Annotated in this window: 51 protein-coding genes (2 of these 51 cut by a window edge); 28 read left to right on the plus strand and 23 right to left on the minus strand. The window is 67.5% G+C overall.

The genetic code is table 11. From position 1 onward, the window contains the following. The 3 genes from KB879_RS28960 to KB879_RS28970 form a co-directional block, all read right to left on the minus strand. Positions 1-765: the 5' portion of an MDR family oxidoreductase gene (locus KB879_RS28960; RefSeq protein ID WP_211980343.1), read on the minus strand. 240 nt of this gene lie to the left of the window's left edge; 765 of the gene's 1,005 nt are visible here — the first part of the coding sequence; its start codon is at positions 763-765; its stop codon lies beyond the left edge, outside the window. Between the two features lie 112 nt (positions 766-877). Continuing rightward, a complete protein-coding gene (locus KB879_RS28965; RefSeq protein ID WP_211980344.1) occupies positions 878-1,636 on the minus strand; it encodes a DsbC family protein in 759 nt (252 codons plus the stop codon). A gap of 51 nt (positions 1,637-1,687) precedes the next feature. Then, positions 1,688-2,983 carry a UbiH/UbiF family hydroxylase gene (locus KB879_RS28970; protein ID WP_013958125.1) on the minus strand — a complete coding sequence of 432 codons (1,296 nt, stop codon included), beginning with the start codon at positions 2,981-2,983 and terminating at the stop codon, positions 1,688-1,690. Between the two features lie 121 nt (positions 2,984-3,104). Here KB879_RS28970 and ychF point away from each other — a divergent pair, with 121 nt between their 5' ends. Further along, positions 3,105-4,196, plus strand: a complete 1,092-nt coding sequence (gene ychF, locus KB879_RS28975; RefSeq protein WP_211980345.1) for a redox-regulated ATPase YchF — start codon at positions 3,105-3,107, stop codon at positions 4,194-4,196. Positions 4,197-4,268: 72 nt separating this feature from the next. On the opposite strand, the gene KB879_RS28980 is transcribed toward ychF, so the two are convergent. From KB879_RS28980 to KB879_RS28990, 3 genes are read right to left on the minus strand one after another with little or no spacing between them, the layout of a single operon-like run. Next, entirely contained in the window at positions 4,269-4,772 is a 504-nt protein-coding gene (locus KB879_RS28980; protein WP_211980346.1) for a GDYXXLXY domain-containing protein, read from the minus strand. Continuing rightward, entirely contained in the window at positions 4,769-5,884 is a 1,116-nt protein-coding gene (locus KB879_RS28985; protein WP_013958128.1) for a DUF4401 domain-containing protein, read from the minus strand. Before KB879_RS28985 ends, KB879_RS28980 begins: the two co-directional genes overlap by 4 nt. Next, positions 5,881-6,906, minus strand: coding sequence for a DUF2157 domain-containing protein (locus KB879_RS28990; RefSeq protein ID WP_013958129.1), 1,026 nt, complete (start codon positions 6,904-6,906; stop codon positions 5,881-5,883). Before KB879_RS28990 ends, KB879_RS28985 begins: the two co-directional genes overlap by 4 nt. A 153-nt stretch (positions 6,907-7,059) precedes the next feature. On the opposite strand from KB879_RS28990, the gene KB879_RS28995 reads away from it, so the two are divergent. Further along, on the plus strand, positions 7,060-7,860 hold the full coding sequence (locus tag KB879_RS28995) for a 5'-methylthioadenosine/adenosylhomocysteine nucleosidase (RefSeq protein WP_013958130.1): 801 nt from the start codon (positions 7,060-7,062) through the stop codon (positions 7,858-7,860). Positions 7,861-7,909: 49 nt separating this feature from the next. Here KB879_RS28995 and KB879_RS29000 read toward each other — a convergent pair whose 3' ends face one another. Beyond that, positions 7,910-8,155 carry a hypothetical protein gene (locus KB879_RS29000; RefSeq protein WP_013958131.1) on the minus strand — a complete coding sequence of 82 codons (246 nt, stop codon included), beginning with the start codon at positions 8,153-8,155 and terminating at the stop codon, positions 7,910-7,912. Positions 8,156-8,301: 146 nt separating this feature from the next. Here KB879_RS29000 and hemA point away from each other — a divergent pair, with 146 nt between their 5' ends. The 6 genes from hemA to KB879_RS29030 all read left to right on the plus strand — a co-directional run bounded on the left by hemA (position 8,302) and on the right by KB879_RS29030 (position 13,410). Continuing rightward, positions 8,302-9,606 (plus strand): glutamyl-tRNA reductase, encoded by a 1,305-nt coding sequence (gene hemA / locus KB879_RS29005; protein WP_010809882.1) that lies wholly within the window; start codon positions 8,302-8,304, stop codon positions 9,604-9,606. Positions 9,607-9,704: 98 nt separating this feature from the next. Then, entirely contained in the window at positions 9,705-10,787 is a 1,083-nt protein-coding gene (gene prfA, locus KB879_RS29010; RefSeq protein ID WP_013958133.1) for a peptide chain release factor 1, read from the plus strand. 191 nt (positions 10,788-10,978) lie between these two features. Beyond that, positions 10,979-11,308, plus strand: a complete 330-nt coding sequence (locus KB879_RS29015) for a hypothetical protein (protein WP_013958134.1) — start codon at positions 10,979-10,981, stop codon at positions 11,306-11,308. 144 nt (positions 11,309-11,452) lie between these two features. Further along, positions 11,453-12,346, plus strand: coding sequence for a peptide chain release factor N(5)-glutamine methyltransferase (gene prmC, locus KB879_RS29020; protein WP_211980347.1), 894 nt, complete (start codon positions 11,453-11,455; stop codon positions 12,344-12,346). 120 nt (positions 12,347-12,466) lie between these two features. After that, complete coding sequence (gene grxD / locus KB879_RS29025) at positions 12,467-12,778, plus strand: Grx4 family monothiol glutaredoxin (protein WP_041228169.1); 312 nt, start codon at positions 12,467-12,469, stop codon at positions 12,776-12,778. A gap of 8 nt (positions 12,779-12,786) precedes the next feature. Further along, positions 12,787-13,410 (plus strand): UbiX family flavin prenyltransferase, encoded by a 624-nt coding sequence (locus tag KB879_RS29030; RefSeq protein ID WP_013958137.1) that lies wholly within the window; start codon positions 12,787-12,789, stop codon positions 13,408-13,410. Between the two features lie 69 nt (positions 13,411-13,479). On the opposite strand, the gene KB879_RS29035 is transcribed toward KB879_RS29030, so the two are convergent. From KB879_RS29035 to KB879_RS29045, 3 genes are all read right to left on the minus strand, one after another. After that, entirely contained in the window at positions 13,480-13,674 is a 195-nt protein-coding gene (locus tag KB879_RS29035; protein ID WP_013958138.1) for a hypothetical protein, read from the minus strand. 142 nt (positions 13,675-13,816) lie between these two features. Next, positions 13,817-15,334, minus strand: coding sequence for an aldehyde dehydrogenase family protein (locus KB879_RS29040; protein ID WP_013958139.1), 1,518 nt, complete (start codon positions 15,332-15,334; stop codon positions 13,817-13,819). Then, entirely contained in the window at positions 15,331-16,512 is a 1,182-nt protein-coding gene (locus KB879_RS29045; protein ID WP_013958140.1) for a saccharopine dehydrogenase C-terminal domain-containing protein, read from the minus strand. The genes KB879_RS29040 and KB879_RS29045 overlap by 4 nt, the downstream gene beginning before the upstream one ends. Before the next feature lie 128 nt (positions 16,513-16,640). Between KB879_RS29045 and KB879_RS29050 the strand changes: the two genes are divergently transcribed. Then, entirely contained in the window at positions 16,641-17,090 is a 450-nt protein-coding gene (locus KB879_RS29050) for an Lrp/AsnC family transcriptional regulator (protein ID WP_010809873.1), read from the plus strand. A gap of 44 nt (positions 17,091-17,134) precedes the next feature. Continuing rightward, positions 17,135-17,944 carry a 4-hydroxy-tetrahydrodipicolinate reductase gene (dapB, locus tag KB879_RS29055; RefSeq protein ID WP_013958141.1) on the plus strand — a complete coding sequence of 270 codons (810 nt, stop codon included), beginning with the start codon at positions 17,135-17,137 and terminating at the stop codon, positions 17,942-17,944. Between the two features lie 19 nt (positions 17,945-17,963). On the opposite strand, the gene KB879_RS29060 is transcribed toward dapB, so the two are convergent. From KB879_RS29060 to KB879_RS29070, 3 genes are all read right to left on the minus strand, one after another. Further along, positions 17,964-18,695: a hypothetical protein gene (locus KB879_RS29060; protein ID WP_153955457.1), complete on the minus strand. Its 732-nt coding sequence runs from the start codon at positions 18,693-18,695 to the stop codon at positions 17,964-17,966. A 154-nt stretch (positions 18,696-18,849) separates the two neighbouring features. Beyond that, the gene (locus tag KB879_RS29065) at positions 18,850-19,848 is read right to left on the minus strand and encodes a tripartite tricarboxylate transporter substrate binding protein (RefSeq protein WP_013958143.1); all 999 of its coding nucleotides are present in this window, start codon (positions 19,846-19,848) and stop codon (positions 18,850-18,852) included. A 52-nt stretch (positions 19,849-19,900) separates the two neighbouring features. After that, entirely contained in the window at positions 19,901-21,394 is a 1,494-nt protein-coding gene (locus tag KB879_RS29070) for an acyl-CoA synthetase (protein ID WP_013958144.1), read from the minus strand. 127 nt (positions 21,395-21,521) lie between these two features. Here KB879_RS29070 and KB879_RS29075 point away from each other — a divergent pair, with 127 nt between their 5' ends. The 3 genes from KB879_RS29075 to KB879_RS29085 all read left to right on the plus strand — a co-directional run bounded on the left by KB879_RS29075 (position 21,522) and on the right by KB879_RS29085 (position 24,440). After that, positions 21,522-22,436, plus strand: a complete 915-nt coding sequence (locus KB879_RS29075; protein ID WP_211980348.1) for a LysR family transcriptional regulator — start codon at positions 21,522-21,524, stop codon at positions 22,434-22,436. A 137-nt stretch (positions 22,437-22,573) separates the two neighbouring features. Beyond that, positions 22,574-23,089: a helix-turn-helix domain-containing protein gene (locus KB879_RS29080; RefSeq protein ID WP_013958146.1), complete on the plus strand. Its 516-nt coding sequence runs from the start codon at positions 22,574-22,576 to the stop codon at positions 23,087-23,089. Then, the gene (locus tag KB879_RS29085; RefSeq protein ID WP_153955453.1) at positions 23,082-24,440 is read left to right on the plus strand and encodes an MATE family efflux transporter; all 1,359 of its coding nucleotides are present in this window, start codon (positions 23,082-23,084) and stop codon (positions 24,438-24,440) included. Before KB879_RS29080 ends, KB879_RS29085 begins: the two co-directional genes overlap by 8 nt. A gap of 34 nt (positions 24,441-24,474) precedes the next feature. Here the strand turns inward: KB879_RS29085 and KB879_RS29090 are convergent, their stop codons facing one another. The 4 genes from KB879_RS29090 to KB879_RS29105 all read right to left on the minus strand — a co-directional run bounded on the left by KB879_RS29090 (position 24,475) and on the right by KB879_RS29105 (position 32,935). After that, on the minus strand, positions 24,475-25,923 hold the full coding sequence (locus KB879_RS29090; protein ID WP_211980349.1) for an efflux transporter outer membrane subunit: 1,449 nt from the start codon (positions 25,921-25,923) through the stop codon (positions 24,475-24,477). Further along, the gene (locus tag KB879_RS29095; protein WP_153955451.1) at positions 25,920-29,078 is read right to left on the minus strand and encodes an efflux RND transporter permease subunit; all 3,159 of its coding nucleotides are present in this window, start codon (positions 29,076-29,078) and stop codon (positions 25,920-25,922) included. Before KB879_RS29095 ends, KB879_RS29090 begins: the two co-directional genes overlap by 4 nt. After that, the gene (locus KB879_RS29100) at positions 29,075-30,310 is read right to left on the minus strand and encodes an efflux RND transporter periplasmic adaptor subunit (RefSeq protein WP_211980350.1); all 1,236 of its coding nucleotides are present in this window, start codon (positions 30,308-30,310) and stop codon (positions 29,075-29,077) included. The genes KB879_RS29095 and KB879_RS29100 overlap by 4 nt, the downstream gene beginning before the upstream one ends. Before the next feature lie 219 nt (positions 30,311-30,529). Further along, a complete protein-coding gene (locus KB879_RS29105) occupies positions 30,530-32,935 on the minus strand; it encodes a carbohydrate-binding family V/XII (RefSeq protein ID WP_211980351.1) in 2,406 nt (801 codons plus the stop codon). A gap of 348 nt (positions 32,936-33,283) precedes the next feature. Here KB879_RS29105 and KB879_RS29110 point away from each other — a divergent pair, with 348 nt between their 5' ends. Beyond that, complete coding sequence (locus KB879_RS29110) at positions 33,284-34,432, plus strand: metallophosphoesterase (protein ID WP_013958152.1); 1,149 nt, start codon at positions 33,284-33,286, stop codon at positions 34,430-34,432. Positions 34,433-34,636: 204 nt separating this feature from the next. Here KB879_RS29110 and ettA read toward each other — a convergent pair whose 3' ends face one another. Further along, complete coding sequence (ettA, locus tag KB879_RS29115) at positions 34,637-36,304, minus strand: energy-dependent translational throttle protein EttA (protein ID WP_013958153.1); 1,668 nt, start codon at positions 36,302-36,304, stop codon at positions 34,637-34,639. 138 nt (positions 36,305-36,442) lie between these two features. Here ettA and KB879_RS29120 point away from each other — a divergent pair, with 138 nt between their 5' ends. Then, positions 36,443-36,667: a hypothetical protein gene (locus tag KB879_RS29120; protein ID WP_010812270.1), complete on the plus strand. Its 225-nt coding sequence runs from the start codon at positions 36,443-36,445 to the stop codon at positions 36,665-36,667. Positions 36,668-36,680: 13 nt separating this feature from the next. Next, complete coding sequence (locus KB879_RS29125; RefSeq protein ID WP_211980352.1) at positions 36,681-37,250, plus strand: M48 family metallopeptidase; 570 nt, start codon at positions 36,681-36,683, stop codon at positions 37,248-37,250. Here the strand turns inward: KB879_RS29125 and KB879_RS29130 are convergent. Then, positions 37,235-38,131: an endo alpha-1,4 polygalactosaminidase gene (locus KB879_RS29130; protein ID WP_013958155.1), complete on the minus strand. Its 897-nt coding sequence runs from the start codon at positions 38,129-38,131 to the stop codon at positions 37,235-37,237. The two genes, KB879_RS29125 and KB879_RS29130, sit on opposite strands and share 16 nt — an antisense overlap. 417 nt (positions 38,132-38,548) lie before the next feature. Between KB879_RS29130 and KB879_RS29135 the strand changes: the two genes are divergently transcribed. The 4 genes from KB879_RS29135 to KB879_RS29150 all read left to right on the plus strand — a co-directional run bounded on the left by KB879_RS29135 (position 38,549) and on the right by KB879_RS29150 (position 43,590). Further along, positions 38,549-39,451, plus strand: a complete 903-nt coding sequence (locus KB879_RS29135) for an amidohydrolase family protein (RefSeq protein ID WP_153955448.1) — start codon at positions 38,549-38,551, stop codon at positions 39,449-39,451. A gap of 47 nt (positions 39,452-39,498) precedes the next feature. Beyond that, complete coding sequence (locus tag KB879_RS29140) at positions 39,499-40,413, plus strand: amidohydrolase family protein (protein ID WP_153955447.1); 915 nt, start codon at positions 39,499-39,501, stop codon at positions 40,411-40,413. 116 nt (positions 40,414-40,529) lie between these two features. Beyond that, on the plus strand, positions 40,530-41,972 hold the full coding sequence (locus KB879_RS29145) for a UbiD family decarboxylase (RefSeq protein WP_153955446.1): 1,443 nt from the start codon (positions 40,530-40,532) through the stop codon (positions 41,970-41,972). A gap of 226 nt (positions 41,973-42,198) precedes the next feature. Next, positions 42,199-43,590: a nucleobase:cation symporter-2 family protein gene (locus KB879_RS29150; RefSeq protein ID WP_211980353.1), complete on the plus strand. Its 1,392-nt coding sequence runs from the start codon at positions 42,199-42,201 to the stop codon at positions 43,588-43,590. A 5-nt stretch (positions 43,591-43,595) separates the two neighbouring features. Here the strand turns inward: KB879_RS29150 and KB879_RS29155 are convergent, their stop codons facing one another. Further along, on the minus strand, positions 43,596-44,501 hold the full coding sequence (locus KB879_RS29155) for a LysR family transcriptional regulator (RefSeq protein WP_153955470.1): 906 nt from the start codon (positions 44,499-44,501) through the stop codon (positions 43,596-43,598). A gap of 214 nt (positions 44,502-44,715) precedes the next feature. Here KB879_RS29155 and KB879_RS29160 point away from each other — a divergent pair, with 214 nt between their 5' ends. The 5 genes from KB879_RS29160 to KB879_RS29180 all read left to right on the plus strand — a co-directional run bounded on the left by KB879_RS29160 (position 44,716) and on the right by KB879_RS29180 (position 50,114). Then, positions 44,716-45,588, plus strand: a complete 873-nt coding sequence (locus KB879_RS29160) for a xanthine dehydrogenase family protein subunit M (RefSeq protein WP_211980354.1) — start codon at positions 44,716-44,718, stop codon at positions 45,586-45,588. Further along, positions 45,576-46,082 carry a (2Fe-2S)-binding protein gene (locus tag KB879_RS29165; RefSeq protein WP_153955443.1) on the plus strand — a complete coding sequence of 169 codons (507 nt, stop codon included), beginning with the start codon at positions 45,576-45,578 and terminating at the stop codon, positions 46,080-46,082. Before KB879_RS29160 ends, KB879_RS29165 begins: the two co-directional genes overlap by 13 nt. Further along, the gene (locus tag KB879_RS29170) at positions 46,082-48,370 is read left to right on the plus strand and encodes a xanthine dehydrogenase family protein molybdopterin-binding subunit (protein WP_153955469.1); all 2,289 of its coding nucleotides are present in this window, start codon (positions 46,082-46,084) and stop codon (positions 48,368-48,370) included. Before KB879_RS29165 ends, KB879_RS29170 begins: the two co-directional genes overlap by 1 nt. Next, positions 48,367-48,963, plus strand: a complete 597-nt coding sequence (locus KB879_RS29175; protein WP_153955442.1) for a UbiX family flavin prenyltransferase — start codon at positions 48,367-48,369, stop codon at positions 48,961-48,963. The genes KB879_RS29170 and KB879_RS29175 overlap by 4 nt, the downstream gene beginning before the upstream one ends. Before the next feature lie 62 nt (positions 48,964-49,025). Beyond that, positions 49,026-50,114, plus strand: a complete 1,089-nt coding sequence (locus KB879_RS29180; RefSeq protein ID WP_211980355.1) for a GTP-binding protein — start codon at positions 49,026-49,028, stop codon at positions 50,112-50,114. Positions 50,115-50,147: 33 nt separating this feature from the next. Here KB879_RS29180 and KB879_RS29185 read toward each other — a convergent pair whose 3' ends face one another. Then, positions 50,148-50,630: a MaoC family dehydratase gene (locus KB879_RS29185; protein WP_153955440.1), complete on the minus strand. Its 483-nt coding sequence runs from the start codon at positions 50,628-50,630 to the stop codon at positions 50,148-50,150. Between the two features lie 54 nt (positions 50,631-50,684). Continuing rightward, positions 50,685-51,668, minus strand: a complete 984-nt coding sequence (locus KB879_RS29190) for a tripartite tricarboxylate transporter substrate binding protein (protein WP_194946878.1) — start codon at positions 51,666-51,668, stop codon at positions 50,685-50,687. Positions 51,669-51,824: 156 nt separating this feature from the next. Here KB879_RS29190 and KB879_RS29195 point away from each other — a divergent pair, with 156 nt between their 5' ends. Both KB879_RS29195 and KB879_RS29200 read left to right on the plus strand, forming a co-directional pair. Next, a complete protein-coding gene (locus KB879_RS29195) occupies positions 51,825-52,727 on the plus strand; it encodes a LysR family transcriptional regulator (protein WP_211980356.1) in 903 nt (300 codons plus the stop codon). A 130-nt stretch (positions 52,728-52,857) separates the two neighbouring features. Next, on the plus strand, positions 52,858-54,048 hold the full coding sequence (locus KB879_RS29200) for a CaiB/BaiF CoA-transferase family protein (RefSeq protein ID WP_153955466.1): 1,191 nt from the start codon (positions 52,858-52,860) through the stop codon (positions 54,046-54,048). A gap of 70 nt (positions 54,049-54,118) precedes the next feature. On the opposite strand, the gene KB879_RS29205 is transcribed toward KB879_RS29200, so the two are convergent. After that, on the minus strand, positions 54,119-55,126 hold the full coding sequence (locus tag KB879_RS29205) for an AraC family transcriptional regulator (RefSeq protein WP_153955439.1): 1,008 nt from the start codon (positions 55,124-55,126) through the stop codon (positions 54,119-54,121). A gap of 344 nt (positions 55,127-55,470) precedes the next feature. On the opposite strand from KB879_RS29205, the gene KB879_RS29210 reads away from it, so the two are divergent. Beyond that, positions 55,471-56,464, plus strand: partial view of a nucleobase:cation symporter-2 family protein gene (locus KB879_RS29210; protein WP_153955438.1) — the 5' portion only. 356 nt of this gene lie beyond the right edge of the window; only the first 994 of its 1,350 coding nucleotides appear in the window; its start codon is at positions 55,471-55,473; its stop codon lies off the right edge, out of view.

Consider the following 56,464-nt stretch of genomic DNA (forward strand, 5'->3'; position numbering starts at 1 on the left):
GTCCAGGCCCTGCGCCAGCCCGCACGCCGTCACCACGCCGCCGTAGCACACCTGGGCGCAGGCATTGACCAGCGTGTGCGAGCCGACCGAGTCGACCACCGCGGCCCAGCGCTCTTTCTGCAGCGGCTTGCCGGGCACGCCCAGTTCGGCGCGGTCGATCACGTCATCGGCGCCCAGCGCCTTCAGGAAATCCGTTTCCCTGGTCTTGCCGGTCGAGGCCACCACCTTGTAGCCAAGCTTGCTCAACAGCGAGATCGCCACCGTCCCCACCCCGCCCGAGGCGCCGGTCACCAGCACCTCGCCATCGCCCGGGCGCACCGGGCCGTTGACGCCGCCGCGCTCCAGCGCCAGCACCGACAGCATCGCGGTATAGCCCGCGGTGCCGATCGCCATGGCCTGGCGCGTGGTGAAGGCGTCGGGCAGGCGCACCAGCCAGTCGCCCTTCAGGCGCGCGCGCTGCGCCAGGCAGCCCCAGTGCGTCTCGCCCACGCCATAGCCATTGAGCACCACCTTGTCGCCAGCCTTCCAGCGCGGGTGCGCGGACTCCAGCACCGTGCCGGCGCCGTCGATGCCCGCCACCATCGGCCACTTGCGCACCACCGGCGAGCGGCCCGTGATCGCGAGCCCGTCCTTGAAATTGATGGTGGAGTAATCGACGGCAACCAGCACATCGCCGTCGGCGGGCAGCTGCGCGTCGTCGAGCGTGGCGATACTGGCCTGGGTGGCGCCGTCGGCCTGGGTCAGCAGCAATGCCTGGAAGGTCATGGTGTCTCCTTTGTCGCCTGCCGGCGATCGCATGGAATCAGGGAAAAGGCAGAAAGCAGAACGGCCGGACAAGTCCGGCCGTCGATCGGGCCGGGACAGGTCCGGCGCGCGCTTATTTCTTGATGCTGGCGAGCTTGCGTTCCAGCGTGGCGACGTCCGCCGCGCCGGGGATGCGGGTGCCGTCGGTGAAGAACACCGCCGGCGTGCCGGTCACGTTCAGGCTGTGGCCCAATGCCAGGTTCTCTTCCAGCGGGGTCTTGCAGCTGCCGTTGCCGCTCAGCGCCACCTGCTTGAGCATCCAGTCGCGCCAGGCCTTGGTGCGGTCAGAAGCGCACCAGACCTGCTTGGCCTTGGCTTCGGAATCCGGCGACAGCACCGGGTACAGGAAGGTGTACACGGTGATGTTGTCCATCTGCTGGAAGGTCTGCTCGATGCGCTTGCAGTAGCCGCAGTTGGGGTCGGAGAACACCGCCACCTGGCGGCTGCCATCGCCCTTGGTCCACTTGATCGCGCGCGCCAGCGGCAGGTCCGACCACTTGATGCGGTTGATCTCGGCCAGCCGCTCTTCGGTCAGGTTGGCGCCGGTGCGGGTGTCGATCATCTCGCCGTTCAGGATGTAGCGGCCTGAGGCGTCGGTATAGACCACCTGCCCGCCGATATTGGCCTCGAACAGGCCCTGCACCGGGGTCTTGCTCACGCTCTTCACTTCGGCGCGGCCGCCCAGCACCTTCTGCAGCGACTCCTTGATGCGGTCGGTGCCGGGCTCGCTGGCAGCCATGGCATGCAGCGCGAAACCCGCCGCGGCCAGCCCGCCGGCGATGGCGGTGATCGCGGCGCTGATGGCGGGGCGGCGGCGCAGGAATGAGAACATGTGGGCTCCAGAGTATTCGGTAAAGGGATCGGATCGTGGGTGCGGCCGCGGTCAGCCGAGCGCGCGCGCGATCAGGAAGCGCTTGAGCAAGGACTGTCCGCCGACCGCGCGCATGCCGGTGTTGCGCACCACGCGCGCCACGCCGCCCGGCAGCGAGAACAGCCGGTGCAGGCCGTCGGTGGCCGCGGTCAGCGACAACAGGTCGGTGGCGCGGGCGCGCTCGTAACGGCGCAGCAGGCGCAGGTCGCCCTCGCTGCGGAAAGGTTCTTTGTCGGCCATCACGCGGCCAAGTTCCGCCACGTCGCGCAGGCCCAGGTTCATGCCCTGCCCGGCCAGCGGATGCACCACGTGGGCGGCGTCGCCCACCAGCGCCACGTGCGGCTGCACGAAGTGGTCGGCACGCTGCAGCACCAGCGGGAAGCCTTGCGCCGGGGTCACGCAGCGCAGCGCGCCGAACTGCGCGCCGATCGCGCCGCTGGCGCCCTGCATCACGGTGGCGGCCAGGGCCTCGGGCGACAGCGCCAGCAGTTCGTGCGCGTGGGCCTCGTCGGCGGACCAGACCATCGACACATGGTTGTCCGGCAGCGGCAGTATCGCCAGCACTTCGCCGTTGGCGGGTTCCTCGTCGGCCATCAGCTTTTCGGGCGCGCCCAGGAACCACTGCCACGCGGTTTCGTGGTGCGACCGCTCGCAGGCAAAATTGGCGACCACGCCCAGCTGGCGGTACTTGCGCGTGCTGACGCCGATATGGCATTGCTGGCGCAGCCAGGAGCGCGCGCCGTCGGCGCCGACCACGCAGGCCGTGCGCAGCTTTTCGCCATTGCCCAGGGTCAGCGTGACACCGTCCGGATCGCGCTCGAACGCGCTCGCCGTGGCGTCGTGCCAGGTCACTTGATGCTGAAAGCCCAGCGCCGTATCCAGTGCGCGCTCGACGTGGCCGGATTCGATGATCCACGCCAGCTGCGGCACCGCGGCCGCGTAGGCCGAGAAGTGCAGGTCCCCGTCCAGGCTGGGCGAAGTCTCGGCCGCGCTGACATCGCCGAACACGCGCATGTCACGCACCGGCTGGATCCGCGCCGGGTCCAGCGCTTCCCAGACGCGCATGCGCTCCAACAGCGCGTGCGAGCTGGCCGAGAAGGCATAGATACGGCTGTCCCAGTCATCCGGCCCGGCCGGCGCGCGGCCGCTGGCGCGGGGCGGCCTGGGCGCGACCAGCGCCACGTCCATGCCCTGCTGGCCCAGCAGCAGCGCGCAGGACTTGCCGACGATGCCGCCGCCGACGACAGCAACCTGGAAAGCGGAAGAGTTGCGCGCAGACGGGCGCGCGGACGCGTGGGATCGGGTCATGGCTGGATTATAGCCACGTCACTCCTGGCCCTGCCCCACGCCCGCATGCCCCGACCATGCAGGCCGATGGCGAAGCCCCCTTCCGCTAGAATACGGGTTTTGCAATTTCCCGCCTTCTACCATGAGCCTCCAATGCGGCATCGTCGGCCTGCCCAACGTCGGCAAGTCCACGCTGTTCAATGCCCTGACCAAGGCCGGCATCGCCGCCGAAAATTACCCGTTCTGCACCATCGAACCCAATGTGGGCGTGGTCGAAGTGCCGGATCCGAGGCTCGCCAAGCTGGCGGAGATCGTCAAGCCGGAGCGCGTTCTGCCGGCCGTGGTCGAGTTCGTCGATATCGCCGGCCTGGTGGCGGGCGCCTCCAAGGGTGAAGGCCTGGGCAACCAGTTCCTGGCCAATATCCGCGAATGTGACGCCATCACCCACGTGGTGCGCTGCTTCGAGGACGACAACGTGATCCACGTGGCCGGCAAGGTGGACCCGCTGTCGGACATCGAAGTGATCAACACCGAACTCGCGCTGGCCGACCTGGCCACCGTCGAGAAGGCCCTGGCCCGCTACATCAAGCCGGCCCGCGCCGGCGACAAGGAAGCCCTGCGCCTGGTCGCCGTGCTGGAAAAGGCGCAAGCCGTGCTGGACCAGGCCAAGGCCGTGCGCACCCTGGACCTGGCGCCCGAAGAGTGGGAAGCCATCCGCCCGTTCTGCCTGATCACCGCCAAGCCGACCATGTACGTCGCTAACGTGCGTGAAGACGGCTTCGAGAACAACCCGCACCTGGACGCCGTGCGCGAGCACGCCAAGCTGACCAATTCCCCCGTGGTGTCCGTCTGCGCCGCCATCGAAGCCGAGATCGCCGACCTGGACGACGCCGACAAGGCCGAATTCCTGGCCGACCTGGGCATGGAAGAACCCGGCCTGGACCGTGTGATCCGCGCCGGCTTCAAGCTGCTCGGTCTGCAGACCTATTTCACCGCCGGGGTCAAGGAAGTGCGCGCCTGGACCATCCACGTCGGCGACACCGCCCCCAAGGCAGCCGGCGTGATCCACACCGACTTCGAACGCGGCTTTATCCGCGCGCAGACCATCGCCTATGAAGACTTCATCAGCTTCAAGGGTGAGACCGGCGCGAAGGAAGCCGGCAAGATGCGGGCGGAAGGGAAGGAGTATGTGGTGAAGGATGGGGATGTGATGAACTTCCTGTTCAACGTCTGACCGGCAGACCTCGTGAAATAGCCACCACATGCGGTGGCTATTTTCTTTGGGCCGGGGCACATCACTTTCGCCTCACAACCTCTCCATCCCCTTCCCCCGCAACCCCACCAGCAGCGCCTGCCCGTCCGCCCCCACGCGGAACTCCCCATACTGCGCCTGCGCGAACCGCTCGCCCTGCCCCTCCTGGAAGAAATACGCATCGGTCGACACCTGCACCTGCATGCCGCCCCAGCGCGAGCGGGCGACCTGGTAGCGCAGCAGTTGCTCCCCTGCTGCCAGCGGCTCGCCACCGTGCACGCGTACGAAGCTGGCTACGCCCTGTTCGTCACTGCGGATCACCGCCACGCCATCGCGTGGAGGCCGGTCGTCCTGCTTCCGCATCTGAGCGGCGCGGATCATGTTGCCGATCTCGAAGTTCAGCGCCATATAGTCGCCCTGCATCAGCGAGCGCGGGTCGACCGGGGCGAGCTTGAGGTAGACGGTTTCACCGCGCGCCAGCAGGCGCTCCTTGCCGGCGATGCCGGCGGCGGCAAGTGCCAGCGTCAGGGCCCAGGCGATCAGGATCCAGCGTTTCATGCGGCCTCCATCTTGGTGCGGCCCAGCAGCCAGTAACGGCCTGCCAGCAGCAGTACGCCAGCCGCGGCAAGCGTGGCGGACTTGGCCAGCAGCGTCCAGTGCAGCGCGCTGTAGTACCAGATAAAGCCGATAGCGATGCTGGCGATGCCCAGGCCCAGCCACGGCATCGACGCGCGGCGCAGGGCCAGGCCGAGCGCGAGAACCCCTGCCACGACTGCGGGCGCGGCGGCCATCAGCGCGCCGAAGGCCGCCACGCCAGCAAGGACGGCGCCCTGTACGGCGGGGCTGAGTGCCAGCCGGCGGCATTCGGCGAGCGCGAAGCCGGCCAGCACCAGCGTGGCCAGCCCGCCAGCGACCCAGTGCGCCAGCGGGATACGTCCGGCTTCCGGGCCGCCCAGCCAGGCCAGCGGATGGCTCATGCCGGTGACGACCAGTGCAACGGCCAGCGTGAACAGCAGCGTCGCGTCGGCCAGCGGTTCCAGCAGCGTGTGGCGGCCGGCCGCGCACAGGCGTGCTTCGGCCAGCGTGAAACCCGTCACCAGCGCGCAGCCGAGCGGCACCAGCCAGCCGAGGGACCATGTCAGCAACAGCCAGTCCTTCGGCTCGCTGCCGGCCAGGACGAGATGCATGGCGCCTGCCAGCCCGATCCATGCGCCCACCGCGCACAGCAGCCGGTGCAGCCGGTTGGGGACCAGCAAGGCGAGCGCTGCCTCGAACAGTGCCAGTCCGGCCCAGAAGCCTGCGCTCTCGGTGACGCGCGTGAAGCCCAGGGCCTCGGCCAGCCCGAACACGGCCATGCCCTGCCCGCTCAGGCTCACGGCCAGCGCGAACTGCCCCGCGGCAATGCCGCCGCCACGCCAGTACAGCAGCGCGGCCAGCGCGATCATGGCCAGGCCGGTCACCGCCATGGCGATGCCGTTCTCGCGCGCGGCGACGAAGACGGTGCCGACCAGGAAGAGCTGGAAGAACAAGGCGCCGAGCCAGCCCGCCGCGCCCATCAGGCAGCGCACGGCCCAGGGGGTGTGGGTGTGGTCGGGCCGCTCGCCCTGTACCTCGCCGCCTGCAGCGAGATCCTGCCAGAGCCGTTGCTCGGTCTGCAGTTCGGTCGTCATGCCTGCTCCAGTTGGCCACGCCAGGCACGCATCAGCCAGGCGGCCGCGCCGGCGGCAAGGCCGACGGTCACCAGCCCGAGCAGCAGGAAGGCGCCGAAATCGTCCTTGCCCTCGAACAGCACCTTGGCGATCGCGGCCACCGCCAGCACGATGCCGGTCAGGCAGGCCAGGCTCAGCACCACGATGTCGAAGGCGCGCTGGCGGAACCACCAGACCAGGGCGGCCAGTACCACCAAGGCCAGCGCGAATGCGGCGCCGTCGAAGTGGCTGTCCAGCAGGCTGGCCAGCCCCAGCGAGCCGGCGTGCACACAGGCCAGCGCGGCCAGCATGCGGCTGCCGGTCTGCCCGCGCAAGCCCAGCGCGGGCGCCCTGGCGCACAGCAGCTGCCACAGCACCAGTTGCAGCACCACCGCGCCCAGCAGCGCCAGCGTGGCGGTGCGCATATGACGCGTATCGAACAGCAGCGCGAACACGCCTTCGACACCGAAGCGGATGCTGAAATAGCGCAGCAACGCCACGTTGCCGACCACGATCACCAGCCACCAGTGTGGTGCGGCGCGCGCCGCCAGCGCCCAGGGCACCGCCAGCAACGCCCATAGCGCAAACAGCTGCCAGGCGTCGGCGCCGGTCTGGTAGGTCTGCCCGATCACCGCGAGCAGCACGCCGGCGACGACCTGCGCGCCGCCCAGCGCGGCGCGGCCCGCGGTGTCGCCAGCCGGGCGCAGCCAGGCAAAGGCGGCGAGCAGCGTGAGCGCGCCGGCCAGCAGGCCGAACTTGGAAAACTTGTGGAGGTCCTGCCAGTTGAAGGCGAAGAACACGATCACGCCCGCGCACAGCAGCGCGGTGCCCAGCGCCATCAGCGCCGTGTCCAGCCAGCGGCGCCAGTCGCTGGCGACGGGCTCGGTGCGCGCCCACGGCTCAGGGACGCCAGCCGCGTCCAGGCGCCCCAGTGCGCGCCAGTCGGCCAGTGCCCGGCGGATGGCGCGCCGTTCGCCGTTGGCTACGGTGGGTGTGCCTTGCATGCTCGCCCTTGCGTGCTGAGATGACGGGGACTTTAGCAAAGCGGCGCGGGGGCCGCACCTGTTCCGTGGGAGGGGGTGGTGCGGTCGCGCTCTAATCTATGCCCGGCCCGCGCGGGCCGGTATGCTGTGGTTTTCTCGTCCTTCGCCCGTTCCATGACTCTCGGAATCCTTGCTGCCATCCATGATGAAGTCGATGGCCTGGTAGCCGCCATGCGCCATGACGACAGCCGCGCCACGGTGCGCACGATCGGCATGCGCGACTACTATGCCGGCCAGCTGTTCGGGCAGCCGTGCGTGCTGGTGCTGGCGCGCATGGGCAAGGTGGCGGCGTCGGCGACCACCGTCACGCTGATCCGCGAGTTCGGCGCGACGCAGATTGTCTTCACCGGGCTGGCCGGGGGCATCGGCGCCGGCACCAATGTCGGCGACATCGTCATCGCCGACCGCACCATCCAGCATGACCTCGACGCACGCCCGTTCTTCGGCCGCCATGAAGTGCCGCTGCTGGACCGTGCCGAGTTCCCGGCCGACCCGGCGCTGACCGCCGAGCTGGAAGCCGCCGCGCGCGAATTTCTGCAGCTGGACCTGCCTGCCGAGGTGCCGCGCGAGGTGCTGGAACGATTCGGCGTGGCCGCGCCGGCGCTGCACCACGGAATGATCGCCAGCGGCGACCAGTTCATCGGCTCACCGGCGGCGGTGACGGAGTTGCGTGAGCGGCTGCCCGGATTGCTGGCGGTGGAAATGGAAGGCGCCGCGGTGGCGCAGGTCTGCCACGAATACGGCGTGCCGTATGCCGTAATGCGGACCATTTCGGACCGGGCCGACGATAGCGCCCATGTGGACTTCGCGGCATTCCTGAAGGATGTGGCCAGTCACTATTCCAGCGGCGTGCTGCGCCGGCTGCTGGCGGGAAGAGCCAAGGCCGACATTGCCCAATCGCCGGTCCGCTTCTGATCGCGATCATGCGGCGAGCGGATTCCCGCCGCCGCGATCAGTTCTGTTCTTACCGCCCGCGCGGCCGCACTGCACCCCAGGCCCCCACCAGCAGCGCCGAACCGGCGATCACCGCCAGCCAGCTGCTGAGCTGCCCGTCGATAAACAGGTGCAAGGCGCGGCCGCCATAGAAAGCGCCCGCCGCACCCGCCGCGCCCAGCACCAGCGCGGCCGGCAGGGTCACCACGCGCCCTGCCGGATGCAGCCGGCGCGCCGCCAGCCCCACCAGCAAACCCACGATCAAGGTGCCCAGCATCCGCTTCTCCTGTGTTGTCAGCATCACAGCCGCAAGGGCTGCGGCGTAACGATACTGCAATCCGGCCCCGCGCCTGCAATTAGCGATCCCGGCGGTATAATGGCATCCGGTCCGGCCACGCGCCGGACCGTACCCGTCCCCTACAAATGCAACTGCTCGCGATCGGCATCAATCACACAACGGCACCCGTCTCGCTGCGCGAGCGGGTAGCGTTTCCGCTCGAGCAGATCAAGCCCGCGCTGGGTGCGCTGCGCTCCCACCTGTCGGGGCGCAGCGGCACCGAAGCCGCCATCCTGTCCACCTGCAACCGCACCGAGATCTACTGCGCGACCGACGTCCTGACACCGGGCACGGATGGTTTCGAGCACACCCTGCGCTGGCTGTCGCAGCACCACAACGTGCCCGCGGGCGAACTGGCGCCGCACCTGTACGCGCTGCCGCAGTCCGAAGCCGTGCGCCATGCCTTCCGCGTGGCCAGCGGCCTGGATTCGATGGTGCTGGGCGAGACCCAGATCCTGGGCCAGCTCAAGGACGCCGTGCGCACCGCCGGCGAAGCCGGCTCGCTGGGCACGTACCTGAACCAGCTGTTCCAGCGCACCTTCGCGGTGGCCAAGGAAGTGCGCGGCCAGACCGAGATCGGCGCGCACTCGGTGTCGATGGCAGCGGCCGCGGTGCGGCTGGCGCAACGGATTTTTGAAAGCGTCTCGACCCAGCGCGTGCTGTTTATCGGCGCGGGCGAGATGATCGAACTGTGCGCCACGCACTTCGCCGCGCAGCAGCCGCGTCAGATCGTGGTGGCCAACCGCACCGTGGAACGCGGCGAAAAGCTCGCCGAGCAGCTCTCCGGCCAGGGCCTGACCGCCAACGCGATCCGCCTGACGGACCTGGGCGAGCGCCTGCATGAGTTCGATATCGTGGTGTCCTGCACCGCCAGCTCGCTGCCGATCATCGGTCTGGGCGCGGTGGAGCGCGCGGTCAAGCGCCGCAAGCACCGCCCCATCATGATGGTCGACCTGGCCGTGCCGCGCGACGTGGAGCCCGAAGTCGCGCGCCTGGACGACGTCTTCCTGTACACCGTCGACGATCTCGGCGCGATCGTGCGTGAAGGCAACGCGATGCGCCAGGCCGCGGTCGCGCAGGCCGAAGCCATCATCGAAAGCCGGGTGCAGAACTTCATGCACTGGCTGGAAACGCGCAGCGTGGTGCCGGTCATCCGCGAACTGCAGACCAGCGGCGAAGCCATCCGCCAGGCTGAACTGGAACGCGCGCGCCGCATGCTGGCACGCGGCGACGACCCTGAAGCCGTGTTGGAGGCCCTCTCCGGCGCGCTGACCCGCAAGTTCCTGCACGGCCCCACCCACGCGCTGAACCATACCCAGGGCGAAGACCGCGAGGCGCTGCTGCGCCTGGTGCCGGGCCTGTTCCGCCACAGCAGCCACTCCGAGCGCTAGCCGCTCTGCCCTTGCGCCGCGCGCCCTGCCGCGCCGGCACGCCGCCGCCCGTCCACGGGTAGCCCCGGCCCCTGGCCCACCTCTTTCCCCCGCATCCGATGAAAGCCAGCATGCTTGCCAAGCTCGACCAACTGGCCGAGCGACTCGATGAAGTCAACGCCCTGCTCGCGCGCGAAGACGCGACCGCCAAGATCGACCAGTACCGCAAGCTCAGCCGCGAACATGCCGAGTTGTCGCCGGTGGCCGAGCAATACGGCCAGTACCGCCAGGCGCAGGACGACCTGGCCACCGCGCAGGCGCTGCTGGACGATCCGGAGATGAAGGACTTTGCCGCCGACGAGATCGCCAGCGCGCGCGCGCGGCTGGAAGCCCTGGAAGCGAGCCTGCAGCGCCTGCTGCTGCCCAAGGACCCCAACGACGACCGCAACCTGCTGCTGGAAATCCGCGCCGGCACCGGCGGCGAGGAAAGCGCACTGTTCGCCGGCGACCTGCTGCGCATGTACACGCGCTATGCCGAACGCCAGCGCTGGCAGGTCGAAGTGATGAGCGAATCGGAATCAGACCTGGGCGGCTACAAGGAAGTGATCGTGCGCATCGCCGGCGACGCGGCATTCTCCAGGCTGAAGTTCGAATCAGGCGGCCACCGCGTGCAGCGCGTGCCGGCGACCGAGGCGCAGGGGCGCATCCATACCTCGGCCTGCACGGTCGCGGTCATGCCCGAAGCCGATGAAGTGGGCGAAGTCGAGATCAACCCGGCCGACCTGCGCATCGACACCTTCCGCGCCTCGGGCGCGGGCGGCCAGCACGTCAACAAGACCGATTCCGCGGTGCGCCTCACCCACCTGCCGACCGGCATCGTGGTCGAGTGCCAGGACGACCGCAGCCAGCACCGCAACAAGGACAAGGCGATGAAGGTGCTGGCGGCCCGCATCAAGGACATGCAGACGCGCGCCGCGCAGGCCAAAGAGGCCAGCACGCGGCGCAACCTGATCGGCTCGGGCGACCGCAGCGACCGCATCCGCACCTACAACTTCCCGCAGGGGCGGGTGACCGACCACCGTATCAACCTGACGCTGTACAAGATCGACATGATCATGGACGGCGACATGGATGAACTGCTGTCGGCGCTGGCCTCCGAGCATCAGGCTGACCAGCTGGCAGCGCTTGGCGAAGGTGCGTAAGCGCCACTAAACCCATCCGCAAAAGACTTCCGCCACGAACACCGCGTAAAGTCGCCGATATCTTTGTATTTCTTGTAAATGCTTGAAACAGCACTGGTAGGGGTAAGGCGGCTGTCTATAATCGATTTCGACCGGCAAACGGAGAATGGTGCCGGCGTAGTCTCTCCCGAGAACATACCTAGGACGAAATCATGAAAAAACTGCTCGCGCTGTTGATGATCACCGCGGCCATGGCCGCTTGCAGCAAGAAGGAAGAAGCCCCGCCTGCCGCCTCGAACGCCGAGAGCGCCATGCAAAGCGCCGCTGAATCCGCCAAGGCCGCCGCGAGCGATGCCGCCGCTGCCGCCAGCAACGCCGCTGACGCAGCCAAGTCCGCCGCCAGCGGTGCTGCAGCCGACGTCTCGGCCGCCGCCGAAAAGGCCAAGGAAGACGCCGGTCACGCCATGGCAAATGCCAAGCAGGCCGCCAAGGATGCCGTCAACACGGGTGCCGACAAGGCCAAGGACGCCGTCAATAAGTAATCGTCCGGGCGGGGGCATTGCGCCACCCGCTGTCGATGAGCGGTACACTGGCGCCAAGCTGGAAGTCCCGCCCCAAAGCCCCGCCAGGCCTTTGCGCCGGTGGGGTTTTTTGTAGCCGGCAAAAGAACCGTCCCCTCCCTTTCGATGTCTTCCCCAAACTCTGCCGCGCTGCCGGCGACCCCCACGCTGCGCGAAGCCCAGACCCTCGCCGCCATGGCCGGGTTGCCTGCCCTGGAAGTGCGCATGCTGCTGACGCATGTCACCGGCCTGAGCCGCACCCAGCTGATCACGCGTGACACCGACACCCTCACCATCGCCCAGCGCGACGCCTTTGCCACGCTGCTGGCGCGGCGGCTGGCGGGCGAGCCGATGGCCTACCTGATCGGCGAGCGCGAATTCTTCGGCCGCAAGTTCCGGGTCACGCCTGACGTGCTGATCCCGCGGCCCGATACCGAGGTCGCCGCCGAAGCCTCGCTGGCGCGGCTGGCCGAGGTGCCGCAGCCGACCGTGCTGGACCTGGGCACGGGCTCGGGCATCCTGGCCGTGACGCTGGCGCGCGAGCGCCGCGATGCGCAAGTCTGGGCCACCGACATCTCGCCCGGCGCGCTGATGGTGGCGCAGGACAACGCCAGCGCGCTCGGCGCCGACCGCATCCACTTCCTGGTATCTGACTGGTACGCGGCGCTGCCGGCGGGCCTGCGCTTCCACCTGATTGTCAGTAATCCGCCCTATATCGCCGAGGGCGACCCGCACCTGGCCGAAGGCGACCTGCGCTTCGAACCGATCGACGCGCTCACCGACCACGACGACGGCCTGTCCGACCTGCGGGTCATCGTCGCCGGTGCCGGCGCCCGGCTGCTGCCTGGCGGCTGGCTGCTGATGGAGCATGGCTACGACCAGGCGCAGGCCACCCGCCAGCTGCTGGAGGACGCCGGTTTCACCGGGGTCTTCACCGCCCGCGACCTGGCCGGCCTGGAACGCTGCACCGGCGGGCGCTGGCCAGGCGCTCAGCCCGGCGGCATCACTGCCTCTCACTGAAGCCCGGCGGCGATTCCGGTAAAATCGTCGTCAGATCCCCGCCACCGGCCAGGCCGCGTGGTGTCCCATTCCCCCCAGGCGGCGCCCGCGACACGGCATCGCCCCACTGAAAAGCAAACCATGAGCGACGTGCAGCAAAAGATCGATCAGATCGTCAAGGGCAACCCGGTAGTCCTGTTCATGAAGGGCACCGCGCAATTCCCGATGTGCGGCTTCTCGGGCCGCGCCATCCAGATCCTGAAGGCCTGCGGCGTGGACGCGCCCACCACGGTCAACGTGCTGGATGACGAAGGCGTGCGCCAGGGCATCAAGGAATACGCCAACTGGCCGACCATCCCGCAGCTCTACGTGAACGGTGAGTTCATCGGCGGCTCGGACATCATGATGGAGATGTACCAGAACGGCGAACTGCAAACCCTGCTGAAGGGCTGAGTTCCTTTATGTCCGTGACTGGCGGCACACCCAAACGGCTGATCGTCGCCATCACGGGCGCCACCGGCGCCATCTACGGCGTGCGCCTGCTGCAGGTGCTGCGCGCGGCGCCTTCCGTGGAAACCCATCTGCTGATTTCGCCGGCTGGCGTGATGAACCTGCAGCACGAGCTGGACATCAGCCGTGCCGAGGTGGAGGCACTGGCCAGCGTCGTGCACAACGTGCGCGACATCGGTGCGACCATCGCCAGCGGCTCGTTCCGCGCACAGGCGATGGTGGTGGCCCCCTGCTCCATGCGCACGCTGGCGGCGATAGCGCACGGCCTGTCCGACAACCTGATCACGCGCGCCGCCGACGTCACGCTCAAGGAGCGGCGCAAGCTGGTGCTGATGGTGCGGGAAACGCCGCTGAACCTTGCGCACCTGCGCAATATGACGGCGGTGACGGAAATGGGCGGGATCGTGTTCCCGCCGGTGCCGGGTTTCTACCAGAAGCCACAGAGCATTGCCGAACTGGTCGACCATACGGTCGGGCGCGTGCTCGACCTGGTGGACTTGCCGGAGATCGGCCAGACGCTCGCGCCCAGCTGGGGCGGGCTGAATAGCCGGGCTGGCGACGCCGCCGGCAACTGAAATGCCACCGGCGCGCAGCCTCTCTCTACGCGCCGGCATCCTCCTGCATCATCCTGCCAACGGCTGCCTTTACCAGTGGCGGTATCCCCGGCCGTAGTAGCCATAGCCACCGTAATAGTACGGCCGCGGTGCCACCACGACCGGCGCCGGGGCCACGTACACCGGCGCAGGGCCGACCGCGGGGCCGGCGGGCGTGGGATAGACGGCGCAGCCGCCCAGCAGGGTGACGGATGCCGCTGCGGCAGCCAGTCCAATCGTCAGCATTCTCATGATTTGTCCTTGGGGTCGGAACGGGCATGTGCCTGCCCTGCTGACGTTATACGGGCAGAAACCGTAATACGGCGTCAAAGGCGTGTAAGGCTTGTTACCGTTCCCTACGCGCCTTGTAACACATCCAGAGATGCCGTCAGATCTCGAACCGTATCCCCTGCGCCAGCGGCAGCGAATCGCCATAGTTGATGGTGTTGGTGGCGCGGCGCATATAGCCCTTCCACGCATCCGATCCCGACTCGCGGCCCCCGCCGGTCGCCTTTTCCCCACCGAAGGCGCCGCCGATCTCCGCGCCGCTGGTGCCGATGTTGACGTTGGCGATGCCGCAGTCGCTGCCTGCCGAGGACAGGAAGCGCTCGGCCTCGCGCATCGATTCCGTGAAGATGCACGACGATAGCCCGTGCGCCGCGGCATTGTTCAGCGCGATGGCCTCGTCCAGCGTGGTGTACGGCATCATGTACAGGATCGGCGCGAAGGTTTCGGTCAGCATGGTGTCGTGCTGTTCGTCGGTCATGACCAGCGCGGGCCGCACATAACAGGCATGCGGGTAGCGGTCGGCGAGCAGCCGTTCGCCGCCGGTGACGATATTGCCTTGCGCGCGGCAGGCGGCCAGCGCATTGGCCATGGCATCGCCCGCGGCAGTATCGATCAGCGGGCCGACCAGGGTGCCGTCGGCGAGCGGGTCGCCGACGGGCAGGCGGTCGAACACCGTGATCAGCCGGCTCGCCATGGTGTCCATCAGGTCGGCGTGGATAAAGCAGCGACGCAGCGTGGTGCAACGCTGGCCCGCCGTGCCGGCCGCGGCAAAGGTGATGGCCCGCACCGCCAGCTCGATGTCGGCCGAGGGCGCGACGATGGCGGCATTGTTGCCGCCCAGCTCCAGGATGCTGCGCTTGAAGTGCCCGGCGCAGGCAATGCCGACCTCGCGGCCCATGCGGGTCGAGCCGGTGGCGCTGACCAGCCGCACCGCCGGGTGCGATACCAGGTGGGTGCCCAGCATGCGCCCGCCCGGCAGCACCGCCGAGATGCCGGTGTGCTGCGGCGCCGCGGCGGCCAGCACGCGCTCCAGCAGGCCATGCGCGGCCAGCGCGCACAGGGTGACTCTTTCCGAGGGTTTCCAGATCACGCCGTTGCCGCACACCAGCGCCAGCGCCGCATTCCACGCCCACACCGCCACCGGGAAGTTGAAGGCCGAGATCACGCCGCACAGCCCATACGGATGCCAGGTCTCGCGCATTGCATGCTGCGGGCGCTCGGAGGCGATGGTCAGCCCGTGCAGCTGGCGCGACAGCCCGACCGCGAAGTCGCAGATGTCGATCATCTCCTGCACCTCGCCCAGGCCTTCCTGCAGGATCTTGCCGGACTCCAGCGAGACCAGCCGGCCCAGCGCCGGCTTGTGTTCGCGCAGCACCTCGCCGAAGCGCCGCACGATCTCGCCGCGCGCGGGCGCGGGCAGCAGCGCCCAGGTGGTCTGCGCCGCATGGGCGCGGGCGATCAGCGCGTCGGCCTGCGCCGGCGTGCAGGCCGGGACATGGCCGATGGCCTCGCCATCGACCGGCGAGCGTACCGTCACGGTACCGGCCGGCGCGCCCTCCCGCCACGGCCGCGGCAGGCCCAGCGAATCCCAGCAGGCAGCGAACTCTTGCGCTTTCATATGACGGTCTCCTGGAGCGGATGCTGCGTATAGTGGCGGCCGAAGCGATTGGCAAGGAAGGCGTCCAGCGGCATCGACTCCTGCCGCACGAAGCCGGATTGCGGCAGCGCGCCGGTGGCCACCATGTCCAGCGCGGTGCAGATGCCCGCGGCGGTGGTCAGCTGGATCGCGTTGACATGGCCACCCTTGCCATCCACTCCGCCGATGCGCGCCGAGAACGAAGCCTGCGTCAGCGGCCCGCGCCCGCGTTCGCCCCCCGCGGGGTAGCCGGTGGCGGTGGCGAACACGATCACCACGTCCTGGTCGGTCACCGGGATGGCGCGGTCGAAGATATCGCGCAGCCATTCGCGGCGTTCGCGCAGGCGCAGGTCGTTGAGCAGCAGTTTCATCAGCGCGCAATGGCCCGGATAGCGGATGGACTTGTAGTCGACATGGCGCGCGCGGCCGGCCAGCGTCTCGGGCAGCGTGCCCAGGCCGCCAGATGTATTAAAGGCTTCGTACTCGATGCCGTCCAGCGCGAAGCTTTCCAGCCCCTCCAGCGCCGTCAGTTCCACGCGGCGGCCGTCGACGATGGCCTCGCACGGGTTGCAGTACTCGTTGATCAGTCCCTCGGTGCTCCAGGTCAGGTTGTACTTGAGCGCATTGCTGGGGTAGCGCGGCAGCGCGCCGACCCGCATCTGCAGGTCCAGCAGTTCCCCCCCGCCGCGCAGGAAGCGCTGCGCCAGGTCATGCCCGACTACGCCGATAAAGCCCGGCGCCAGCCCGCACTGCGGCATCAGCACCGAGCGCGCGCTTTGCGCCAGCTGGCGGATGGCCTGGGTCGCGGCCACGTCCTCGGTCAGGTCGAAGTAATGCACGCCCAGGCGCGCCGCCACCGAAGCCACGCTGATCGCGGCGTGGAACGGCAGCGCGTTGAGCACGGCATCGGCGCCGGCCAGCAACGCGGCGCAGGTGCCGGGCTCGGTGGGGTCGCCGGCGCGCGCCAGCACGCCGCGCGGCAGGCCGTCGAGGCGGCGTGCGTCATGATCGACCACGCTGACGCGGTAGTCGCCAGTGTCATGCAGCATGCTGGCAATGGTGCGCCCGATCTTGCCCGCACCCAGCACCACCACGTGCAGCGGGCGGGTCGCCTTGGGCAGGTCGCGCGGGGCCTGCCGGCCCAGGTTCGAGGCTTGCATGGTGTCTCCGTCCACAAGAAAAGGTTGTCCTGTTGACTGGAGTATGGATAGCCCGCGCGACACAATGAAGCCACAAGAACGACGAAAACCCGCCATAATCGAACGAAACGACGAACCATCTCGACGCAATGACCGAGCTCGACACCACCGACCGGCACCTGCTGTCGCTGCTGCAGGCCAATGCCCGCGAAAGCGCCGCCAACCTCGCCCGGCACCTGGGTATCGCCCGCACCACCGTGGTCGCGCGCATCGCGCGGCTGGAGCGCAGCGGGGTGATTGCCGGCTACGGCGTGCGGCTGGGGCAGCGCATGGAAGACAACGCCATCCTGGCCTACTGCGGCCTGTCAGTGCAGCCCAAGGCCGCGCCCGCCATCCTGCGCGCGCTGCAGCGCCTGCCCGAGATCGAAGAGGTCAATTCCGTCAGTGGCCCGGTCGACTACCTGGTGGCGATCCGCTGCGACACGCACGACCGGCTGGACCGGCTGCTCGACGAGATCGGCATGCTCGACGGCGTCAACCACACCACCACCTCGATCGTGCTGGCACGCAAGCTCGACCGCCGGCGCGCCGCCGGCTGACGCGGTATGCTGCCAACCCGATCAAGCGTTTGCGGAGCAACAATATGAACAACCCGATCCGTGTCGCCGTGGGCGGCGTGACCGGCTGGGCCGGCGGCGAACTGGCGCGCGGCGTGGCCCATGCGGCCGACATGACCCTGGTGGCCGGCTTGTCGCGCGGCGCCGCCGGGCAGCCTCTGGCGCAGCTGACCGGCCATGCCGATACGCCGGGCGTGGCGGCCGCCAGCATCGAGACCCTGGGGGCAACGCCCTACGACGTCTATGTCGAATACACCAAGCCGGGCATCGCCAAGCACAACATCCTGCAGGCGCTGGCGCACGGCGCGCACGTGGTGGTGGGCACTTCGGGGCTGACCGACGAGGACTATGCGGAGATCGATGCGGCCGCACGCCAGGCCGACCGCGGCGTGCTCGCCTGCGGCAATTTCGCCATCACGGTGGTGCTGCTGCAGAAGTTTGCCGAGATGGCCGCGCGCCACCTGGAACACTGGGAGATCATCGACTACGCCAAGGCCGGCAAGATCGATGTGCCCTCTGGCACCGTGCGCGAGCTGGCCTACCGGCTCGGCCAGGTCAAGGCCGCCGCGCAGGCGGTGCCGGTCGACCAGGTCAACGGCCCGAAGGAAACCCGCGGCGCCACCATGTCGGGCACGCAGGTGCACGCGGTGCGGCTGCCGGGCTACCAGCTTGGCGTGGAAGTGATCTTCGGCGCCGACGGCCAGCGCCTGCACCTGAAGCACGAGGCCGGCGACGGCTCCACGCCCTATGTCGCCGGCGCGCTGCTGGCGATCCGCAAGGTCCACACCGTGCGTGGCGTGGTGCGGGGGCTGGACAAGGTGATGGAAGGGCTCTGAGGCCCGCCTGCTGCGGGTGTTACCAGCTGCCAGGCTTCTCCGGCTTGGGCGCAGGCTTCGGTGCGGGCTTGGCGGCGGCTGCCTTGCCGCCCTTGGCCGCGGGCGCCGAGGCCGGATTGAGCTGCTTGTCCACCTCGGCATCCTTGTCCGCCATCAGCACGCGCGCCTGCGGCAGCAGCATTTCGATGGTGCCGGTGTTGGGGTCTTCCGGCATGGCGTAGAGCTCAACCGTCAGCGGCTTGTGCATCCAGCCGGCGTGCAGCGTCTTGACGCTCTTGCCAGCCTTGTCGGGCATGTCGACCTGCTCCTGCCGGAACGGCTTGCCGTACAGCGCGCTGACGCTGTCGGCCGCGGCCTGCTGCGAGTTGGCGCCGGCGGTCGGCACCACCAGGCCGACCAGCGCGTTGCGGTCGACAAAGGCCAGCACAAAGGGGCCGTCCATAAAGGACGGGCGCTGCGCGCGCGGCACGCCGACCTGGCGCATCAGGCCATCGCCCTTCAGTTCGACACAGAATCCGGTGACATCGCGGCCATCGGGCGTGCGCTTGTCGGCGCAATCCGGCAAGGCCGGCAGCGGGTTGCCGATTTCCAGCATGGCTAGCAGCGGCGACAGCGCGCTGTTCTCGGCCTGGGCCTTGGCCGGTGCGGGGGCCGCCGGCCTGGCGGCAGGGGCGGAAGCAGGGGCAGCAATGGCGCCGGCAGCGGCGCCCAGCAGGCCGGCAAGCGCCAGCCCGGCAACGGGGAATTTCAAATCGGACTCCTGATGAACGGCTCCGGGTTGGAGCCCGCCCCGGCCGGGTTGTTCCTGATTGGCGCGGGCGGTGACGGGAAAGTCACCGCCGGCCTGCCGGGCCAGGGGCGAGCAGTAGCTTACCCCATGGCCCTGGCGGCTCCGGCACTTCCAGTCAGTCCAACGAAATGTTATTGGCCTTGATGACCTTGCCCCAGTGCTCGCGGTCGGCTTCGATATAGCGGTCGATCTCGGCCTGCGTGCGCGGGGCCTGCACGACCAGTCCCAGCGCGCTGAAGGTGGAACGGAACTGCGCGTCCTTGAGCACGTGGGCAGCAGCGGCCTGCAGCCTGGCCACCGCATCGGGCGGCGTCTGCGCGGGCACGGCCAGGCCGAACCAGGTGGCGGCCTGGAAGTTGGGATAGCCGCTTTCCGCCACGGTCGGCACGTTGGGCAGCACATCCAGCCGGGTGCGGCCGGTGACCGCCAGGGCCTTGAGCTTGCCTGCCTTGATATGCGGCAGCGAGGTGCTGACCACATCCACCATCAGCTGCACGTCGTTGGCCAGCAGCGCCGACAGCGCCGGGGCGCTGCCGTTGTAGGGCACGTGAGTGACGCTGATGCCCAGCTCGGTCTTGAGCATTTCGGTGGCCAGCTGGAGCGCGTTGCCCAGGCCGACCGAGCCATAGTTGAGCTTGCCGCCCGCGGCCTTGGCGTAGGCCGCGAACTCGCGGATATTGCTGGCCGGGACCTTGGGGTTGGTCACCACCACCAGCGGCACCTCGGCGCCAATGCTGAAGATCCTGAAGTCCTTGGGTGGATCGTAGTTGATCTTCTTGTACAGCATCGGGTTGAGCACCATGCTGCCGTTGGTGGCCAGCACCATGGTGTAGCCGTCTGCGGGCGCACGCGCCACGCTGGTGGTGCCGATCATGGTGGCCGCGCCGGGGCGGTTTTCCACCACCACGGTCTGGCCCAGCTGGCGCGACATGCCGTCGGCCAGCGCGCGGCCGAACTGGTCGGTTGAGCCGCCGGGCGTGTAGGGCACCACCAGCTTGATCGGGCGATCGGGATAGGCAGCCTGCGCGGCCCCGCCCCACATGGCCAGCGCGCACCCCGCGCCGGCTGCCATCGCGGCGAGCCAGGCGCGCCGTCCGCTCGGTTGGTTCTGCATCGCGTCTCCTCCTGTTGTTATCGGTCGTGATCCATGCAGGCCGGGCGGGCGCTCAGACGCGGCGCTGGCGGCCTTCCCAGTATCGGTCACGCAGGCGGCGCTTGGCGAGCTTGCCGGTTTCATCGCGCGGCAGCTGCGCCTCGACCACGATGCTGCGCGGCACCTTGAAGCCCGACAGCCGCTGGCGCAGCCAGTCGATCACCTCGGCCTCGCGGATCTCCACGCCCGGCATCGGCTGCACCATGCCCAGCAGGCGCTCGCCGTATTCGTCGTCGGGGATGCCGAACACTACGCAGTCGGCCACGCCGGGGTAGCGCACCAGCTCGTGCTCGATCTCGGCCGGGTAGATGTTCACGCCGCCGGAGATCACCATGTCCGAGGCGCGGTCGCAGATAAACAGGTAGCCGTCGGCATCGACATAGCCCATGTCGCCCAGCGTCACCAGCCCGTCGCGGTCGATGGCGGCGCGCGCGGCGTCGTTGTTGCGGTAGCTGAAGTCGGGATAGGCGGGCTGGCGCACGTAGACCAGGCCGACTTCGCCCGGCGCGCACTGGCGGCCGTTCTCGTCGAGGATGCGCAGCTGCGCGTCATCGACCGGCTTGCCGGCGGTCCCCGGGCGCGCGGCGGCATCGGCCGGCGTGGCCACGGTGATCATGCCGGCTTCGCTGGAGGCGTAGGTCTCATGGATGACCGGGCCCAGCCATTCCAGCATCGCGCGCTTCACGTCGGGCGAGCACGGCGAGCCGGTGGAGGCAACGAAGCGGATCGATGACAGGTCGTACTTGGCGCGCACCTCGGGCGGCAGCTTGAGCAGGCGCACGTACATGATCGGCACCAGGTAGAGCACGTCGATGCGGTGCTTCTCCACCAGCGCCAGCACCTGCTCGGCATCAAAGCGCGGCGTGAGCACCAGGCGTTCGGCCATCTGCAGCGCGTTCTGGATAAACGAGCCCGGCGCGCTGTGGTACAGCGGCGCCGACATCAGCGTGCGGCAGCCCGGCTCGATACCGTAGGTCTGCCGCACCACCGAGCGCATGCGCGCGAGCTGTTCCTCCAGCCGGTCCAGCGGCAGCGCCTGGCGCACCACGCCCTTGGGCCGGCCGGTGGTGCCGGAGGTGTAGGCCATATGACCGCGCGGTGCCACGCGCGGGCCGTCGTAGGCCGGCTGCTGCGCCAGCCAGCTTTCATAGTCGATGGCGCCTTGCGCGGGGCGGCCCACCGCCAGCACCGTCATGCCGGCCGGCACGGCGTCGCGCACGGCGGGCAGCAGGTCGGCCTGCACCAGCAGCACCCTGGCGCCGCTGTCGGTCAGCAGGAAGCGCACTTCCTCGGCGGTGAAGTGCCAGTTGATCGGGCAGTAGTAGCAGCCGGCGGTGCGGCAGGCATGGACCACGTCGGCATAGGCCGGATCGTTGCGCAGCAGCACGGCGACCACGTCGCCCTCCTGCACGCCCAGCGCGCGCAGGCCGCCGGCCAGGCGGGCGCCGCGCGCCAGCAGTTCTTCGCCGCTGCGGTGCATGTCTTCAAACCAGAGGTCCGTGGCCATCCGTTGTCTCCTGTATGCGATCCGTTCTGTCAGCCGACCACTGTATCGGCGTAGCCGTGGATCGACAATCACGCGCATCGGAATCACAATGTTGCACCAGACGCGACAATCCTGCAGGCAATCCCCGATGGACCTCAACCTGATCCAGGCCTTTGTCGACATCGTCGATGCGGGCAACCTGGCCGAAGCCGGCCGGCGCCGCGGCGTGACGCGCTCACAGGTCAGCCGCCAGCTGCGTGAGCTGGAGCACCAGGCCGGCGCCCAGCTGCTGCGCCGGACCACGCGCCGGCTGGAACTGACCGGGCCCGGCCATGCGCTGTACCAGCACGGCGTGCGCATCCTGCAGGAAGTGGCCTCGGCGCAGGCCGAGATCGACAGCCTGGGACAGACCCTGCGTGGCCATGTGCGCGTGAGCGTGCCTACCGGGCTGGGCGATGCCTATATCGCGCCGCTGCTGCTGCAGTTTGCGCAGAAGCACCCCGGCATCACGCTGCGCGTGTTCTTCGCCAACCGCGTCAACGACCTGATCGCGGCCGAGATCGATGTCGCGCTGAAGGTCACCTCGGCGCCACCGCTGGATCATGTGGCGCGTGAAATCTGCGACATCCGCTGGCAACTGTATGCATCGCCGGAATACCTCGCAGGCATCCCGCCGGTACAAGTGCCGCCGGACCTGACCGGCTGCAACTTCCTGTGCCCGCCGTACCCGCCGCGGCAGTTCCCGCTGTCGCTCTACCGCGACGGGCAGCGCGTGGACGTGGCGCTGACGCCAAAGCTGCAGTCCGAAAACTTCCTGTTCCTGGCGCGCGCCGTGCGCGAGGGCCACGGGATCGGCATGCTGCCGGTCTACATCGGCTGGGAGGAAGTGCGCGCCGGCCGGCTGGTGCCGGTGCTGCCCGACTGGCGCCCGGAGGGGCTGGGCAACAAGCTCTTCATCATCACCACGCCCAACCTGCACCCGTCGATGGCCACCCGCGCGCTGATCGGGTTCCTGCGCGAGGAACTGGACAAGCTTGAGGTGTTCCGCGACGCGGTGGCGTAGCCGGCACCACTGGCCGGTAAACGAACGCTTTCCGGACCCAGGGTCGCAGCCCGCCCTGCAAACTTTCGTTTTGCAAGCTATTCTCCAGAAAACTTGCACTTTGCAAGCAAGCCGACAGGACCAGAACGGCGGAGACCATGCCCCCTACCGATTTCACCTCGATGCCCTGCCCCGTGGCCCGCTCCATGGCCGTGCTGGGCGAACGTTGGGCCATCCTTGTGCTGCGCGAGGCCTTCTACGGCAGCACGCGCTTCGACGAGTTCGAACGCAACCTTGGCATCGCCCCCAACATCCTCAGCGCGCGCCTGAAGACGCTGGTGGCGCACGGGCTGCTGGCCCGCGTCACGCCCGAGGGCGGCGCTCGCCACGTCTACCAGCTGACCGACAAGGGTCGCGACTTCTTCCCGGCCTATGTCGCGCTCAAGGCCTGGGCCGACCGCTGGATGATCGATGAAAAAGGTCCGCTGACGCTGCTGCAGGACCGCCGCACCGGCGCCGAGATTGCCGAGCCGGCGCTGGCGCGCGCCGACGGCAGCGCGATCACGCTGGACGACGTGCGCGTCTTGCCCGGCCCGGGCGCCGGCCGCTTCCTGCGGCAGCGCTTTGGGGAGGCCGAGACCGCTGGCGAGCAAGGGGAGGCCCGCCATGACTGACACGCGCGCATTGCCTGCGGGCGCCCTGCCCGCCGAGGCGGTGCCGGCCACTGAAATTGCGCGCCGCATCGGCAAGCTGGCCGGGCCGACCGCGCTGATCGCCGTGCTGCAGGCCTCGGCCCAGCTGATCGAAACCTGGCTGGCCGCGCGCCAGGGCACGGCGGCGCTGGCCGGCTGGGCGGTGGTGCTGCCGTTTGCGCTGCTGCTGCAGCAGATGTCGACCGGGGCCATGGGCGGCGGCGTGGTCGCGGCCATCGCCCGCGCGCTCGGCGCCAACAAGCGCGAGGAAGCGTCATCGCTGGTGATGCACGCGCTGCTGATCGCAGTGACCGCCGGACTGGCCTTTGCGGTGGTGCTGGCGGGCTTCCCGCGCGGCGTGCTGGGCGCGGTGGCCGGCGCCACGGCGGCGGAGGCCGCTGCCAACTATGCGATCTGGCTGTTCGGTGCCGGCGCGATTCCGGCGTGGCTGGCCAATACGCTGGCCTCGGTGCTGCGCGGCGGCGGCCGCCATGCGCTGGCCGCACGCGTGCTGGCGCTGATGTGGATCGCCTTCCCGGTGCTGTCGTGGCTGCTGGCCGAGCCCGCCGGCATGGGGCTGGCCGGCATCGGCGCCGCGCTGGCGGCGGTGTCGTGGGCCGCGGCGCTGGCCATGGCGATCGTGGTGGCGCGCGGCGGCGCTGGCTTCGTGCCGGTGCTGCGGGTACGGCCGTCGTGGGAGTTGTTCGCGCGCATCCTGTCGGTGGGGCTGGTGGCATGCGCGCTGGCCTCGGTGGCCAACCTGACCACCATCCTGGTCACCGCGCAACTGCGCCACCACGGCACCGCGGCAGTGGCGGCCTATGGCATCTCGGCGCGGCTGGAATTCCTGATGATCCCGCTGGCCTTTGGCGTGGGCTCGGCGCTGACCGCGCTGGTCGGCCGCGCCGTGGGCGCAGGCGACTGGCATACCGCGCGCCGCACGGCATGGGTCGGCGCGTTCCTGGCGCTGGTCATCGCCGGCACCGCCGGCATTGCCGTGGGCCTGGCGCCGGTGCGCTTTGCCAGCCTGTTCACCCATGACGCCGAAGTGATCGCCATCGCCGCGCGCGCCCTGTCATGGGTAGGGCCGGCCTTCGGCGGCTTCGGCCTGGGGATGGCGCTGTACTTTGCCTCGATGGGCGCAGGCCGCATGCGCTGGCCGGTGGCCGCGGGGCTGTGCCGGATCGCGCTGGCGGTAGGCGGCGGCTGGCTGCTGGCCAACGTGTTCGGGATGGGGCTGGACGGACACTTCCTGGGGGTGGCGCTGGGGATTACGGCCTATGGCGTGGTCACGGCACTGGGGGTGCGGCAAGGGGAATGGTCGGCGCGGTAAGTGCCATGCGGCTGGCAGGCGCCAGCCGCCCCTGCTACCGCCTCAACACCTTCGCATCCCCCTGCATCCCCGCATCGCGCACATCCTGCGGCACCGACGGCCAGCCGCCGCCGAGCGACTTGTACAACGCCGCAGTGCCGGTCAGCACGTCCACCTGCCCCTGCACCGCCGACAGCTGCGCGGCGAACAGCTTCTCCTGCGCCGTGGTCACCTCCAGGTAGCTGGAATAGCCGCCTTCGTAGCGCGCGCTCGACTGGTCGGCATAGACCACCAGGCTCTTCTCCTGCTGGCGCAGGCTCACCAGGCGGTTGCGTGTCTCGATGCCGTTGGAAAGGGCACTGTTGACGTCGGCCAGCGCCGCCAGCACGGTGCCCTGGTAGGCCAGCATGGCCTGCTCGCGCTGTGCCGATGCAGTCTGCACCTGGCCGCGGATGGCGCCGCCCTGGAAGATCGGCTGGGTCAGCCCCGCGCCGAAGCCCCATACCTGAGAGGCGCTGTGCCACAGCCCCGCCGGCGAGCTGGCGATGGCGCCGAACAGGCCACTCAGGTTGACGGCCGGCAAGTAGAGAGCCTGTGCCGCGCCCAGCTGCGCGTTGGCGGCAATGGCGGACTGCTCGGCCTGCAGCACGTCCGGCCGGCGCGACAGCAGCGCGGCTGGCAGGTCCGCACCCACCGGCGGCGGCTGCAGTTCATTGACCGGCTTGCCGCGCTCGATCGGCCCCGGCTCGCGGCCCAGCAGCACCGACAGCGCGTTCTCGGTCTGCGCGATGCCGCTGCGCAGCACCGGGATCGTCGCCTCGGTCACATAGAAATCGTTCTCTGCCTGCGACAGCTCAACCTGTGAGATGACCCCGCCCTCATAGCGCTGCCGGAAGATATCCAGCCCAGCCCCGCGCGCCTTCAGCGTCTGCTGCGCGATCTCCAGCTGCGCGTCCAGCCCGCGCAGCGTGGCATAGCCCTGCACCACCGATGCCGCCAGTGACAGCACCACGCCACGGCGCGCGTACTCGGCGTTCCACAGGCTGGCCTCGGCGGACTCCGCCTGGCGCCGGATGCGGCCCCACAGGTCGATCTCCCAGCTGGCATTGGCGAGCAGCTGGTAGGAATTGCGCGGGCCATCGAGCGACGCGAACGGCGTGCCGTTGAAGGTGCCGGCGCGCTGGCGCGTGGCCGCCGCCGACAGGTTCACCTGGGGGAAGAATCCCGAGCGCACCACCATCAGCTGGCCGCGGAACTCATCGATGCGGGCCGCGGCAATGCGCACGTCGTAGCTGTTGCGCAGCGCCGTCTCGACCAGCGTGTTCAGCACCGGGTCGTCGAAGCTGTCCCACCAGGCGCTGTCCGCGGCAACGGACAGCACGCCGGTGTCGATGCGGTACTCGGCCGGCTCGGGCGTGGCCGGGCGCTCGTAGTTGGGGCCGATGGCGCAGCCGCCCAGCGCCGCGGCCAGGCAGGCACCGGCCAGCTGGTGGCGCGCGCTCATGACGGTTCTCCGGCCGGTGGCGTGGTGGGCGCGGCCCCGGCCTTGGGCTTCGGCTTGCGCTCGGACATCACCTCCAGCCCCCAGAAGAACATCGGGATGAAGAACAGCGCAATCACCGTGGCGCCGAGCATCCCGCCGATCACGCCGGTGCCCAGCGACTGTCGGCTGGCCGCCGACGCGCCGCTTGCGATCGCCAGCGGCACGCAGCCGAGGATAAAGGCGAGCGAGGTCATGATGATCGGGCGCAGGCGCAGCTTGGCCGCATGCAAGGCGGCATCGTAGGCACTGAGGCCTTCCTTGTGCCGGATTTCCACCGCGAACTCGAAGATCAGGATGGCATTCTTCGCCGCCAGCGCAATCAGCACCGTCAGCCCGATCTGGAAGTAGACGTCGTTCTGCATGCCGCGCAACAGGATGGCAACCAGTGCACCGAACAGCGCGAACGGTACCGCCAGCAGGACACCGAACGGCAGCGACCATTTTTCGTACTGCGCCGCGAGGATCAGGAACACCATCAGCAAGGCAAAGGCAAAGACCATCGCTGCCGTCGATCCGGCGGTCTTCTCCTCGTACGCCTGTCCGCTCCAGGCAAAACTGTAGCCCTGGCCAAGCACTTCCCGCGCCACGTCCTCCATGGCCGCAAGCGCCTGGCCAGAGCTGTAGCCTGGCGCGGCATCGCCCATGATCTTGGCGGCCGGGAAATTGTTGAAGCGGGTCATGATATCGGCGCCCGGGACATACCGGGATGTCGTCACCGCCTTGATCGGCACCATTTCGCCGTTGCGGTTGCGCACGTAGACCTTGTCGAGATCCTCCGGACGCGAGCGGTAGTCGGCCTCGGCCTGCAGGATCACCTGGAACAGCCGGCTGTTCTTCGGGAACTGGCTGACGAAGAGCGAACCGAACATGGTCTGCAGCGCGGAATAGACCTGCTCGACGGGCACGCCCTGGGTTTCGGAGCGTTCGCGATCCACCTCCACCAGCAACTGGCGCGAGCGCGTGTTGATGGTGGAATTGATCCCGGTCAGCTCTGGCCGCTGCCGCGCCTTGGCGATAAAGGCATGCACCCGCTCCTCCAGTTGCTGGTAGGTGCCGTCCGCCGTGCTCTGGAGCCAGAACTCAAAACCACCGGTCGTTCCCAGGCCCGGGATCGAGGGCGGGTTGATCGGAATGGTCACACCGTCCTGGTAGCTCGCAAACTCCTTCTTCGCCTTGACGATCAGATCCGCCGCGCTCTCGCCCTCCTTGCGGTCATGGAAGCCCTTCAGCGTGATGAACAAGGTGGAAGCATTGGCCTTGTTCTGCGAATCGATCAGGCTGTACCCGTCCACGGACGCCACCGAGCTGACGCCGGGCTGCTTGGCGTACCAGGCCTCGGCACGGGAGGAGAGATTGCCGGTGCGGTCCAGGCTGGCCGCATCCGGCATCACCACGGCACCGAACAGATAGCCCTGGTCCTCCACCGGCAGGAACGACGACGGTATCCGCACGAACATCAGCACGCTCACCCCGATCATGACAAGGATGATGACGATGGAGATCACCGTCCGCCTGATCACGAGCTGCAGCGACTTGTCGTACCCCTGGATCATGCGATCGAACGAATTGTTGAACCACTGGAAGAAGCGGTTCTTCTTGTGCTCGCCGGGCTTGAGCAGGATTGCCGCAAGCGCCGGGGACAGTGTCAGTGCCACCACCCCGGACAGCACCACCGACACCGCGATGGTGACGGCAAACTGCTTGTAGAGCTGGCCGGTAATGCCGGACAGGAACGCCACCGGGATGAATACCGCCAGCAGCACCAGCACGATCGCAACCACGGGGCCGCTCACCTCGTCCATGGCACGCTTGGCCGCCTCCTTTGGCGGCAGCTTGAACTCCACCATGTTGCGCTCGACGTTCTCGATCACCACGATCGCGTCGTCAACCACAATGCCGATGGCCAGCACCATCCCGAACAAGGTCAGCATGTTGACCGAGAAGCCGAACATGCTCATGCCGACGAAGGCGCCGATGATCGACACCGGCACGGCAAGGATCGGCACGATGGTTGCGCGCAGGCTCTGCAGGAACAGGTAGACGACCAGAATCACGAGGATCACCGCATCGCGCAGCGTGTGCACCACCTCGTTGATCGATTCGTTCACAAACTCGGTGGTGTCGAGCGCGACCTCATATTCCAGCCCCGGCGGGAACGACTTCTTCAGTTCCGCCAGCGTGCTGCGCACCTGCTTGGCCACGTCCAGCGCATTGGCGCCCGGCTGCTGGTAGACCGCCAGCAGCGTGGCGGTCTTGCCCTTGTAGCGGCTGCGCAGCGAATAGTCCTTGATGCCTAGCTCGGCCCTGCCGATGTCCTTGAGCCGCACCAGCGCGGCGTCGCCCGACTGCGCGCGCAGGATCATGTTCTCGAACTCGGCGGGCTCGGTCATCTGGCCCTTGGTCGCAATCGGGAACGTCTGCAGGACTGTGCCCGTGGTCGGCGACTGCCCGATACGGCCGGCGGAGAACTGTTGGTTCTGCGCGCTGACAGCGTTCTTGACGTCTTCCGTGGTAATGCCCAGCGACGCCATCCGGTCCGGCCGCAGCCAGATCCGCATGGCGTAGTCCGGATTGCCGAAGATCGCCGACTGGTTGGCGCCGGGAATGCGCTTGAGCGCATCCAGCACATAGATGTTGGCGTAGTTGCCGACAAAGGTCTGGTCGTAGCTGTTGTCCGGCGAGAAGATGGCGATCACCATCATGAACGCGGACGAGCGCTTCTGCACGGAAACGCCCTGGGCCGTGACCGCTTCAGGCAGGGTCGGCAGCGCCAGGTTGACGCGGTTCTGCACGTCTACCTGCGCCAGTTGCGGATCGGTTCCGATCTCGAAATACACCGTCAAGGTCAGGTCACCCGTCGAGGAACTCGTCGAGTTCATGTACATCATCCGGTCCGCGCCGTTGACCTGCTGCTCGATCGGCGCCGCGACGTTCTGCGCGACCACTTCCGCGCTGGCTCCGGGGTATCGAGTCGTCACCGTGATCGACGGCGGCGTGACGTCCGGGAACTGGGCAATCGGCAGTTTGGTCAGCGCGACCAGGCCACCCACCACGATGATGATCGACAGAACCGACGCAAAGATGGGCCGGTCGATAAAGAAGTGGGCAAGCTTCATGGCTTGCTCCCTGCGCTCTCCGTGCCCCTGGCCTGGGCGGGCGATGACGCGCCTGGCGCACCTGGCGCGCTGGCGGCGGCCGCACCTGCCGCGGGCTTCTGTCCGGGAACAGCCTCGACGGCCTTGACCGGCGCGTCGGGCGTCAGCCGCAGCCCGCCGCTGACGACCACGCGCTCGCCGGCCTTCAGGCCGGAGCGGATAACCCAGTTGTCACCGGTCCACTGGCCCACGTCGACCACGCGCTGCTGGGCCTTGTTGTCCGCGCCGACCACCCACACCATCTGCCCGCGCGGGCCCTGGATGACGGCTTCCTGCGGCACCGCCACGGCCTTGGTGCGCTCGGCGCCATGCAGCTTCACGCGCACGAACTGGCCGGGGCGCAGCGTGCCATCCGGGTTGGCAACCTCGGCGCGGATCATATAGGTGCCGGTCTCGGCACTGAACGAGGCATCGGCAAAGGTGATCTTGCCGTGATGCGGGAACTGGCTGCCATCGGCCATCACGATCACCACGTCAAAGGCGCCCTTGGGCGGGAACTTGAGCGCGCCGGATTCCTGCTCCGAGCGTGACAACAGCACCTCGTTCTCGGACAGGCTGAAGTTGACCCACATCGGGTCGAGCTTGGCCACGTAGGTCAGCAGGCTGTTCGACGGATCGATATAGCTGCCGGCCTGCTTCTTGGCAAAGCTCGACACGCCGGTGACCGGTGACTTGATCGTGGTATAGCCCAGGTTCAGCCTGGCATTAGTGACATTGGCCCGGGCCCCCTCCACCGCGGCCGCGGCGGCCTGCTGCTTGCCAACGGCGTCGTCCAGGTCGCGCTGGCTCAGCGCATTGCGCTCGGCCAGCGGGCGCACCCGCGCCAGGTCGGCATTGGCGGTCTTGAGCCGCGCCACCTGCTGCGCCATTTCGGCGTTGGCCGCATCCAGCGCCGCGGCGAACGGCTTGGGATCCATCAGGAACATGGTCTCGCCGGCCTTGACCACCGCGCCCTCGGTATAGACGCGCCGGTCCAGGAAGCCATTGACGCGCGCGCGGATCTCTACCTGCTGCGAGCTCTGGGTCTGGCCGACGAAGTCATAGACGATCGGCACATCGCGCAGCGCCACCGTCATCGTGCCAACCTCGGCCGCGGGCGGTGCACTGGGCGCCGGTTTGTCCTTGCCGCAGGCGGCCAGCGTCATCGCGCAGACCAGCCAGAGCGCGCCGCGCCAATGGAAAGCAGTGTTCACGGATCCCTCTCCCGCCATGGTTATGCACGCGATTGCCGCGCGCGCACGCCGGCGACCTTCCGTCGTGCCGGACCGGTGGCCGCACTCGCCTCTTTACCGGCAGGGTAAGGCTCGGCCCTGCGGGCGCCAATTCAATTCTTTTGTAGGCGTCTTTACTGCTTTCGACTTGCTTTCGCCCGCACCCGCGCAGTTGCCCGCGCGGGCTGCCAGGGCCCTGGCTCAGCGGCGGAAGCCGCCATGGAAGTCGCCGCCGCGGAAACCACCGGCACGGCCGCCAAAGCCGCCAAAGCCGCCACCACCGCCGCGCCCCTGCCATTGCTGGGCCGTGCCCTGGAAGCGCTGCTGGCCTACCTCGCGCGCCTGGCGCTGCTGCTCCAGGCGTGTGGTGGCGTCGTTGCCGGACTGCACCGGCTGCCAGCCGCTGGGGGTGTGCTTCTGCCAGCCGTCGTCGGTGTGCTGGTACACCGAGCCGTCGTGGCCGGCATACACGTTGCCGTTGTTCCACACCACCGCATTGTTCTTGTCCGGATTGGCGACAAAACCACGGCTGCCGGCAGTGTGCTGGCCGGTCTGCGTATTGCCGGCAATGCCCGCTTCGGCCGCGCCGACGCGGCCGGTCTGCGCGTTGTAGCCCGCCGCCTGGCGGCCGGCGGCATAGTTGCCGGTGTAGGTGTTGCCGGCCACGCCGCCGCGCGCCGCGCCCTCGCGCCCGGTCGACGGATTGGCGAACGAGCCCTGGCGGCCCGCCGCATAGTTGCCGGAATAGGGATTGAACGCCGCACCGCGGCTGCCCTGGTAGCGCGCCCCGGTGGCCGGGTTGTAGCCGGCGCCGGCGGTGCCGCGCCATTCGGTGCCGGTCCAGGCGTTCCAGCCCTGGGCGTGGGTCACGGTGCCCTGGCCCCAGCGGCCGTAGAAATTGGCCTGGTTCACGTTGACGTAGTTCCAGTTGTACGCCCCGCCCCACCAATAAGGGCCCCAGTACGGCGACGCCGCCCCCCAGAACGCGCCCGCGGCGAAGCCGAAGGCAAAGCCCTCGGCCATGCCGATGCCAAAGCCGGCGCCGTAGCCATAGGTGGCCGGGTAGCCGTAGTAGACCGCGCCCACATAGGGCGGATAGACATAGCCGGTGCCGTACACGACCGTGCCGTCGGCGCTGACCACCACGCCCATATAGCCAGGGGTGTAGCCCACCACCACGGTCTCCGGCGCGACCGAGTAGATGCGCACGTAGGTCACGTAGTAGACCGGCGAAGTCGGCGGGATGGTGTAGATCGCCGACGGCACCTCGGTGGCCACATGCCACGGGCCGGACGGCGCCGGCGCCGTGAACCAGACGCCGTTGGCGACCGCGTAGTAGTGGCTGCTGTCGACCTCGATCACCGGGGTGCCGCTGTTGACCGCGTAGCTGAGCGAAGTGCCGGTGATCGGCGTGAAGCGCGGCGCGCCGTCATACTCCACCGCCAGGCTGGCCTTGCTGCGCGACACCGTGGCGGTCTGCGGGATGGCCGCGGCGATCTCGGCCTCACGTGCCTGCGGCGTGCCGGGCACCGAGACCAGCACATTGGCCTTGGGGTCGGTCGCCGGGATTCTGGCGAAGTCTGCCGGCAGCTGGCTGCCGGGCACGTACTCCCACGGCCCGGTCAGCATCGGCGCGCGGAACCAGCGGCCCGAGACCAGCACGTAATACTGGTTGGCGGCCGGATCGACAAAGACCGCATGGTCGGCGTTTGACATCGTCAGCAGGCCGACGCCGCTGACCGGCGTCATCTGCGGCGCGCCGCTGGTCATGACCAGCTCGGTCGGCTGCGTGGCAAAGAGAATCGCCGGCGCCCTGGCCGGCCGCTTGCCGTCGGCCGGCAGCATCGAATCGGGCTTCATGCCGGCCGCCGCCTTGGTGGCCGCGCTCTCCAGCGCCTTGGGCACGGTCGTCATCACTTCCCAGGCGCCGCCGGCCGATTCGGAGCGATACCAGTAGCCGGCCGCCTTCAGGTGCAGCTCGCCACCGGATTCGCGCAGCAGCAGCGCGCGGCTGTTCAGCGCCCGTTCGTACTGCGTGCCCGGCACGGCGCGCCAGGCCGGCTCGCCGTCGACCAGCACCAGCAGTGTCGGCGTGGTGGCAAAAAGGATCTGGGGCACGTCGTTGCGCACCGCCACGCGGCCAGCCTTGGCCAGTTGCTGCGATACCGCGTAGCTGGCCTGCAGCTGGTCCAGCGGCACCGTCAGCCCGTTGGCCGGCAGGCGCGACACCAGCGCCTGGCGCACCCGGTCGGCGGCGTCGGGCCGGGTCGGGACTTCGACGCTGTCCACCGTGATCCGGGTCAGCTGCACCAGCCCGGAGGGCTTGTCGATATCGCCGGTGGCCGAGAAATGCACCACACCGTAGGTCGGCGAACCCGATTTCTCGCCCACCGCCACCGCCGCGCGCCCGGACAGCCGGTTGCCGTCCCAGGTCTCGATCTGGGGCTGGTACAGCTCCACATGATCGGTGGCGGCGTCAAAATTGCGCGGCCAACTCAGGGCAGCCGCGGTTGGCCTGGACGGCGTGGCGGCCTGCGGGCTGAGCGGGGCGAATGCAAGCCACGCCGCGGCGATCAGGGCGCTGGTCTGCTTCAGGCGAAAAGACATGGGTTTCTCCGGGAGGAAGCTGCCTGCGCCGGCGGGCCGGCACCGCGGGCACGATGCTGCACAACAGGCGGCCCATCCCGCGAATCTAAATTAGGCCGCAAAGGCGAACAATCTGATTTGAAAACATTCAGGATCTGCCAGAAAAAAGACAGATCAGCCGGCCTCGACAGCGGCCTTCGTACAAGAAGGAGTCGGGGCGGCGCGCCGCCATGTCAAGCCGCGACGCGCCGTTGCGACACGCGCAGGCGAGGCGGGTGTGCATCTTGCTTGGCCTGATGCCACCCCATCGCCCCTTGAAGCCGCCCCCCGCGGCCTCATCTTGAAAGACTCCCCCCTGGCCCCGCCCTCATGCCTCCACGCACCACCATCCTGACCGCCGCCCTCGTGACAGCCCTGCTGCACGGCTATATCGGGCTGCGCCTGCTGCCGGCGATGCCGGTGCCGATGGCGGTCAAGGCATTGGCCGTCGCCTGGCTGGCCCTGTCCTGCGCCCTGCTGCCGGCCGGGCTGCTGGCGCGGCGCGTCAGCCAGCCCTGGTCGGACCTGGTTTCGTGGATCGGCATGCTGGCAATGGGATTCTTCTCATCCCTGCTGGTGCTGACGCTGGTACGCGACGTGGCACTGGCCGCCGCCTGGCCGGCGGAACGGCTCCTCGGCTGGCACGCGCCCGGCCTGTCCGCGGGCAGTGCCGCGGCGGTGCCGCTGCTGGCGCTGCTGGTCACGCTGGCCGGCTATATCAATGCCCGCCGGCTGGCACGCGTGGTCGAAGTCGACGTGCCCGTGGCCGGCCTGCCTGACGCCCTGCACGGTTTCACCATCGCCCAGATCAGCGATATCCATGTCGGGCCCACCATCAAGCGGCCCTACCTCGACCGCATCGTCGACCGCGTCAACAGCCTGCAGGCCGACGCCGTCGCCATCACCGGCGACCTGGTCGACGGCACCGTGCGCGAACTGTCCGCCCACACCGCGCCGCTGGCCCGGCTGCAGGCGCGCCACGGCACCTACTTCGTCACCGGCAACCATGAGTACTACTCCGGCGCGGAACCGTGGATCATTGAGCTGCGCCGCCTGGGCGTGCGCGTGCTGATGAACGAACACGTGGTGCTGCAGCACGACGGCGACGCGCTGGTACTCGGCGGCGTGACCGACTACTCCGCCGGCCGCTTCCACGAAAGCCACCGCAGCGACCCGCACCGCGCCATCGCCGGCGCCCCGGCACACGCCGGCGCGCGCGTGCTGCTGGCCCACCAGCCACGCACCGCTGCCGCCGCGGCGGAAGCAGGTTTCGACCTGCAGTTGTCCGGCCATACCCACGGCGGCCAGTTCTGGCCGTGGAACCTGTTCGTGCCGATGCAGCAGCCATACACCGCCGGACTGGTGCGGCATGGCTCGCTGTGGATTTATATCAGCCGTGGCACCGGGTATTGGGGGCCGCCGAAGCGGTTTGGGGCGCCGTCGGAGATTACGCGGGTGAGGCTGGTGAAAGCGGGCTAAGAGATTGCCGTAGAAGGCCGAAGAATAGTCGCAGGCATGGTGCAGCAAAAAGCCCCGACTCAAATTGAGCGGGGCTTTTTGTTTTGGCGACGGTCAGTGCTGCTTTCCTTGCAAGTCCATCGCACTGAATGCCTTTTGTGCAAAGTCTGTGATTTGTCGTTTGCACGAAAGCGCGAACGACGAATTAACTCCGCTACACAACGCTCACCGCACAATCGGCTTATACCGAATCCGCTTGGGCTTGGCCCCTTCCTCACCCAGCCGCCGCTTCTTGTCCGCCTCATATTCCTGGTAGTTGCCCGGGAAGAACTCCACATGCGAGTCCCCCTCGAACGCCAGGATATGCGTAGCAATCCGGTCCAGGAACCAGCGATCGTGCGAGATCACCATCACGCAGCCCGCGAATTCCAGCAGCGCGTCTTCCAGCGCCCGCAGCGTTTCCACGTCAAGGTCGTTGGACGGCTCATCCAGCAGCAGCACATTGCCGCCGGCGATCAGGGTCTTGGCCATGTGCAGGCGGCCGCGTTCGCCGCCCGACAGCGTGCCGACCTGCTTCTGCTGGTCGCCACCCTTGAAGTTGAAGCGGCCTATATAGGCGCGCGACGGCGTTTCGTACCTGCCCACCGTCAGGATGTCGGAGCCGCCCGAGATCTCTTCGAACACGGTCTTGGTGCCGTCGAGCGCGTCGCGGCTCTGGTCGACAAAGGCCATCTTCACGGTCGGCCCGATCTTGATCTCGCCGCTGTCGGGCTGTTCCTTGCCGGTCAGCATGCGGAAGAAGGTCGACTTGCCGGCGCCGTTCGGGCCGATGATGCCGACGATGGCGCCCGGCGGCACCTTGAAGCTGAGGTTGTCGATCAGCAGGCGGTCGCCGTAGCCCTTGCTCACGCCTTCGAACTCGATCACCTCGTTGCCCAGGCGCTCACCCACCGGGATGAAGATTTCCTGGGTTTCGTTGCGCTTCTGGTAGTCCTGGCTGTTGAGCTCGTCAAAGCGGGCCAGACGTGCCTTGGACTTGGCCTGGCGGCCCTTCGGGTTCTGGCGCACCCACTCCAGTTCCTTGTGCAGCGCCTTCTGGCGGGCCGATTCGCTCGCCTCTTCCTGCTTCAGGCGCGCTTCCTTCTGGTCCAGCCACGAGCTGTAGTTGCCCTTCCAGGGAATGCCCTGGCCGCGGTCCAGTTCCAGGATCCATTCGGCAGCGTTGTCGAGGAAGTAGCGGTCGTGGGTCACGGCCACCACGGTGCCCGGGAAGCGCGTCAGGAATTGTTCCAGCCATTCCACCGATTCCGCATCCAGGTGGTTGGTCGGCTCGTCCAGCAGCAGCATGTCGGGGCGCGACAGCAAGAGGCGGCACAGCGCCACGCGGCGCTTTTCACCGCCGGAGAGATGCTCGATCCTGGCGTCCCACGGCGGCAGGCGCAGCGCGTCGGCGGCGATTTCCAGCTGCAGTTCGACGTTGTTGCCATCGCTGGCGGCCAGGATGGCTTCGTACTTGGCCTGGTCGGCGGCCAGCGCGTCGAAGTCGGCGTCCGGCTCGGCATAGGCCGCGTAGATCTCGTCAAGCTTCTTGCGCGCCTCGAACACGCCGCCCAGCGCCTCTTCCACCGACTCGCGCACGGTCTGCTCGGGGTTGAGCTGCGGTTCCTGCGGCAGGTAGCCGATGTTCAGGTTGGGCATCGGCGTGGCTTCGCCCTCGATTTCCTTGTCGAGGCCGGCCATGATCTTGAGTACCGTGGACTTTCCCGAGCCGTTCAGGCCCAGCACGCCGATCTTGGCGCCGGGGAAGAACGACAGCGAGATGTCCTTCAGGATGTGACGCTTGGGCGGGACGATCTTGCCCACGCGGTTCATGGTGAAAACGTACTGTGCCATGGGTGCGTGTTGGAGGGTTGTTCGGGAATGGCGGGAGTGTATCAGGCAGGCGCGGCGCGCTGAGGCGCTCCTGCTCGATTCCGCCCTGGCCGGTACAATGACAGGTTCGATTTTTCGCCGATTTCCCGAGCCATCGCCATGAGCAAACCCGCCCTGACCCTGAAGTTCAAGTGCAAGAAGTGCACCAAACCCGTCACGCTGTACCTGCAGAAGACGTCGGCCTGCTCGCACATCACCCCGTACCAGGGCTTCTGCAAGTGCGGCGAGATGATGCGCCACGCCACCGGCGACAAGGACGCAGTCGAGTCCTTCGTCAACTCGCTGGACAACAGCTGGATGCACCACCATCACCACCACCACTGAGCAGGCCACTGCCGTGAGTGAAATCTGGCGCCCCGCCGGCAAGGACCCGACGCGCTTCCTGGGCGGCTACCCGCCCGGCGTGCTGGAGCAGGTGCGCGAGCTGATCGCCGCCGGCCGGCTCGGGGACCATATCGCCCGGCGCTACCCCGGGCGCCATACCGTGCAGACCGACCGCGCGCTGTACGAGTACACCACGGACATCAAGCAGGAGTATCTGCGCAGCGCGCCGCCGCTGCACAAGGTCGGCTTCGATGCGCGCCTCGATTCGGCCCAGCGTGCGCTGGGCCTGCACACCGCGATCTCGCGCGTGCAGGGCGGCAAGCTCAAGGCAAAGAAGGAAATCCGCGTGGCGTCGCTATTCAAAGAGGCGCCGCCGGAATTCCTGCGCATGATCGTCGTGCACGAGCTCGCCCACCTGAAGCAGAGCGATCACGACAAGGCCTTCTACCGGCTCTGTGAACACATGGAGCCGCGCTACCACCAGCTGGAATTCGACACCCGCCTGTGGCTGGCGTGGCGCGAACTGGACAAGGCGGGGACGGCGGCCGCCCCCGCCCCGGCAATTACTCAGTCGCAGGCGTAGCGCGAGCTGCCGTCCAGGTTGGCCGGCATCACCAGCGTGCGCAGGTTCGCTGCCCTGGCCGCGGCACACAGCGCATTGCGCTGGGACACGGTCTTGTACCTCGACTTGTACTCAATGTTGAAGACCGCCTTGCCCTGGCCGGTGAACGCCGAATAGGCGCCGCACTCCTGGTACTGGAAACACTGCTCGTTGACGGCGAAATCAAAGTCCGCCGCCAGCTGCCCGACCTGGTCGATATCATTTTTCAGGCCGATGGCAAGGCCGCGCGCATGCGCCTCGGTCGCCAGGAAGCGGTTGTAGTCCAGCTGCGTGTCGGCCGTCAGCGGCAGACCCGTGCTGTTGGTATAGCCGTCGACATTGTCCGCATCCACGCCATCGCAGCGCTTGGACACGGCCAGGTTCATGCGCGCCTGCATGATCCGGCGCACGTTGGCCGAGCGCGTATCCACCCAGCGCTCGCCGGCCCAGCCTGACAGCGGGCTGCCCAGATCGCTCGCGGTGAACTGGCTGTAGTCTGGACGCCAGTCTTCCGCGCTGCCGGCCGAGAAATAGCAGACCACGCGCTGGCCCTTGGCGTGCAGCGCGTCGATGGTGGCCTGCGGCGTGTCGAACAGGTCGAAGTTGTACATCACGACCGGGTAGCTGGTATTGAGCTTGCCGGTGAGCTGGATCTGCCAGGTGTCGGTGATCGCGGGCATCCAGCGCGTGGTTGTGCTGGTGACAGTGGTAGCCGTGGTGCCGTACTTTGTGGCTTCCGTTGCCGTTGCTGCGGCCGGCGACGCCATCTCCGTCGCGTCCCCGTCCCCGCCGCAGCCGCCCAGCGCCATTGACAGCGCAACAGACAGCATGGCCCCCGCCATGGCTGCATATTTGCCGTGCATGATTTCCCCCTTCCTTGTCGTAAACCCCGTTGAAAAGCAATCGGCCCATGTTGTCCCCGCCCTGCAGCGGCGGGCCTGCCGCTGTGGTTTATGCAATGTAGCGGATTGGTACCATGGTTTGGAATGCCCATGCGCCCGTTGTTCGTGCGGCGCAACACATGATGCGCTTGACGCAACGCTGAGGCGCTATGTATAAAGAGCGCGTGGGTAGAAGCGGTCGATTGGACAGCAGCGGTGCAATGCCGCGAGGTTCAACTGGAGATTGCTCACTGACGGAGTGTTTCGTCGGTGGCGCAGTGGTCCAACAGCTCCCCTGACAAAGACTCCCGATAGCAGCATGCAAGGCCGGCCCCGCGGCGTTGTTCGCGCACGCCCGCCGCATGCGTGTCCAACCTAGTCATTGTTAGGGGATCTCCCATGATCATCGACACCAGCTGTTATCCGACCAACCTGGTGGACCTGGCCTGGCGCCACGACGGCGACCCATTCACCGGCGAGCGCCTGATCCAGATGATGGACGGCCCGTTCACCATCAACGGCAAGCCGCGCCGCATCGACAAAGCCTTTATCCAGCCCCCGCAGGGCAATACCATCTACACCTACACCGACGGCGTGAAGTCGGGCAGCGAGTCCATTGACGCGTACATGGCCTACACCGCGGAGATGGTGAAGAAGTACCCGGAGCGCTTTATCGGCTGCTTCGTCTACAACCCGCGCTGCGGCGTCGAGAACGGCGTCAACGCCATGGAGCACTACGTCAGGAAGCTGGGCTTCAAGATGGTCCAGTTCCAGGCCAACATGCATGCCTACCGCCCGGACCGCGCCCTCGACTGGCTGCGCCCGGCGCTGAAGAAATGCGCCGAGCTGGGCGTGCTGGTAAAGCTGCATACCGGCGACGGCCCCTACAGCATCCCGACCGAATGGGTGCCGATGATGAAGGAGTTCCCGACGGTGAACTTCATCATGGCCCACTTCGGCGTGCAGACCGGCGGCGTGTATTGCTTCGAGCCGTTCCAGATGGCCATGGACATGCCCAACGTGTACTGCGAATCGGGCTGGTGCCTGCAGTCGCGCATCGTCGAGTTCGCCAAGGTGCTGCCCAGGCACAAGATCCTGTTCGGTTCCGACACCCCGCCCAACGAGCCCGGCATGTGGCTGCGCCTGCTGGAAGTGCTGTGCTTCGAGCCGCCCCAGGGCCTGAACCTGGATGAAGACACGCTGGAGGACTACCTCGGCAACAACGTCGCCCGGATGATCGGCCTGGAGCCGACGCCGGTCCCGCGCACGCTCGAAGAAGCGAAAGCGCGCCTGGCCGCGTAAGCGCACACAAGCCCGCGCCACCGACAACGGACTCCGGAGCACACAACATGATTATCGATACCCATCTGCACCCGACCAATCTCGTCGACGAAGCCTGGCGCCACACCGGCGAGCCCTTCAACGGCGAGCGCATGCTCAAGATGATGGACGGCCCCTACATGATCAACGGCAAGCCGCGCCGCATCGACATGGGCTTTATCCAGCCGCCCCCGGGCAACACCGGCTACCGCGACGGCAACCGCCGCGGACGCGAAGGCATCCGCGACTACATGGCCTACATCGCGGAGCTCTGCCAGAAGTATCCCGACCGCTTTATCGGCAACTTCACCTTCAACCCGCGCTGGGGCCCGGAAGAAGGCGCGCAGGAGCTGGAATTCCACGTCAAGGAATATGGCTTCAAGATGCTCAAGCTGCATGCCAACATGCACGGCTACCGCCCCGACCGCGCGCTGGACTGGCTGCGCCCGGCGATGAAGGTCTGTGCCAAGTACAACGTGGTGGTGCTGATCCACACCGGCGACGGCCCGTACACGATCCCGACGATGTTCTACCCGATCATCCGCGAGTTCCCGATGGTCAATTTCATCATCGGCCACTTCGGCATCCAGACCGGCGGCAACTACTCGTTCGAGGCCTTCTGGATGGCGATGGACACGCCCAACGTGTATTGCGAATCGGGCTGGTGCTTTCAGTCGCGCATCGTCGAGTTCGCGCGCCAGCTGCCGCGCGACAAGATCGTGTTCGGCACCGACACCCCGCCCAACGAGCCCGGCATGTGGCTGCGCGAGCTGGAGATGCTGTGCGGCCCCGCGCCGCAGGGCATGGACCTGGACGAGGACGGGCTGGAGGACTACATGGGCAACAACATCGCCCGGCTGGTCGGCATCGAGACCACGGCGCCGCCCAAGACGCAGCAAGAGGCACTGGCGCGGCTGAAGGATACGTACGCCAGCACGCGCTGACGTGTAGTCGCTAGCCGCTAGCTGTTCGGCAGGCAGGCACGGCACGGCGGCCGGGAGCATTCCCGGCCGCCGGGGCAGCCTTCGCCCTGGCCAACCCTGACCACAGGAGCCGATCCATGAACTCACCCTCAGCGCCCTTCGCCTCAGCGGCATCGGCGCGCAAGCCCTTCCACGACACCTCGCAGGACTTCCACCAGTTCCTGGCCGCCTACCGCGAGGCCTTTCCCGAAGACGTGCTGCATATCCGCGAGCCGGTCGGCGCCGACCAGGACCCGACCGCGCTGGTGTGGGCGCTGGCCGCGCAGGGCCGCCATCCGGCCTTGCTGTTCGACCATGTCGAAGGACTGGGCACGTCGCTGGCAACCAACCTCTTTGCCTCGCGCGAGCGCGTGGGGCGCATGCTGGGCGGCGTGCCGCCCGCCGGCATCCATGCCGAATACCAGGCCCGCAGCCGCCGCATGGTGGCGCCGCGCGTGCTGGACAGCGGTGCCGTCACCGGCCATGTCGAGACTGAACCTATCGACCTGCGCACGATCCCGGCGATCAAGCACTTCGCCACCGACCGCGGCCCCTACATCACCAACGCGATCCTGATCGCGGAAGACCCCGACACCGGCATCGGCAACGCCAGCTACCACCGCTCGATGCTGCACTCGCCGACCGAGATCGCCACCAGCCTGCATTCGCGCGGGCACCTGTGGCGAATGCAGCAGCGCGCCACCGAACTGGGCCGGCCGCTGCCGGTGGCCATGGTGATCGGCGCGCATCCGCTGTTCATGCTGGCCGGCGCCGCGCGGCTGCCGTTCGGCGTGGACGAGCGCCACGTTGCCGGCGGCCTGTTCGGCGCGCCGCTGGAAGTGGTACGCACGCCGCGCCACGGCATCCTGGTGCCGGCGCATGCCGAGATCGTGCTTGAAGGCGTGATCGATCCCGACGCGCGCGTCGAGGAAGGCCCCTTCGGTGAATTCACCGGCTACTCGTCGGACCGCTCGACCAACAACCTGCTGCGCGTGGAAAGCGTGATGCGCCGCACGGATGCATGGCTGGTCGACGTGGTCGGCGGCAACTCGGCCGAACACCTGAACCTGGGCCGCATCCCGCGCGAATCGGAGATGGTCGAAAAGCTCAGGGAGCGCTTCCCCGGCGTCACCGCCGTGCACTACCCCAGCTCCGGCACGCACTTCCACGCCTACGTGGCGCTGCGCCAGAGCCGCCCCGGCGAGGCGCGCCAGGTGATGCTGGGCCTGCTCGGCTGGGATCCCTACCTCAAGACCGTAGTCGCGGTGGATGAGGACGTCGACATCACCCGCGATGCAGAGGTGCTGTGGGCAATGGCCACGCACCTGCAACCGCACCTGGATGTGGTGATGGTCGACGGACTGCCTGGCAGCGCACTCGACCCCTCGGCATCGGGTGCGGGCACCACGTCACGCATGGGGCTGGACGCCACGCGCGGACCTGCCTTCGACGGTATCCGCGCGCGCATCGACCCTGCCGCGATGGCGCGCGCGGCAGCACTGCTGAAGCGGCTGGAACGTGCGGGTTCCCATATGCCGTAAGGGATAACCCGCTGGAAACGGCGGATTCATCGTTTAACCCGATCGATAAATCCGCCGCACACGTTGTACCCTCCCGCCGCCGCTGTCATGCTGGATTGACAAGACAGGACAGGCGCGGGCTTCGCACGAGAGGATGGCACGACCATCCCACAGAGGAAACGCCGGCGACCTTGGCGACACGTTAGCGCAATGCGCGACCGGCGTGGTACCGACCAAAGGAGACAGCATGAACCCCACCCTGCCTACGCAAGGGAATGCCCCCGCGCATCCCGTCGACGAGGTCCTGCCCCCGCCCCGCCTGCTGGCCCTTGGCCTGCAGCACGTGCTGGTGATGTATGCCGGCGCCATTGCCGTGCCGATGATCATCGGCGGCGCCCTCAAACTGCCCAAGGACCAGGTGGCCTTCCTGATCGCCGCGGACCTGTTCTGCTGCGGCCTGGTGACGATGATCCAGAGCATCGGCATCTGGAAGATCGGCATCCGCCTGCCGGTGATGATGGGCGTCACCTTCACCGCGATCGCGCCGATCATCGCCACCGGCTCCAATCCGTCGCTGGGCCTGCCGGCCGTGTTCGGCGCGGTGATGGTGGCGGGCATCTTCACCTACATGGCCGCGCCCTATGTCGGCAAGATGGTGCGCTGGTTCCCGCCGGTAGTGACTGGCACCGTGGTGCTGGTGATCGGCGTCTCGCTGATGCGCGTCGGCATCAACTGGGCGGCGGGCGGCAACCCGACCATCAACACGGCGGCCGGTCCCGTGCCCAATCCCAACTTCGGCCTGCCGGTGAACATCGCCATCGCCACCGCGGTGCTGTGCACAGTGCTGGCACTGGTGGCCTTTGCCAGGGGTTTCCTGTGCAACGTGGCGGTGCTGATCGGCATTGCGGTGGGCTTCGGGATCGCGCTGTCGCTGGGCAAGGTCAACTTCGAAGGCCTGCACAACGCGCACTGGGTGGAACTCATCACGCCCTTCCACTTCGGCTGGCCCACCTTCGATGCCATGACCGCGGTCACCCTGTGCGTGGTGATGATCGTGATCATGATCGAGGGGGTGGGCCAGTTCCTGGCGCTGGGCGAGATCGTGGGCCGCCCGGTGGGCTGCGACGACCTCGCGCGCGGCCTGCGTGCCGACGGCGTGGGCGCACTGGTGGGGGCGGTGTTCAACACCTTCACCTACACCTCGTACGCGCAGAACGTGGGGCTGGTGCAGGTCACCGGCGTGCGCAGCCGCTGGGTCTGCGCCACCGCCGGCGGCATCCTGATCGTGCTGGGCTGCCTGCCCAAGCTGGCCTTCTTTGCCGCATCGATCCCGCAATACGTGCTGGGCGGCGCCGCGCTGGTGATGTTCGGCATGGTGGCCGCCACCGGCGTGCGCATCCTCGGCCATGTGGACTTTGTCGAGAACAAGAAGAACGCCTATGTCGTCGCCGTCAGCGTGGCGCTGGGCATGATCCCGCTGGTGTCGGACAAGTTCTTCGCGCAGATGCCGGAGCTGCTGGCCAAGTTCTGCCAGAACGGCATCCTGCTCGGCACGCTGACCGCGGTGCTGCTGAACCTGCTGTTCAACGCCCGCTCGCCGGTCCCCCAGGCCCACGGGCTGGCGAAGGAGCCGGCATGACGTAGTTAGGCTGCGTCGGCCAGTTTGGCGCGATAGCGCATCAGCAGATCGCGGAAGGCCTGGGCCGGCGGTGACAGCGACCGGTCCGCGTGCACCAGCAGCGAGATCTCGCGGTGGATCACCGGATCGGTCGGCATCACCGTGGCCAGCCCCAGCGCGGAAGTCAGCCGCGTGACCGCCGCGCTCATCACCGCGATGCCCAGCCCGGCATCCACCATGCCCACCATGGTCAGCGGCAGGAACACCTCGTGCACCCGCTGCAGCGAAATGCCGCGCGCGGCCAGCGCGGTATCCAGGCAGTCGCGGATCGGGTTGCCCTTGTGCGGCCCGATCACGGGCAGGCCCGCCACGTCTTCCCAGCGCAGCGTCTTGCGCCGCCGCAGCGGATGATGCGCCGGCATCACGATCACGAAGGGATCGGACATCAGCCGGTGCGCGCTCAGCTCGGGCTGGCCCTCGGGGATGGTGCCGATGCCGAAATCCACCTCGCCCGAGCTGACCATCTTGGTCACCTCATGCTCGGACACGTCGTGCAGTTCCACCTTCACGCCGGGATGGCTCACGCAGAACTCGCGGATCACGCGCGGCAGCATCAGCGCCGCCTGGATCGACGAGGCCGAGATCGACACGCGCCCGCGCCCCAGCGTGCGCAGCTCGCTGGAGTTCTCGATCACGCTGTCGATATCGGCCACCGCCTTCTTCACCAGCGGCAGCAGCTCCGCGCCCGCCTGCGTGATGTGCAGCTGGCGCGTGTGGCGGTCAAACAGCTTCAGGCCGAGGTTGCCTTCCAGTTCATGGATCAGCGCGCTGACCGATGACTGCGACAGGTCCAGCTTCTCGGCCGCGCGGGTGAAGTGGCGCTCCTGCGCCACGGCGATGAACGCACGCAGCTGGCGCAGCGACACGTTCATGTTGCTGATGTTGGGCACGTTGTCTGCCTCCGGAATGTCGGGGTGCGCTCTTGCTTTGCCAGGTTTGGCCGGCGCGTCTGATTCAGAGGGTAACACGATCAATTAATCCGTTTCCGGGCCTTTACCGATGAAGGCCATCCGCCCATGATGACTTCAACGGTGCGGCCCCACACGACAGGCAAGACGCCGCCGATGGCACAGACCAGGAGGAGCAATGAGAGCGTTTGAATATTTCGAACCGGCAACGCTGGCGGAAGCCTCGGCCATGCTGCACCGGTGCGGCGGCAAGGCCAGCGTGCTGGCCGGCGGCACGGACCTGCTGGTCCAGATCAAGGAGTCCGTGCGCAAGCCCGAGCAGGTGATCAACATCAAGAAGATCCCCGGCATGGACGTGCTGACGTTCGACCCCGTCAACGGCCTGCGCATCGGCGCGCTGGTGACCACGCGCGCGGTGGAGACCTCAGGCTTCGTGCAGCGCCACTACGCCAGCCTGGCGAAAGCCGTGACGGACTTCGCCTCGATCCAGGTGCGCCATCGCGCCACGGTGGTGGGCAACGTCTGCCGCGCGTCGCCGTCGGCCGATTCGATCGCGCCGCTGGTGGCGGATGGTGCTTCGGTGCACCTGTATGGCCTGTCCGGCTCGCGCGAGCTGCGCGTGGAGGACTTCGTCACCGGCGTTGGCAAGACCGCCATCGCGCCGGACGAGATCGTCACCCGCATCACCGTGCCGGCGCCGCGCCCCCACACCGGCAAGGTCTTCCTCAAGCATGGCCGCCGCGTGCAGATGGAACTGGCCACCGTCGGCGTGGCGGTATCGCTGACGGTCGAGAACGGCTACTGCGCCGAGGTCGGCATCGTGCTCGCAGCGGTCGGCCCCACCCCGGTACGCGCCGTGCGTGCCGAACAGGTGTTGCGCGGCCAGCGCGTGACGGACGCGCTGATCCTGCAGGCCGCGCACGCTGCCATGGGCGAAGCGCGCCCCATCAGCGACGTGCGCGCCAGCGAAGCGTACCGGCGGCAGATGGTCAGCGTGCTGACCCGCCGCGCCCTGGAACAAGCCCCGGAGGCCGCAACATGCGAAAGATAATTGAACTCGTCATCAACGGCGAACCGCGCGAACTGGCGGTGGAACCGCACGGCACGCTGCTCGACGCCCTGCGCAACGACGCGTGCCTGACCGGCACCAAGAAGGGCTGCGACGTGGGCGAATGCGGTTCGTGCACCGTCATCATGGACGGCCAGCCGATGAATTCCTGCCTGGTGCTGGCGCCCGAAGCGCACGGCTGCCACATCACCACCATCGAAGGCGTTCAGCCCACGCCCGACACCGTGCACCCGATCCAGGAGCAGTTCATGCAGTGCGGCGCCGCGCAGTGCGGCTTCTGCACGCCGGGCTTCGTGGTGATGGCCAAGGCGCTGCTGGATGAGAACCCGCGTCCCACGCGCGACGAAATCCGCTTTGCCATTGCCGGCAATATCTGCCGCTGCACCGGCTACACCAAGATCATCGAGGCCATCGAGAGAACCGCCGAGGCCATGGACTTCGCGGGCTGCAAGACCCGCGCCAGCGAGGAGGCATGATGACCCACGCCGTGATCGGACACAGCGTCAAGCGCACCGACCTGCTCGACAAGGTCACCGGAAACGCCAGATACGTTGCCGACATGCCCTTCCCCGGCCTGCTGTTCGGCAAGATGAAGCGCTGCAACGTCGCGCACGCGAGAATCCGCCGCATCGACACCGCGCGTGCGCTGGCATTGCCGGGCGTCAAGGCCGTGCTGACCCATGAGAACGTGCCGCGCGTGCTGCACGCCGGCTCGCCCCACCCGCGCTCCGCCTCGGTGACCTGCGACCAGTACATCCTGGACGACAAGGTGCGCTACTGGGGCGAAGGCGTGGCTGCGGTGGCCGCCATCAGCGAAGAGATCGCCGAGCGCGCGGTCGAGCTGATCGAAGTCGAATATGAAACGCTGCCCGCCGTCTTCACCACCGAGGACGCCGAGCGCTCCGATGCCCCGCGCATCCACGACCGCGAACCCGGCGGCAACCTGGTACTGCCGCCGGTGATCATCAAGCGCGGCGACGTGGAAGCGGGCTTTGCCGAGGCGGACTTCATCCTCGAAGGCATCTACGAAGGCGGCCGCCCCACCCCCGCCTACATGGAGCCCAACGTCTGCACCACCAGCTGGGACGGCAACGGCAACCTGACGGTGTGGATCTCCACCCAGACCGCCTTCATGGTGCGCGGCATCATGGCCGAGGTGCTAGGCCTGCCGCTGCACAAGGTGCGCGTGCTGGTCGACCACATGGGCGGCGGCTTCGGCGCCAAGCAGGACCTGTTCCAGCAGGAGTTCCTGTGCGCGCTGCTGGCGCGCGAGACGCGCCGACCGGTGCGCATGGAATACACGCGCGAGGAAACCTTCCTCGGCGGCCGCACGCGCCATCCGGCCAGGATCTGGCTCAAGCAGGGCTTCCGCAACGACGGCACCATCACCGCGCGCCAGGCCAAAGTGGTGTTCAACTCCGGCGCCTATGGCTCGCATGGCCCGGGCGTAACCAATGTCGGCACCGCCGCCATGGTCTCGCTGTACCGCTGCGACAACGTCCTGCTGGAAGGCCGCTGCGTCTACACCAACAGCCCCATCGCCGGCGCCTTCCGCGGCTATGGCGTGGTGCAGACCTATTACGCGCTCGACGTGCAGATGGACGAGGCCGCCGAACACCTGGGCCTGGACCCCGCCGGGCTGAAGCTGAAGAACGCCGTGCGCGAAGGCGACATTGCACCGTCCAACCATCCGCTGATCGGGCACGGCCTGGAGGCCTGCATCGAGAAGGGCATGGAACTTGTCGACTGGCCCGCGCTGCGTCGCCGCCCGCGCGACACTAGCGGCCCGATCCGCACCGGCTGGGGCCTGGGCTGCGAGATGCACGGCAGCAGCGCCTATCCCGGCATCAAGGAACAAGGCAACGCCATCATCAAGATGAATGAGGATGGGACCGTGGTGCTGCTGACCGGCGCGGCCGGGCTGGGTACCGGTGCGCATACCGCCCTCGCGCAGATCGTGGCAGAAGAACTGACCCTGCCGTTCGAAGCGGTGGCGGTCGTGCACGGCGATACCGACGTCGTGCCCTGGGACATCGGCGCCTTTGCCAGCCACACCACCTATATGGTCGGCAAGGCCGCGCAGATGGCGGCGGGCGAGATCAAGCGCCAGCTGTTCGATCGCGCCGCGAAGCTGATGGAATGCGAGCCTGAGGCCCTGACGCTCACCGCCGGCGTGATCGCCGTGCGCGACCGCGACGGCCCGACCCTGACCGTGCGCGAGGCCGTGATGCCGCGCAAGGGCATCCCCGCCGCGCAGCTGGTGGGTACCGCCACCTATCACCCGACCAAGTCGTATTCATTCGCCGCGCATTTTGTCGAGGTGGCGGTCGATACCGAAACCGGCTTCATCACCGTGCAGCAGGTGGTGCCAGTGCATGACGTCGGCAAGGTGATCCACCCGGTCGCGGCCGCGGGGCAGATCGAAGGCGGCATCCAGCAAGGCATCGGCCATACGCTGTATGAGGACTACCAGATCGACATGCGCACCGGGCGCTCGCTCAACGCCAACTTCGTCGACTACAAGATGCCGCTGGCGATGGACATGCCGCCCATCCACACGGTGATCCTGGAAGCGGCCCCCGACCCCGGCGGCCCGTTCGGCGCCAAGGGCGTGGGCGAGGACCCGATCGTCGCGATCGGGCCGGCGATTGCCAATGCGGTGTTCGATGCCGTCGGCGTGCGCTTTCGGCACTACCCGATCAAGCCGGAGCAAGTGCTGCAGGCACTGGCGGAGAAGGCAGCGAAGGAAGGCGCCGCCTCATGACCCGCAAGCAACGCCTGGTGGTCGCCATCACCGGCGCCAGCGGCGCGGTGTACGGCGTGCGCATCCTGCGGGCACTGTCGACGCTGGACGGCTGGGAGACCCACCTGGTCTGCTCGCCGTCCGGCCTACTGACCGCGCACCATGAACTGGGCCTGCAGCGCCCGCAGATCGAAGCCATGGCCGACGTGGTGCACAACGTGCGCGATATCGGCGCCACCATCGCCAGCGGCTCGTTCCGCTGCGATGGCATGGTGGTGGCGCCGTGTTCCATGCGCACGCTGGCCGCTATCGCCACCGGGCTTGCCGACAACCTCGTCACCCGCGCCGCCGACGTGATGCTCAAGGAGCGCCGCCGGCTGGTGCTGCTGGCGCGCGAGACGCCCTTCCACCTGGTGCACCTGCGCAACATGACCACGGTGACCGAGATGGGCGCCATCGTGCTGCCGCCGGTGCCGGCCTTCTACACACATCCGCAGTCAGTGGACGACATCGTCAACCACACCGTGGGGCGCGTGCTGGACCTGTTCGACGTGCCGCACGACGGGTTGGTGGAACGCTGGGAAGGCTTGCGCCCCAACGTCGCTACCGCCTGAAGGGAACAAGAGAACTTTCGCCCCGCGATAGCGGGGAACGCAGTACCCAATCAGGAGACAACATGAACGCACCTGCCGTCGCACAACAGCCGCCCGTCCCGGTCACCATCCTTACCGGCTTCCTCGGCTCGGGCAAGACGACGCTGCTCAACCACATCCTGACGCAGAAGCACGGCCACCGCATCGCCGTGATCGAGAACGAGTTCGGCGAGGTCGATGTCGATTCCGACCTGGTGATGACCTCGGACGAAGAGATCTACCAGATGACCAACGGCTGCATCTGCTGCGTGGTCGATGTGCGCACCGACCTCGTGCGCATCCTGCAGAAGCTGCTGGAGCAGCCCGAGCGCTTCGACCATATCCTGGTCGAGACCAGCGGCCTGGCCGATCCCACGCCGGTGGCCGCCACCTTCTTCATGGATAACGAAGTCGCCAAGCAGGTCACGCTGGACGGCATCCTGACGCTGGTGGACGCGGTGCATATTGAAAGCCACCTCGATGATCCCCAGCTGACCGGCTTCGACAACCAGGCCGTCGACCAGATCGTGGCGGCCGACCGCGTGATCCTCAACAAGACCGACCTGGTGAACGCCGCGCAGCTCGACAGGCTGGAGGCACGCATCCACCGGCTGAACGAGGGCGCGCAGATCCTGCGTTCCAACTTTGCGCAGGTGGACCTGGCCAAGATCCTCGGCATCGGCGGCTTTACCACGGGCACGATCCAGGCAGACGCGCACGATGACCACCACGATCACGCGCACGACCACGACCATCACGACCATGTGTGCGACGAGCATTGCGACCACGTGCACGATGACGACGCGCATGGCCACCGCCATGATCCATCGGTCACGTCCGTATCGCTGGTGTTCGACCAGCCGTTCGACCGCCAGCGCCTGGAGCACGGCCTGAAGGCCCTGCTCGCGGCGCAGGGCGACGATGTGTTCCGGATGAAGGGGATCGTGGCGGTGGAGGGCGATGACCGCCGCTACGTGCTGCAAGCGGTGCACCGGCTGATGGATTTCCATCCGGCCGATGCGTGGGGCGCGGATGCCGCGCAAAGCAAATTCGTGTTTATCGGCCGGCACCTCGACAAGCTGCGCTTGCAGACGCTGCTGAAGGTCTGCCTGCCCGTGGCCCAGGCAGCCTGACGGTCCTGACCAGCAGCGGGGGCTGACTTCCCGTCAGCCCCCGCTGCCGACCCGCGCTGGCACGCGCTTGCGCAGCAAGTACCTTTGCGTCCCCTCCATGACGCAGACGTCGTTCTGGTTTCGCACCTCCGACCGCATCGCCAGCACGCCAGTCGTACGGCCGGGAACCAGCTCGGTGACGGTGAGGCGGCAGTACAATGTATCTCCAACAAAGACAGGTGCGAGGAAGCGGCTGCTCTGCTCGATAAAGCCCTTCAGGGACTCCTCGACCATATGGGGGAACAGGCCTGCCCCCGCGGCAGTCTGTATCACGACCTGGAAGCCGTGTGCCAGCATGTGCGGCATGCCGTGAGCACGGCAGTACTCAACATCGTAGTGAACCGGATGGTTGTCCCCGCTTGCCAGCTGGAACGCAGCGAACAGCGCGTCGGTCATGGTGCGGGACGGCAGATTGAAGTGCTCTCCGAGTTCGAAATCCTCAAAGTAGCGTTGCGGACAAAGTTGATAGGCATTCATGGCTTCTCCGTGTTCCTGATGGTTGGTTCCGGCGCTGGCGTGCGCAGACTTCGCTCAGTCGGCTTTCATATTCGTGGCGACGGCCACCCGCTTCCACTTCTCCAGTTCCGCGCGCAGGAATTTGTCGAGCCCCGCTGGTGTAGGCTGGGTCTCCAGCTGCAATCCGAGTTCGAAGGCTTTGCTTTGCAGGGCGGGATCGCTGAGTGCATCGCCGAGGGTCGAGACCAGCTTCTGGACAACGGCCGACGGTGTTCGGGCTGGCACGAATACCGCATTCCAGGTGTACGCCTCATAGCCTGACACGGCTTCCGCAATCGCCGGCGTCTCCTTGGTCTGCGGCAGGCGTTTTCCCATCGACGTTCCCAGCAATCGCACCGTTCCCGCGCGCACCTGCGCCAGCCCTGTCGGTGCGCTGTCGATCATGAATTCGACATGGCCACCGATAAGATCGGCCATGGCAGGCGCGCTCCCCCGATATGGGACGTGGACCGCTTTCGTTCCCGCCGTGTAGTTCAACAGTTCCCCGGCGAGATGCGGGGCACTGCCAACTCCCGCCGAACCATAGTTGACCTGACCGGGACGCGACTTCAGATACGCGATGAATTCCGGCAGTGTTTTCGCCGGAACGCCCTTGTTCACAACCAGCACCAGGGGCGCACGAGCCGCCAGCCCGACTGGCGCAAAGTCCTCGATCGTGCGATACGGCAGGCTGGCGTGAATGCTTGGGTTCACGGCATGCGCGACAGTGGTCAGCAGCAACGTATAGCCGTCCGGTGCGGCTTTCGCCGCGAGCTCGGTGCCGACTATCGTGCCGGCCCCCGACTTGTTCTCGACAACCACCGAGGTGTTCAGCTTGCGGCCCCAGCTTGCAGCCAGCGATCGGGCGAAGGTGTCCGTCGGTCCGCCAGCGGGATACGGAACGATGAGTCGGACAGGCCGCACCGGGTAGTCTGTCTGCGCCACCGAAGGGGACGCACAGGCCAGGAGTGTCGCGGCACTGCCCAGCGCGCTGGCGATCCTGCGCAAGAGTATGGTCATGTTGGTCTCCGATTCTTTTTTGCGTAGCACAGCGGTAGCTGCGGTGACGAACCGAAATATAGAATCGGACCCTACAAGGACACCAGTCGAAAGCTCCTGGGGTGTCGTTAGAATTTTTCTAAGCACCCCGGGAACTGTCGGCCAACGGAGACAAGCGTGCGTTTCGAACTCACCGATCTGCGAGTATTCCTCGCCATTGCGCAGGCCAAGAGTGTGACGGCAGGAGCGTCAGATATGCATTTGACGGCGCCTTCGGCCAGCTACCGCCTCAAGAACCTCGAACAGGCGATGGGCGTCCCGTTGTTCAACAGGACGCAGAAGGGCATGGCCCTGACGCCGGCGGGCGAGACAGTACTGCGCTATGCCGAGGCAATCATGGAGAACGTCGAACGCCTGCAGTCGGAGATGCGGAGCCATACCGACGGCATTGAAGGGCATATCCGTGTCTACGCGAACAGTAGCACCATGGCCAGCCTGCCCGCGGCACTTAGCAGGTTCCTGGCGGCGTACCCGAATGTCAATGTCGATCTGGAGGAGCACCTCAGCGAGGACAGCGTGCGGGCCGTGATCGAGGACCGTGCCGACGTCGGACTGGTGGCCGGCGCGATCGACATGCGGGGCCTGGAGTTCATTCGATACGGCGTCGATGAGCTGATGTTCGTGGTTCCGGCACGCCACCAGTCAGGGTTGCTCGACAAGATGTCCCTTGCACAGGCGTTGGCGTACGACCTGGTATCCGTCGGCAGCAAAAGCAGCAATTTCCTCTTCCTCAATGACATGGCCGCGCGTGCCGGCATCAAGCCACGCGTTCGCGTGCATGCACCCGACTTTGCCGCGGCCATGCGTTGCGTACAGGAAGGCGCCGGCATCTCGCTCGTGCCACGTTCCGTAGCGGGTCCCTTGATTGAGCAAGGGGTGGTGGAAGGGGTCACCCTGGATGAGCCATGGGCCCGGCGCGAGCAGCGGATTGTCGTGCGGAGCCAGAAGGCGCTCCCGGCCTATACGCGCGACTTTATCCGCTATGTCGCCGAATGGGGCGCACCGGACGCCGCGCCGTAAGGCCACGCAAGCGGCCAGTTTCGAAGACTTCGAAGCCGCCTTAGGAATTCTCGACTGTTCGGGAGAAGAGGACCGTTCCTATACTTTGTCGTCCGGCCCGTGTGCCACCAGGTCCCTTCATTCCCCCTCCATGAAACCCAACCTACGCCCCCTTGATGGCATCACCGTTCTGGCGCTTGAGCACGCTGTAGCGGCACCCTTTGCCAGCCGCCAGCTCGCCGACCTCGGCGCCCGCGTCATCAAGGTGGAACGCCCGGTCGTCGGCGATTTCGCCCGCGACTATGATCATTCAGTGCACGGCCAGTCGTCGTTCTTTATCTGGGCAAATCGCGGCAAGGAAAGCCTCACGCTCGATCTCAAGAAGCCCGAGGCCAAGGCGATCGTGCACAAGCTGCTCGCCAAAGCGGACGTGTTCATCCAGAACCTGGCGCCGGGCGCCGCCCAACGCATGGGGCTGGACTTCGAGTCATTGCATGCTGACTATCCTGAGCTGATCGTTTGCGATATCTCAGGATATGGTGACAGCGGGCCATACCGCGACAAGAAGGCCTATGACCTGTTGATCCAGGCCGCTGCGGGCCTGATCTCGGTAACCGGTTCGGAACCTGCGCCGTCGCGCACCGGCATTTCCATCGCGGACATTGCCGCTGGCATGTACGCCTATACCGGCATCCTGTCCGCCTTGCTGCAACGCGCACGGACTGGCGCCGGCCTCAGGGTTGAAGTCACCATGCTCGAGGCGTTGAGCGAATGGATGTCATATCCCCTGAACTTCGCTCACTATGGCGGCACGCCGCCGGCACGCAACGGCGTTGCGCATCCGGGTATCGCCCCCTATGGCCAGTACCAGACCGGCGATGGGGCCAGCGTCATCTTCGGGCTGCAGAATGAACGGGAATGGGAGCGCTTCTGCACCGAGGTGCTGGAGGACCCGGCCCTGGCGGCGGATGCCCGCTTCAACTCCAATCTCCAACGCGTAGCCAATCGCGCGGCGCTGGACCAGGAGATCGCCAATCATCTTCGGTCCATGACCCGGGAGCAGCTGGTCAAGCGGCTCGATCGCGGAGGCATTGCCAACTCGCCCCTGAACGACATGCATGATGTGTGGCAGCACGCGCAATTCGCCGCACGCAATCGCTGGCGGGAAGTCCAGACGCCGGGTGGCGCCATCCAGGCACTTCTGCCGCCTGCAACGCTGTCGGGCGTACCGGCTGCCATGGGGAATGTGCCGGCAGTCGGCGAGCACTCCGCCCTTGTCCTGAAGTCACTCGGCATGAACGAGGCAGAGATCGAAGCCCTGGCGGCCGCGGGCACGATCTGAGTGCTGAAGGTCAGGCTGCTGGTGGCGCCGGCAGCCAGATGGTACTGGGCAACAGAGGGCTGGCTCGCCCTCAGCCCCCCTGCTCCGCTGCCGCCCGCAAGGTCTGTGACGGCAGCTCGCCAAACTCGCGCCGGTACTCGCGCGAGAACAGGCTCAGGTGCGTAAAGCCGTGCCGCAGCGCAATCGCGCTGACCATCCCCTTCTCTTGCCGCGCCCGTTGCAGGTCGGCGCGTGCGCCATGCAGGCGCAGCAGACGCAGGTACTCCATCGGCGTGGTGTTCTTGCTCTTGCGAAAGCCCAGCTGCAAGGTGCGCGCCGATACGCCGCAATGTGTGGCGATCTGCTCCAGCGTCAGCGGCTGGTCAAGATTGGCGCGCAGGTAGGCGATGGCATTGCGCACATAGTCCGGCAGCACCGCCTCGAACCGGCGCGGCAGCATATTGCCGTCCGCAGCAAAGCGGTCGAGCAGCAGTGTCGACAGCACGATGCGCTCGATGCTGCCATCCACCGCCGGCACGCCGCTGCCTTCGCGCCGCACCCGCGTTTCCGCGCGCAGATAGCTCACAAGCGCCTGCCAGCGCGCGGCACGGCCATCGTCCGCCACCGGCTGCATGTCGAATTCAATCGGCACCGGCGGTTCGAAGCTGAACTGCTGGCGGAACGCCTCGTCGATCAGCTGCCGGCGGATCACCACGCTGAAGCGCTCGCAGCCAGGGTCCAGCGACAACGTGGCCGGCACGGTGGGCGAGAACACAAAGGTCGCCCCCGGCGACATCAGCATCGCACCGCGCGGGGTCTCCACGCGGCACGTACCCGCCAGCACGGTCTGGATCACGAACTCATCCTTGTTGGGCTGCGGCTCGATCTGCACTGCCTGGTTATAGGCAATGGTGACCAGCGTCAGCCGGCCGATGGTGCTGGTGTCGATACGGGCATCGAGCGCCGCTTCGGCTTCGGTCGCGCGCAGCCGCGTAGGGCCGAACACGCGGCCGGAAAGCGACTGGATGCGATCCAGGTCACCGCCGCGGCTGACTGGCGAGCGGGAGGCTGCAGCAAACCATCCTGCGCTGGGTGACATGGCGTTGGGAAAGTGGTGGAAAGAGCCGGAAATACGTCTTCGCTTCCAGCGCATTCGGATAGCAATGAAGGAGCGCATCCATCCTATGACCACCCCCGCCCTCACGCAACCCAAGGGAAACCCCTGATGTCCCAGGCGCGCATTTTGCAAACGCGATTGCGGTCCGGTGCCAGGGCCTTCGCAATAACGCTATGACGGCCTCCCGTGCATCACTACTGTGCAAGGCATGCGTCGGCCATGCGCCGCGCATGGCACCGTGACGGACCGAGCCCGGCAACCACAGACCGGGCCAGCCGCCGCCGGCATGGCGCACTTTCCCCCAGCACGCGGCAGGAGACAACATCATGCAAGCAGCGGTTCACCCCGTCGACCAGATCCTGCCGGCACGCGCCATGGCGTCGCTCGGCTTCCAGCACATGCTGGTCAGTTATCTCGGCGCCATTGCGGTGCCGATGATCGTGGCCGGCGCGCTCAAGATGACGCCGGCGCAGACCACCATGCTGATCAGCACCGCGCTGTTCACCTCCGGCATCGCCACCCTGCTGCAGACCGTCGGCTTCTGGAAGTTCGGCGTGCGCCTGCCGCTGATGCAGGGCGTGGCCTTCAGCTCAGTGGGCCCCGTCATCGCCATCGGCACCGATCCGTCGCTGGGCTTCAACGGCGTCTGCGGCGCCATCATCGCCGCGGGCGTGATCGCGATGTTCCTTGCGCCCATCATCGGCAAGCTCAAGCGCTTCTTTCCGCCGGTGGTCAGTGGTTGCACCATCACCGCGGTGGGCCTGTCGCTGTTCCCGGTTTCGTTTCACTGGTTTGGAGGCGGAAGGGGGGCGTCGGATTTCGGCGCCCCCATCTTTTTCATCGTCGCCTTCGGCGTAGTGGCACTGATCCTGTTCATCAACCGGCACGGGGGCGAGCTGATCCGCAACCTGTCCGTCGTGATTGGCCTGCTGGTCGGCGGCGCGGTGGCGTGGATGCTGGGCATGGGCAGCTTCGATGAAGTCGCGCGCGCGCCGTGGTTCACCATGGTGACGCCTTTTGCCTTTGGCATGCCCACCTTCAACGTGGGCGCCATCACCACCATGGTGATCGTGATGGTGGTGCAGATGGTGGAATCGATGGGGCTGTTCATCGCCGTCGGTGACATCGTCAAGCGCCCCCTGACCGAGCGCGACGCCACCCGCGGCCTGCGCGCCAACGGCCTGGCCAGCGCCATCGGCGGCATGTTCGCGGCCTTCCCGTATATCGCGTTCATGGAGAACGTGGGGCTGGTCATCGTCACCGGCGTGCGCAGCCGCTGGGTGGTCGCCACCTGCGGCGCGATGCTGTGCGCCGTGGCGC

Source organism: Cupriavidus sp. KK10 (assembly GCF_018223725.1).
GTDB lineage: Bacteria > Pseudomonadota > Gammaproteobacteria > Burkholderiales > Burkholderiaceae > Cupriavidus > Cupriavidus necator.

What these genes read in the sequence shown, in the direction of transcription:
- KB879_RS28965 (WP_211980344.1), bottom strand. Translation starts at nt 1,636, where the DNA reads ATGTTCTCATTCCTGCGCCGCCGCCCCGCCATCAGCGCCGCGATCACC.
- KB879_RS28970 (WP_013958125.1), bottom strand. Translation starts at nt 2,983, where the DNA reads ATGACCCGATCCCACGCGTCCGCGCGCCCGTCTGCGCGCAACTCTTCC.
- ychF (WP_211980345.1), top strand. Translation starts at nt 3,105, where the DNA reads ATGAGCCTCCAATGCGGCATCGTCGGCCTGCCCAACGTCGGCAAGTCC.
- KB879_RS28980 (WP_211980346.1), bottom strand. Translation starts at nt 4,772, where the DNA reads ATGAAACGCTGGATCCTGATCGCCTGGGCCCTGACGCTGGCACTTGCC.
- KB879_RS28985 (WP_013958128.1), bottom strand. Translation starts at nt 5,884, where the DNA reads ATGACGACCGAACTGCAGACCGAGCAACGGCTCTGGCAGGATCTCGCT.
- KB879_RS28990 (WP_013958129.1), bottom strand. Translation starts at nt 6,906, where the DNA reads ATGCAAGGCACACCCACCGTAGCCAACGGCGAACGGCGCGCCATCCGC.
- KB879_RS28995 (WP_013958130.1), top strand. Translation starts at nt 7,060, where the DNA reads ATGACTCTCGGAATCCTTGCTGCCATCCATGATGAAGTCGATGGCCTG.
- KB879_RS29000 (WP_013958131.1), bottom strand. Translation starts at nt 8,155, where the DNA reads ATGCTGGGCACCTTGATCGTGGGTTTGCTGGTGGGGCTGGCGGCGCGC.
- hemA (WP_010809882.1), top strand. Translation starts at nt 8,302, where the DNA reads ATGCAACTGCTCGCGATCGGCATCAATCACACAACGGCACCCGTCTCG.
- prfA (WP_013958133.1), top strand. Translation starts at nt 9,705, where the DNA reads ATGAAAGCCAGCATGCTTGCCAAGCTCGACCAACTGGCCGAGCGACTC.
- KB879_RS29015 (WP_013958134.1), top strand. Translation starts at nt 10,979, where the DNA reads ATGAAAAAACTGCTCGCGCTGTTGATGATCACCGCGGCCATGGCCGCT.
- prmC (WP_211980347.1), top strand. Translation starts at nt 11,453, where the DNA reads ATGTCTTCCCCAAACTCTGCCGCGCTGCCGGCGACCCCCACGCTGCGC.
- grxD (WP_041228169.1), top strand. Translation starts at nt 12,467, where the DNA reads ATGAGCGACGTGCAGCAAAAGATCGATCAGATCGTCAAGGGCAACCCG.
- KB879_RS29030 (WP_013958137.1), top strand. Translation starts at nt 12,787, where the DNA reads ATGTCCGTGACTGGCGGCACACCCAAACGGCTGATCGTCGCCATCACG.
- KB879_RS29035 (WP_013958138.1), bottom strand. Translation starts at nt 13,674, where the DNA reads ATGCTGACGATTGGACTGGCTGCCGCAGCGGCATCCGTCACCCTGCTG.
- KB879_RS29040 (WP_013958139.1), bottom strand. Translation starts at nt 15,334, where the DNA reads ATGAAAGCGCAAGAGTTCGCTGCCTGCTGGGATTCGCTGGGCCTGCCG.
- KB879_RS29045 (WP_013958140.1), bottom strand. Translation starts at nt 16,512, where the DNA reads ATGCAAGCCTCGAACCTGGGCCGGCAGGCCCCGCGCGACCTGCCCAAG.
- KB879_RS29050 (WP_010809873.1), top strand. Translation starts at nt 16,641, where the DNA reads ATGACCGAGCTCGACACCACCGACCGGCACCTGCTGTCGCTGCTGCAG.
- dapB (WP_013958141.1), top strand. Translation starts at nt 17,135, where the DNA reads ATGAACAACCCGATCCGTGTCGCCGTGGGCGGCGTGACCGGCTGGGCC.
- KB879_RS29065 (WP_013958143.1), bottom strand. Translation starts at nt 19,848, where the DNA reads ATGCAGAACCAACCGAGCGGACGGCGCGCCTGGCTCGCCGCGATGGCA.
- KB879_RS29070 (WP_013958144.1), bottom strand. Translation starts at nt 21,394, where the DNA reads ATGGCCACGGACCTCTGGTTTGAAGACATGCACCGCAGCGGCGAAGAA.
- KB879_RS29075 (WP_211980348.1), top strand. Translation starts at nt 21,522, where the DNA reads ATGGACCTCAACCTGATCCAGGCCTTTGTCGACATCGTCGATGCGGGC.
- KB879_RS29080 (WP_013958146.1), top strand. Translation starts at nt 22,574, where the DNA reads ATGCCCCCTACCGATTTCACCTCGATGCCCTGCCCCGTGGCCCGCTCC.
- KB879_RS29085 (WP_153955453.1), top strand. Translation starts at nt 23,082, where the DNA reads ATGACTGACACGCGCGCATTGCCTGCGGGCGCCCTGCCCGCCGAGGCG.
- KB879_RS29090 (WP_211980349.1), bottom strand. Translation starts at nt 25,923, where the DNA reads ATGAGCGCGCGCCACCAGCTGGCCGGTGCCTGCCTGGCCGCGGCGCTG.
- KB879_RS29095 (WP_153955451.1), bottom strand. Translation starts at nt 29,078, where the DNA reads ATGAAGCTTGCCCACTTCTTTATCGACCGGCCCATCTTTGCGTCGGTT.
- KB879_RS29105 (WP_211980351.1), bottom strand. Translation starts at nt 32,935, where the DNA reads ATGTCTTTTCGCCTGAAGCAGACCAGCGCCCTGATCGCCGCGGCGTGG.
- KB879_RS29110 (WP_013958152.1), top strand. Translation starts at nt 33,284, where the DNA reads ATGCCTCCACGCACCACCATCCTGACCGCCGCCCTCGTGACAGCCCTG.
- ettA (WP_013958153.1), bottom strand. Translation starts at nt 36,304, where the DNA reads ATGGCACAGTACGTTTTCACCATGAACCGCGTGGGCAAGATCGTCCCG.
- KB879_RS29120 (WP_010812270.1), top strand. Translation starts at nt 36,443, where the DNA reads ATGAGCAAACCCGCCCTGACCCTGAAGTTCAAGTGCAAGAAGTGCACC.
- KB879_RS29130 (WP_013958155.1), bottom strand. Translation starts at nt 38,131, where the DNA reads ATGCACGGCAAATATGCAGCCATGGCGGGGGCCATGCTGTCTGTTGCG.
- KB879_RS29135 (WP_153955448.1), top strand. Translation starts at nt 38,549, where the DNA reads ATGATCATCGACACCAGCTGTTATCCGACCAACCTGGTGGACCTGGCC.
- KB879_RS29140 (WP_153955447.1), top strand. Translation starts at nt 39,499, where the DNA reads ATGATTATCGATACCCATCTGCACCCGACCAATCTCGTCGACGAAGCC.
- KB879_RS29145 (WP_153955446.1), top strand. Translation starts at nt 40,530, where the DNA reads ATGAACTCACCCTCAGCGCCCTTCGCCTCAGCGGCATCGGCGCGCAAG.
- KB879_RS29150 (WP_211980353.1), top strand. Translation starts at nt 42,199, where the DNA reads ATGAACCCCACCCTGCCTACGCAAGGGAATGCCCCCGCGCATCCCGTC.
- KB879_RS29155 (WP_153955470.1), bottom strand. Translation starts at nt 44,501, where the DNA reads ATGAACGTGTCGCTGCGCCAGCTGCGTGCGTTCATCGCCGTGGCGCAG.
- KB879_RS29160 (WP_211980354.1), top strand. Translation starts at nt 44,716, where the DNA reads ATGAGAGCGTTTGAATATTTCGAACCGGCAACGCTGGCGGAAGCCTCG.
- KB879_RS29165 (WP_153955443.1), top strand. Translation starts at nt 45,576, where the DNA reads ATGCGAAAGATAATTGAACTCGTCATCAACGGCGAACCGCGCGAACTG.
- KB879_RS29170 (WP_153955469.1), top strand. Translation starts at nt 46,082, where the DNA reads ATGACCCACGCCGTGATCGGACACAGCGTCAAGCGCACCGACCTGCTC.
- KB879_RS29175 (WP_153955442.1), top strand. Translation starts at nt 48,367, where the DNA reads ATGACCCGCAAGCAACGCCTGGTGGTCGCCATCACCGGCGCCAGCGGC.
- KB879_RS29180 (WP_211980355.1), top strand. Translation starts at nt 49,026, where the DNA reads ATGAACGCACCTGCCGTCGCACAACAGCCGCCCGTCCCGGTCACCATC.
- KB879_RS29185 (WP_153955440.1), bottom strand. Translation starts at nt 50,630, where the DNA reads ATGAATGCCTATCAACTTTGTCCGCAACGCTACTTTGAGGATTTCGAA.
- KB879_RS29190 (WP_194946878.1), bottom strand. Translation starts at nt 51,668, where the DNA reads ATGACCATACTCTTGCGCAGGATCGCCAGCGCGCTGGGCAGTGCCGCG.
- KB879_RS29200 (WP_153955466.1), top strand. Translation starts at nt 52,858, where the DNA reads ATGAAACCCAACCTACGCCCCCTTGATGGCATCACCGTTCTGGCGCTT.
- KB879_RS29205 (WP_153955439.1), bottom strand. Translation starts at nt 55,126, where the DNA reads ATGTCACCCAGCGCAGGATGGTTTGCTGCAGCCTCCCGCTCGCCAGTC.